We start from the raw sequence: 55,289 nt of genomic DNA, 5'->3' as shown, positions 1-55,289 counted from the left end.
GTCAGGTCTCGTCCGGGAGGGCCGAGCCGAAGGCGACGAGCAGCCAGAACGCGACCATGACCCAGCCGAGCGCGATCCCGGTCACCGCGAGCCCCATCCCGCGTTCGCCGGAGCGCCGCAGCCGCGCCCACGCCAAATGCCCCGCGATGATCGCCGGAATGGACGGGAGCCCGCAGGTGATCAGACCGACCGCGCCCATGGACACCGCGTAGATCGCGAGGTTGTTCATGGGCGGTTTGACATGCGGATGGTGCGCGGCATGCGGGTGATGCGCGGCGTGCGAGTGATGCGCGGCGACCTGGTACTGGTGACCGGGCGCCGCATGCGGCGGCTGCGCCGGGTAGCCGGTGTAGCCGTCGGGCCGCCGGTAGGCCACGCCGCGGGCGGCGATCGCGTCGGCGTACCGGTTCCACGTCTCCGCCTCGGCCGTGCGGCCCTGCCCGTGCAGCAGCATGGCGAGGCTGCGCATCGCGCCCGGGTCGCCGGCCTGGGCGGCCTGCCGGTACTGCCGCTCGACCAGCGCCTCCGCCTCCCCCACGGCGAGCCGCGGCTCCGGGGCCTCGGCGGACCCATGCGTCTGCTGCTGCGCGGGCGGCTGCGTCTGATGCTGCGCTGACGGCTGCGTCTGGTGCCGCGCAGGCGCTGGCGTCCGGGGGTGGTCGCCGGTCGGCGCGGGCTGCCGGACGCCGCTGGAGATGAGCCCGTCCAGCAGGGACTGGGCGGACGGGCGCCGCGCCGGGTCCTTGGTGAGCGCCGCGCGGACGGCGTCGAGGAGCGAGCCGTCCAGCCCGCTCAGGTCCGGTTCCCCGCTGACGATCTGGTGGATGATCGCCGGGATCGAGGTGCCGCCGAAGCAGGGGCCGCCGCGCGCGGCGAACGCCACGGTCGCGCCCCAGGCGAACACGTCGGACGCCGGTGTCGCGCCGCGTCCGTCCAGCTGTTCGGGGGCCATGAACGCGGGCGTGCCGACGATGCCGCCGGTCGCGGTGAGGCGCGTCCCGTCCAGGGAGCGGGCGATGCCGAAGTCGATGACCCGCGGGCCGAATGTGGACAGCACCACGTTGGCGGGCTTCAGGTCGCGGTGGACGACGCCGGCGTCGTGGATGGCGGTCAGCGCGGTCGCGATCCCGACCGCGACGGCCTCCAGGTCGGCGCCCCGCAGCGCGCCGTCCGCGGTCACGGCGGCGTCCAGGCTGGGCCCGTTCACGAACTCGGTGACCAGGTAGGGCGGGTCGGCGCCGGGGTCGGCGTCCAGGACGGGCGCCGTGCAGAACGGCCGGACCCGCTGCGCCGCCGCGACCTCCGCCTCGAACCGGGCGCGGTACTGCCGGTCGGCGGCGAACTCGCGCCTGATCACCTTGATGGCGACCTTGCGTCCCGACGCGTCGAGCCCGGCGTAGACCGTGCCCATCCCGCCCTCGCCGAGCCGGTCCACGACCTGGTACGGGCCGATGCGTTCCGGCAGGTCGCCATGCGGCACGGGACATTCTCCTCGGGATGGGTTACAGCCCCCCAAGCCTGGCACATCCGGCGGCCTCCCGCCGCCGAAGGCGACCGGCACGCCCCCGAATCCGGGAATACACCCCTCCGGGGTATATGTTACCGTCGCTGATCAGTACCCCCTAGGGGTATTCGACCTCGACGATTGGACGTCCCATGTCTCCGGACCCGCGGCGCTGGTGGGCGCTGACCGTGCTCGCCACCGCACAGTTCATGGTCATCATGGACACCTCGATCATCGGCGTGGCGCTGCCCGACATGCAGCGCGACCTCGGCTTCAGCCAGGGCGGGCTGCAGTGGGTCTTCAACGCCTACGTCGTCGCGTTCGGCGGCCTGCTGCTCCTCGGCGGCAAGCTGTCGGACCTGCTCGGCGCCCGCCGCGTCTTCGCCGCCGGATGGGTCGTGCTGATCGCCGGCTCGGCGATCGCGGCCGCCGCCGGCGGCACCGCGGCGGAGCTCACCGGACGCGCCGTCCAGGGCGTCGGCTCCGCGCTCATCGCGCCCGCCGCGCTCACGCTCCTCATGGTCCTCTTCTCAGCGCGTCCCAGGGAGCTGGCGAAGGCGATGGCGTTCTACGGCGCCGCGGCCCCGGCCGGCGGCACCGCGGGCGTCTTCCTCGGCGGCGTCATCACCGAATGGCTGAGCTGGCCCTGGATCTTCATCATCTACATCCCGATCGGCGTGGCCACGCTGGCGCTGGTCCCGTCGCTCCTGCCGGCCGTCCCGGGCCGCCGCACGGGCCTGGACGTCCTCGGCGCGCTCGCGGTCACCGCCGGTCTCGGCCTCGCCGTGTACGCGATCGTCCAGGCGCCCGAGCGCGGCTGGGACGACCCCGCCACCGCGCTGCAGCTGGGCGGAGCCGTCCTCCTGCTGGCGGTCTTCACGGGAATCCAGCGCGTGCTGCGCTCCCCGCTGATGCCGCTGTCGATCTGGCGGACGCCGAACCTCGCCGCCGCGAACGCGTCGATGGTCGTCCTCGGCGCCGTGTGGATCCCGATGTGGTACTTCCTCAACCTGTACCTGCAGCAGGTCCTCGGCTACGGGGCGTTCCCCAGCGGCGCGGCGCTGCTGCCGATGACGGCGCTGATGACGGTGCTGATGGTCGGCGTCACCGGACGGCTCATCACCCGCTTCGGCACCAAGCCGCTCATCGTCACGGGGCTGGTCGTCCTCGCCGCCGGGCTGGCGATGCTCTCCACCGTGAGCCCCGGCGGGACGTTCGCCGCGGACGTCCTGCCCGGCTCGCTGGTCTCCGCCATCGGCATGTCGCTGGTCTTCATCCCGGCGACGATGGCCGCCATCGGGTCCGTCGCGCCGGAGCGGGGCGGTCTGGCCTCCGGCATCGTCAACACCACCTACCAGGTCGGCTCCGCGATCGGCCTCGCCGCCATGACCGCGCTCGCCACGTCCCAGGGCGCCGACAAGCTGGGCGACCTGCCCAGCCTCACGGACGGCTTCCAGGCCGCCTTCACCGGCGCCGCGATCGTCGCCCTGGCCGGAGCCGCCCTGGCCGTCCTCACCCACCGCACCCGCCCGGCGCCACAGCCCGAGAAGACCGAAGAACCTGCCGCGACCGTTCACTGAACCGACCGTGCCGTGCCCGGACATCCCGTCCGGGCACGGCACAATTCACTCCAGCTCCGATTTCTCAGCCGACAACGGTGGTATGGCGAGAAGTCAGGGTCTGGCGGGAACCTGGAGGGCCAGGCGAGCGTCCAACGTCAATGCGTGGACGCTCCTTCGTGTCGGTCACGACCGTTCTGGTGCTCGCCGGGTCCACCGGCTGCAGCGGGTCGTCCGGCCCCGATGACCCGCCGCTTCCGGCTCCGCCGATGCGGCTCGTCGCCTATGACGGGTGCGACGCCCTCCTGGACGGCCTGCGCCGTGCGACGGCGGACAAGGTCGGGCCCTACGGGCTGAGCGACGGGCCCCCGATGTTCGCGCTGCCCGAGGGTGACATGGCCACGCGGAAGGGACCGCAGGCCGCCCAGGCGCCCAGCGGCGGGCAGGGTGCGCCTCAGCAGCACTCCAAGACCAACTCCCATGAGGCGGGCGCGGACGAGCCCGACCTCGTCAAGACCGACGGACGCCGGATCGTGACGCTCGCGGACGGCGAGCTCCAGGTCATCGACCCCGCCACCCGCAAGATCGCGCACACGCTGGACATCCCGGGGCCCCGGGGTCTCGGCCCGGACGGCGGCGGGCAGATGCTGCTGAGCGGCGACCGCGTGCTCGTGATGACGCAGCGCACGATGATGATTCCCTACGAGCGGCCGTCGCTGCCGGGGACGGAGAGTTCGCCCAAGCCCACGCGGACGGCGCCGACGACGCGGCTGACACTGGTCGACATCTCCGGCGCGCCGAAGGTCGTCGGGACGATGACGACCGAGGCCGACTACATGGACGCGCGGCAGAGCGGCTCCACGGTGCGGGTCGTGATGCGGTCCAGGCCGCAGATCGACTTCCCCACGCGCGACGGGTGGCACGGCGAGGGCCGGAGCGATCGCCGGCGGGACGACGACGAGGCCGTCAAGGCGAACCGGGCGGCCGTGATGAAGGCGCCGCTCGACGCCTGGCTGCCCTCCTTCCAGGTGGACGGCGGCAACGGCGCGCCCGCGAAGAAGTACCAGCCGCCGTGTGACCAGGTCAGCCGTCCGGCCTCGTACGCGGGGTCGTCCATGCTGAGCGTCCTGACGTTCGACCTGGCGCAGGGGCTCGGCGATCCGCAGGCCATCGCCGTCACCGCCGAGGGGTCGACCGTCTACGGCAACGGGAAGAGCCTCTACGTCACCGGCACTCCCCCGCAGCCGTTCATACCTATGCCGAGAAGGTCGTCGGCGAAGCCTCCCGAGCAGCGCACCGATGTCTACAAGTTCGACGTCGGCGGTAAGGGACGTCCCCGGTATGTGGCATCCGGCTCGGTGAAGGGCGACCTGCTCAACCAGTACTCGATGTCGGAGCACGACGGGAACCTGCGGCTGGCCACGACGACCGGCCGGTTCGACCCGGGCAACCGGTCGTCGCAGAGTTCGGTGTACGTGCTGGCGCAGCGCGGCGCCCGGCTCGACGAGATCGGACGCGTCGACGGGCTGGGCAAGGGCGAGCGGATCTACTCGGTCCGGTTCATGGGCCCGGCCGCGTACGTCGTGACGTTCCGGCAGGTCGACCCGCTGTACGTGCTCGACCTCACCGACCCGCGCCGGCCCCGCCGCACCGGCGAGCTGAAGATCCCCGGCTACTCCGCCTACCTGCATCCGGTCGGTGACGGGCGGCTGCTCGGCGTCGGGCAGGACGCCGACAAGTCCGGGCGGCGGCTCGGGCTGCAGGTCTCGCTCTTCGACGTGAAGTCCGCGCCGCGGCGGCTCGACGCCTATCAGCTTCCAGGGGCGAACGCCGCCGCCGAGTTCGAGCCGCATGCGTTCCTGTACTGGCCCGCGAACGGCCTGACCGTCATCCCCGCCACCGGGGAACGGAGGATCGGCGGCGAGGCCATCGTCCTCAAGGTCGAGGGCGACAAGCTGCGCCGGCTGGGCACGGTGACGCATCCGGAGGACGACGGGTACGGGCGCTCGATCCTGCGGTCGCTGATCGTGGGCGACACGCTCTGGACGATCTCCGACGCCGGCGCCCGCGCGACGGGCATCGCCGACCTGAAGGAACGCGCCTGGCTCGCCTTCGGCTAGCGCGGGCCGGGCGCCGATCGCCGGGCGGCTAGCGCAGGCCGGTCGAGCGGTGCAGGGCCGTCTGGATCAGGCGGTCGACCAGCGCCGGATAGTCGAGGCCGGTCGCGGCCCACATCTGCGGGAACGCCGACGCGGGCGTGAAGCCGGGCATGGTGTTGATCTCGTTGAGGATCCAGCGGCCGTCCGGCGTGTGGAAGAAGTCGACGCGGGCGAGGCCCTCGCAGTCGAGGGCGTCGAACGCGCGGACGGCGAGGCGGCGGACCTCCTCGATCGCGGCGGGCGGCAGGTCCGGCGGGATGGCCATGCTGGTGGCGCCGTCGAGGTACTTGGTCTCGAAGTCGTAGAAGTCGTGGCCGCCCGCCATCAGCACCTCGGCGGGCAGGCTCGCCTCGGCGGGGCCGTCGTCGAGGCCCTGCAGCACGCCGCACTCGATCTCGCGGCCGTCGATGGCGGCCTCGACGATGACCTTCGGGTCGTGCTCGCGGGCCGCGTCCACGGCGGCCTCCAGGCCGGCCTCGTCGGTGACGCGGCTGATGCCCATGCTGGACCCGGCGCGGGCCGGCTTGACGAACACCGGCCGCCCGGCCGCGAGGCCCAGCTCCTTGATCTCGTCGATCTTGCGCTTGCGCTCGCGCCGCCATTCCCGGTCGCCGACCAGGACGTACGGGCCGACGGGCAGCTCCTGCGCCTGCCAGACGAGCTTCATGAACCCCTTGTCCATGCCGACCGCGCTGGCCAGCACCCCGGCCCCCACGTACCGGACACCGGCCAGGTCGAGGAGGCCCTGGATGGTGCCGTCCTCGCCGTAGGGGCCGTGCAGCAGCGGCAGCACGACGTCGACGTCGCCGAGCCGCTCGGGGACCTTGCCCTGCTCGACGACCATCAGGCCGCGGCTGTCGGGGTCGAACGGCAGCGCGAGGACGCCGCCGGACCCGGTCACCTCGGGCAGCCGGCCGCCCTCGATCGCGAGCCGCAGGTCGCCGGGCGGCAGCACCCAGCGGCCGTCGCGGGCGATGCCGATCGGCACCACCTCGTACCGGTCCCGGTCGATGGCGGCCATGACGGCCCCCGCGGTGACGCAGGAGATCGCGTGCTCGGAGCTGCGACCGCCGAAGACCACGGCCACGCGGATCTTTGAAGCCTGGGACATGAGGCCCGACCCTACCGTTGATCAGCTCGGATCGGCCACGAGCGGCCGGGCGGGGCGATCATGTCAGACCCCGTAGCGTTCCGGCTTCGGGGACCGGGAGATCAGCGAGATGGCCGCCTCCTTGATCGGCATCCCGTGGTGCAGGACGGCGGTGACCGCCTCGGTGATCGGCATCTCGACGTTGTGCTTGCGGGCCAGCTCCAGCACCGCCTCCGACGACTTGACGCCCTCCGCCGTCTGCCTGGTGACGGCGATGACCTCCTCCAGCGTCATGCCGCGGCCGAGGTTCTCGCCGAAGGTGCGGTTGCGCGACAGCGGGGACATGCACGTCCCGACGAGGTCGCCCATCCCGGCGAGCCCGGCGAAGGTGTGCTCGTCGGCGCCGAGCGCGGCGCCGAGCCGGGCGATCTCGGCGAGCCCGCGGGTCATCAGCAGCGCCTGCGTGCTGGCGCCGAACCCGAGCCCGACGGACATGCCGACGCAGAGCGCGACGATGTTCTTCACCGCGCCGCCCAGCTCGCAGCCGACCACGTCGGTGGTGGTGTAGACGCGGAAGTACGGCGTCATCGTGGCGGCCTGGAGGCGTCGCGCGGCGTCCTCGTCGGCGCAGGCGGCGACGGCCGCGCCGGGCTCCCCGCCCGCCACCTCGCGGGCGAGGTTCGGGCCGCAGAACACGGCGACGCGCTCCTCGGGGACGTCCGCGACCTCGCAGATGACCTCAGACATCCGCCGGGACGTGCCGATCTCGACGCCCTTCATCAGGCTGACGAGCACCGCGTCCGGCGGCAGCAGCGGCACCCACGCGGCGAGGTTCTGCCGGAGCGTCTGCGCCGGGACGGCCAGCGCGACGAAGTCGGCGCCGCGGAGCGCCTCGGCCGGGTCGAGCGTGGCGCGGACGGTCTCCGGCAGCGTGACGCCGGGCAGGTAGTCGGGGTTCTCGTGCCGCTCGTTCACGGCCTCCACGACCTCGGGGCGCCGGCCCCACAGGACGACCTCGCCGCCGGCGTCGTGCAGCAGCTTGGTGAACGTCGTCCCCCAGGACCCGGCGCCCATCACCGCGGTGCGGAACGTCACGAGCCGTCCGCCTTCGACTTCGCGGGGTCGAGCGGTGCGGCGCGGCGCTCGTCCAGGACCCGGTGGTGGTCGTAGCGGTCCTTCGGCGGCTCCTGGCCGCGCAGCTCGGCGAGCAGGCCGGTGATCGCGGCCATGATGGCGTCGGTGGCGGCGCGCAGCGTCTCGCGGCTGAGCGGGCGCCCCTCGTACGCCGACAGGTCGACGGGCGGCCCGGCGACGACCTTCATCGTCTTGCGCGGGAACGGGTGGAGCCCCTTCTTCAGGCTTCCCGCGAGGCCCGTCTGCTCGGCCTTCTTGTACGGCATCAGCTCGTGCGCGCCCCAGTTCGCCACCGGGACGACCTTCGCGCCCGTCTTCAGCGCCAGCCGCGCCACCCCCGTCTGCCCGGTCATGGGCCACAGGTCGGGGTCACGGGTGCAGCTTCCCTCCGGGTAGACGACCAGGCACTCGCCGTCGAGCAGGGCCTTCTCAGCGTCCTGGAGCACGAGGGACGCGTCGTCGTGGTCGCGGTAGACGGGGATCTGGCCGGTGCCGCGCAGCACGCTCTTGATGAACCGCACGTCGAAGAGCGTCGATTTGGCCAGGTAGACGGGGTAGCGCCCGGACGCGCAGACGAAGTGCGCGAGCGCGAGCGGGTCGGCTTCGGAGATGTGGTTGGCGGCGATGATGACACCGCCCTCCCCCGGCACGTTGCCGCGGCCCCGCCAGTCACGTTTCAACAGCCCGGACAGCAGCGGCCGCAGGATGACGATGGTGAGCTTCCGCCAGCCCGGCGAATACGCGTGGCCCATGGCTCGTCTCCTCCTCATCCATCCAACGTGAACGCAGGGTTCACTCAAGTGTCGCGGTTGCGTGCGCATAGTGTCGAGTTGCCATGTCTACCGCAGAGCTCTCCCAGTGGTCGCTCGTCGTGCCGGTCAAGGTGCTGGCCCGGGCGAAGACCCGCATGTCCGCCGCCGCGGGCCCGCACCGCGAGCGGCTCGCGCTCGCGGTGGCGGCCGACACGGTCGCCGCCGCGCTGCGCTGTGACCGGGTTCGCACCGTGATCGTCGTCACCGACGACCCCCTTCCCGCCGCCGAACTCGCCGCGCTCGGCGCCCGCGTCGTGCCCGACGTCCCGGACGCGGGCCTGAACCCGGCGCTCGGCTACGGCGCCCGCCGGGGCCGCGAGTTCGCCGCGGAGGCGGGCGTCGACACGGGCGTCGGCGCACTGTCAGCCGACCTGCCCGCTTTGCGACCCCTTGAACTCGCGCGCGTCCTGGACGCCGCCGCACGCTCCCCCGAGGCGTTCGTCCCGGACGCCGCGGGCACCGGAACGACCCTGTACACGGCCCGTCCGGGCGTCCCGTTCTCGCCCGCCTTCGGCGCCGACTCCCGCACCGCGCACCGGGCCCGCGGTGCCCGCGAGCTCCTGCTGCCCGGCACCGACACCGTCCGCCGCGACGTCGACACCCTCGACGACCTCCGCGCGGCGCTGGCGCTCGGCGCCGGGCCCCGGACCGCCGCCGTCGCCGCCGAACTCCCCGCGCTCGCCTAGCGCCCCGGCTGTGCCTATGGTTCCGGTATGCAAGGCACGGTGAAGGACTACGACGCGGAGACCCGCTCGGGCAGCGTGCTGCTCGACGACGGGACGGAGCTGCCCTTCGACGCGGACGCGTTCGCCGCCGGGGGCCTGCGCCTGCTGCGCTTCGGCCAGCGCGTGAACCTCGCGATGGACGACGACCGCATCACGACGGTGACCCTTTCCACATTCCCGCTCGGTTAGCTCTCAAGAAGCCTCAGCCGGGCCACGGGTCGTGCGGCCGGAGGCGCTCCGCGCCGGAGGTCGCACGACCCGAGCACGGCGGGTGCGTTTCACGAGACGCGCCAGCGGCCCGGGAAACGTGCCCGTCGTGCCTGACGGGGGTTCCAGGGGGTCGCTCCCCTGGGCAAACACAGCGCCCCGTGCCTGACGGGGGTTCCAGGGGGTCGCTCCCCTGGGCAAACACAGACAGCGCCCGGGGCCGTCCTAGGACGGGCGCCCGGGCGCTGTCGGGTGAAGCTACGCCTTGCCGGCCACCCGGTTCTTGAAGTCGGCGCCGGCCTTGAACTTCGGCACGGACGTCGCGGGAACCTGGATGGTCTTGCCCGTTGCGGGATTGCGGGCCGTACGGGCAGGCCGGTCGGCCTTCTCGAACGAACCGAACCCGGTGATCGCGACCTTGTCGCCCTTCGCGACGGCGGTCTGAATCGCGTCCAGGATGGCGTCGACGGCCTCGGCTGCGGCCTTCTTGCTGCCCAGTTGGTCAGAGATGGCGTCGACCAGCTCACGCTTGTTCATGGGTTACTCCTCTAGTTCCCCCCTTGCCCGAACGAAACTAAGGGACCCCAGGCATGGACACAATCACCTGCACGCACGAGTTGGCGTGTCGCTGGCGTTTTTGTCGGCCTCGCCCCCGTCTCGCCGGGTGACCGGACCGGATCCGGCCACAGGGCACGCTAACCGACGTCGGGGCCCTCGTGGAAATCGGCCAGGAACGTCTCCAGCCTGCGGGCGGCCAGTTCGGGGTCCCTTTTCGCCAGGTCGGTGATCGCCAGCAGATGGCGGATCAGCCGCCGGCGGGACGGCGCGGGCAACGGCGCGACGGCCCGGTGAGCGTCACGCAACTGTCGTGCGAGCTGCGTCAACGCAGGATCGTCGAACTCCGGCCCGAGCCACGGGACGGTGCTCAATACATGCCTCCGAACGGTCGAACGGGTCTTCGCACTAGGAGAATTCTCCCTGGTCGCGGTTCCCGTCCGTCCACCCGGGGCCGAAAAAGCCGTGAACGGCCTATACCAACGCCCTACACGGTCGTGGGGAACCAGGGGCGGCGGGTGCCCTCGAAATCGGTGATCGCGTCGGCGTGGCGGAGGGTGAGGCCGATGTCGTCCAGGCCCTCCATGAGCCGCCAGCGGGTGTAGTCGTCGATCTCGAAGGCGGCGGTGACGCCGTCCCAGCGGACCTCGCGGTTCCCCAGGTCGACGGTGATCTCCAGCGCGGGGTCCTTCTCGATGCGCGTCTGGAGGTCGTCGACCTGCTCGCCGGTGAGGACGACGGGCAGCAGGCCCATCTTCGTGGAGTTGTTGCGGAAGATGTCGCCGAAGCGCGGGGCGATGACGACGCGGAAGCCGTACTGCTGCAGCGCCCAGACGGCGTGCTCGCGGGACGACCCGGTGCCGAAGTCGGGCCCGGCGACGAGGACACCCGCCCCGTCGTACTGCGGCTGGTTCAGGACGAAGTCCGGGTCCTCGCGCCAGGCGGAGAACAGGCCCTTGTCGAACCCGGTGCGGCTGACCTGCTTGAGCCAGACGGCCGGGATGATCTGGTCGGTGTCGACGTTGCTGCGGCGCAGCGGGACGCCGCGCCCGGTGTAGGTGGTGAACGCTTCCATCGGGACTCCTTACAGGTCGGCGGGGGCGGTCAGGCGGCCGGTGACGGCGGTGGCGGCGGCGACGGCGGGCGACACCAGGTGGGTGCGGCCGCCGGGTCCCTGCCGGCCCTCGAAGTTCCGGTTGGACGTGGACGCGCTGCGCTCGCCGGGCGTGAGCTTGTCGGGGTTCATCGCCAGGCACATGGAGCAGCCCGCCTCGCGCCATTCGGCGCCGGACGCGGAGATGACCTCGTCCAGGCCCTCCTCCTCGGCCTGCTTCTTGACCCGCATGGAGCCGGGGACGACCAGCATGCGGACGCCGTCGGCGACCTTGCGGCCCTTCAGGACGCCCGCGACGGCGCGCAGGTCCTCGATGCGGCCGTTGGTGCAGGAGCCGACGAAGACGGTGTCGACGGTGATGTCGCGCAGCGGCGTCCCGGCGGCCAGGCCCATGTACTCCAGGGCGCGCTCGGCGCTCTGCCGCTGGACGGGGTCGTCGAAGGACGCGGGGGCGGGCACGGACTCGCCGAGCGGCAGGCCCTGGCCGGGGTTGGTGCCCCAGGTGACGAACGGCGTCAGCTCGGCCGCGTCGATCACGACCTCCCTGTCGAAGACCGCGTCGTCGTCGGTGCGCAGGGACGCCCAGTACTCGACGGCCTTGTCCCAGTCCTCCCCGGACGGGGCGTGCGGGCGGCCCTTCAGGTACTCGAAGGTGGTCTCGTCCGGCGCGATCATCCCGGCGCGGGCGCCGGCCTCGATGGACATGTTGCAGACCGTCATGCGGCCTTCCATCGACAGCGACCTGATCGCCTCGCCGCGGTACTCGATGATGTGGCCCTGGCCGCCGCCGGTGCCGATCCGCGCGATGATCGCGAGGATGAGGTCCTTGGCGGTGACGCCCTCGGGCAGCGCGCCCTCCACGGTCACGGCCATGGTCTTCGGCTGGATCTGCGGCAGCGTCTGGGTGGCGAGGACGTGCTCGACCTCGCTGGTGCCGATACCGAACGCGAGTGCGCCGAACGCGCCGTGCGTGGAGGTGTGCGAGTCGCCGCACACGACGGTCATGCCGGGCTGGGTCAGGCCGAGCTGGGGGCCGATGACGTGGACGATGCCCTGCCCGTCGTCGCCCATCGGGTGCAGCCGGACGCCGAAGTCGGAGCAGTTCTTGCGCAGCGTCTCGACCTGGGTGCGCGAGACCGGGTCGGCGATGGGCTTGAGCAGGTCCGTCGTCGGGACGTTGTGGTCCTCGGTGGCGATGGTGAGGTCGGGGCGGCGGACGGTGCGGCCCGCCATCCGCAGCCCGTCGAACGCCTGCGGGCTGGTGACCTCGTGCACCAGGTGCAGGTCGATGTAGAGGAGATCGGGCTCGCCCTCGGCGCGCCGTACGACATGCGCGTCGTACACCTTCTCGGCCAGTGTTCGGCCCATCGCTCTCCCACCTCGCTGTGTGACGGTGCTGTCTGACGGTTGGTCGTCTGGTCGCCTTCTCCGACTTGCATCTCAAATAACGAGACGGCAATATCAAGGCATGGACAACTCTAGCGGAGTCGGCGTACTGGACAAAGCCGTTCTCGTTCTGAACGCGCTGGAAGCGGGCCCCGCATCGCTCGCGCAGCTGGTCCAGACGACCGGGCTGGCCCGTCCCACCGCGCACCGGCTGGCCGTCGCGCTGGAGCACCATCGTCTCGTCCACCGGGACATGCAGGGACGTTTCATCCTCGGCCCGCGGCTCGCCGAGCTGGCCGTCGCGGCCGGTGAGGACCGCCTCCTCGCGATCGCCCAGCCGGTGCTGGCCCAGCTCCGCGATCTGACCGGCGAGAGCGCCTCGCTGTTCCGGCGGCAGGGCGACGTGCGGGTCTGCGTCGCCTCGGCGGAGCGGACCAGCGGCCTGCGCGACACCATCCCGGTCGGCGCGGCGCTGCCGATGACGGCGGGCTCGGCCGCGCAGGTCCTGCTGGCCTGGGAGGAGCCCGACCGGCTGCACCGCGGGCTGCGCGGCGCCAAGTTCGAGGCGGCCACGCTGGCGTCGGTCCGGCGGCGCGGCTGGGCGCAGAGCGTCGGCGAGCGCGAGCAGGGCGTCGGGTCGGTCTCGGCTCCGATCCGCGGCGCCGCCGGACGGGTGATCGCCGCCGTCTCGGTGTCCGGGCCGCTCGAGCGCCTCACCCGCTCCCCCGGCCGCCTCCACGCGGCCCCGGTCGCCGCCGCCGCCGAGAAGATCTCCGACGGCATGCGCCGCACCGCCTCCTGACCCAACCCCGTAGCCCCGCCCCGGGGGTCCCGCAGGGCGCTGACCTGACCAGACGTACCCGTATAACTCGGACAGCAATTGGATAGTGCCGGTATCTAATTGGTCGCCCTCGATAGCGTTAACCTCCGGCAAAGGGGGGTTCGACGGTGCAGATCTCCGAGCTCAGCGATCGGAGCGGCCTGACGGTCCAGACGATCAAGTTCTACATCCGGGAGGGCCTGCTCCCGAAGGGCTCGGCGGTGAGCGCGACGCGGTCGGAGTACGACGGCCGCCATCTGGAACGGCTGCGGCTGATCAGCGCGCTGCGCGAGGTCGGCGACCTGCCGGTGTCGGCGATCCAGCAGATCATCACCGCGATCGAGGACGACCGTGTCACCCTGCACGACCTGTTCGCCACCACCCAGCACGCGATCGGCCCGCACGTCGCCGCGCCGCACGACCCGCACTGGCGCGCCGCCCGCGAAGACGTCGACGCCCTCGTCCGCGAGCTCGGCTGGGACGTCGGCGACCGCGCCCCCGCCCGCGACCTGCTCGCCCACACGTTCGTGGCGCTGCGCCGCCTCGGCTTCCCCATCACGCTGCGCGATCTGCGCCCCTATGTGGACGCCGCGCGGGACGTCGCCGAGCACGAGATCGGCCGCGTCGCCGGCGGGATCCCCCGCGCCCGGACCGTCCATTCGCTTTTGGTGTCGACCGTCCTGTACGAGCAGGTTCTGACGGCCCTGCACCGGCTCGCGCAGGAGGACGCCTCGGCCCGCCGCTTCGGCAAATCCTGACCGGCCCCGCACCCGGCCCGACCTGCGGCGCCGTCACCAATTCCGGGATGACAAGTCGGAATTGCCATTCATATACCCGGCGGTAAGGCATGTGCACTCGTCGCCTAACATGAATGGACGATGACCGCCACCCAATCCCCGAAGTCCCGCAGCGGCAGGTGGGCCGATCGCCTGCTGGCCGAGGGCAGCGACCCCGACCCGCGCTTCTCGCTCGCCAACGAGCGCACCTTCCTCGCCTGGATCCGGACGGCGCTCGCGCTGATCGCCGCCGGGATCGGGCTGGCGCTCGCCGACGACCTGGTCGAGGCGCCGCTGCGGCATGTCCTCGCCATCGGCTTCGCCGGGGCAGGGGCCCTGGTCGCCGCGCTCGCGTACCGCCGCTGGCTGCGCACCGAGCGCGCCCTGCGCCGCGCCGAGACGCTCCCGCCGCCCGCGCTCGCCCCGATCATGGCCTACGGGCTGGCGGCCGCCGCGATCATCCTGCTGGTGACCGTCCTGGCGACCCGATGAGGCTGTGGGACCCGGGCGCGCAGCCGGAACGGACCGCGCTGGCCTGGTCCCGCACCACGCTCGCTCTGGTCGCCACCGGGCTGCTGTGCGTGCGGCTCGCACCGTCGGTGCCGGGGGCCGCGGCCGCGGCGGCCGTCGTCTGCGGCGGCGCGGCGCTGCAGGTCCGGCGGAGCCGGGCGAGCTTCCACCACCGCCGGCGCCACCTGCCCGAGGGCAGCGGCGCGGCCGACCCCGCCTCCGTCCTGCTCGCCACCGCGCTGACGATCCTCCTCGCCGTGACGGCCGTCCTCCTCACGCTCTAGCCATGCTGCGTTCGCATGGCCACCATGCGAAGTCTTCGCTGGTGTCATGGCCCGTTGGCGCTTAGCGTCGTAGCGCCAATCGCCGTCAGCCAGATCGAGAAGGAATTCACGCATGCGCGTCACGTTCGACAATCCCGAGAGCGTCCCTCCGCCGCCGCGGCCCGTCTACTCGCACACCGCGCTGGTGACGCCGGGCCCGCTGCTGTACGTGTCAGGGCAGGTCGCCCTTGACGAGAACGGCAAGATCGACGCGCCGGGCGACATGAAGCGCCAGGCGGAGGTCACGTTCGGCTACATCGGCAAGATCCTCGCCGCGCACGGGGCGGGCTTCGCCGACATCGTCAAGATCCAGTCGTTCGTCACGAACATCGACCTGATCCCGGACTACGTGGCGGGCCGGGAGCCGTTCCTCAAGGACCACCGCCCGGTGAGCACGACGGTCGAGGTCTCGCGCCTGTTCCACCCGGACGCGATGCTGGAGGTGGAAATCGTCGCCGTGCCGGGCGCCTAGCGCACCCGTTCTCAGGGGCGGAGTTCGTCGGCCACGTCGCGCAGGTCCGTCAGGAACGCGGTGACGGCCGGGGACCTGCGCGCGTGCCGTCCGACCGCGGCATAGACCGTCCTGCGCGGCTGATCGGGGGCCACGCCGCGCAGGACGACGCCGTCCCGCGCCACCGCCGCGCCCGCGAGCGCCGGGACGAGCGTGACACCGAACCCCTCCGCGACCAGGCCCAGCTTGGAGATCCATTCGGCGGCCCGGATCGGCGTCTCCGGCACGAACCCCGCGACCTCGCAGCGGGCGCGCATGGTCGCGACCGCCTCGGGGTCGTCTGCGACGATCCACGGCTCGTCCGCCAGGTCGGCGAGCGAGACGCGGCTGCGGGCGGCCAGCGGGTGCGTGCTCGGCAGCGCGACGAGGAGCGCGTCGTCGGCGAGCGTGACCAGGTCGTCGGCGGCGATGGACGGGTGCTTGTGCGTGCTGACCACGGCGATGTCCAGGTCACCGGCCTCCAGCATCGGCAGCAGCCGCTCGGTCATCCCCTCGCGCAGCAGCGGCCGGACGCCCGGATGCCGCGCCCGGAACCGGGCGAGCGCGCGCGGCACCAGCGCGGCGTTGGCCGTGGGGAACGCGCCGAGGCGGAGCGTCCCGGTGTCGAGGCGGCGGAGCCCGTCGAGCGCGCGGGCGGTGTCGGCGAGCCGGTCGAGGAGCCCGCGCGCGTGCGGCAGCAGGTACTCCCCCGCCGGGGTGGGCCGGACGCCCCGCGCGCCGCGCGCGAACAGCTCCACGCCGCACACGTCCTCCAGCGCGGCGATCTGCCGGGAGACGGCGGACTGCGTGTAGCCCTCCGCCGCCGCCGCGGCGGTGAACGAGCCGAGGTCGGCGACGGCGACGAACGTCCGCAGCAGGACGGGATCGAGGGCTTCGGCGCGCACGCCCCGGAGCATACGTGCACGCCGGATAGGGTCGGCGCATGCCCGGGAGCCGGCCGTTCGTCAGCCTCGCCACCGACTTCGGCGCCGCCTACACCGGCATCTGCGCGGGCGTCGTGTACTCCATCGCCCCGGGGGCGACCGTGCTCGTCCTGTCCGACGAGATCACGCCGTACGCGATCGCCGAGGGCGCGATGCTGCTCCGGCAGGCGCTGCCCTACTTTCCCGTCGGCGTGCACGTCGGGATCGTCGACCCGGGAGTCGGCACGCGGCGGCGTCCCGTCGCGGTCGAGACCGGGCGCGGGGACGTGCTGGTCGGCCCCGACAACGGGCTGCTCGTCCCGGCCGCGGAGGCGCTGGGCGGTGTCGTGCGGGCGCACGTCCTGGAGAACGCGGCGTACCGGCTGCCAAGCGTTTCGACGTCGTTCCACGGACGCGACGTCTTCTCTCCTGCCGCCGCGCACATCGCCGTGGGCGTGGACGTGGCCGAGCTGGGGCCGCCCGCCGAGCCGCTGCCGCTGGACGTCCCGGCTCCCGCCGTCTCGCCCGGCGAGCTGACGGCCCCGATCCTGTACACCGACCGTTTCGGCAGCCTGATCCTGAACGCCGGCCCGGACGACCTGCGCGCCGCGTTCGGCCCGCTCGCGTACGGCACACCGCTGGAGCTGTGGGTGCCGGGCGATGCCGGGCGGGTCACGTTCGAGGAGACGTTCGGCGCGGTCGCGCCCGGCGAGCCGCTGGTATGGGTCGACTCGTCCGGGCGGCTGGGCCTGGCGGTCAACCAGGGCTCCGCCGCCGACCGCTTCGGGCTCGGCGAGCCGGGGGCCGTCACGCTCCGGCCGGCGGGCTGACCGCCGTGGAAGATCTCGACGTCGTCGCTTGGATCCAGGTGTCGGACGGGCGCATGCTCGCCGTCCGCTCGCGCGGCCGCGACCTCCTCTACCTGCCGGGCGGCAAGCGCGAGCCGGGCGAGGACGACTGGTCGGCGCTGTCCCGCGAGGTCCGCGAGGAACTCGCCCTGGAGCTCGACCGGACGTCCTTCCGGGAGCTCGGCGTCATCCGCGCTCCGGCCCACGACCAGCCCGCCTACACCCATGTGCGGATGGCGTGCTTCACCGCCTCCTACCGTGGTGCCATCGCCGCGACCGGCGAGGTGGACGAGTACCGCTACGTCGGACGGCGCGAACGCCATCTCCTCGCGCCCGCCTCCCAGGCCGCCCTCGACCTCGTCGACCGCCACGGCCTCCTCGCCTGACATCATCAACTGCCTCCGGTTTGATGCCCCGATGACGCGCGACACCATCGATCGGGCGACATGCTGCCCGAACATGGCCATTTCTGGCGCGCATCACCGATTTGCGTAGTTCATCCGGCTAAGCTGTGCCGCCGGTCGCGCCGCAAGAGATGCTCGGGGGTCCCATGGCGGAGGTCCATCACTTTTCCTACGGGCTGCTGACGCCCGTCCTGGCCTACGTCTTGTCCGTCACCGGGTCCCTGCTCGGACTGCTGTGCACCGCGCGGGCGCGGGGCTCCGCCAGCCGCTCGCGCGGGCTGTGGCTGACCCTCGCGGCGCTGGCGATCGGCGGAACCGGGATCTGGGTGATGCACTTCATCGCGATGCTCGGCTTCGGCGTCCCGGGCGCGGAGATCCGCTATGACGTGCCGCTCACGATGCTGAGCTGCGTCATCGCCATCGTGGTGGTCGCGATCGGGCTGTTCATCGTCGGTTTCCGGGTCGCCGGCCCCGGCTCGATCGTGACAGGCGGCGTCATCATGGGGATCGGCGTGGCGAGCATGCACTACATGGGCATGGCGGCCATGAACATGTCCGGGCATGTCGACTACCGGCCGGGCCTGGTGGCGGCGTCGGTGGTGATCGCCGTGGTGGCGGCCTCCGTGGCGCTCTGGTTCGCGCTGAGCATCCGGGGCGGATGGGCGACCGCCGGGGCCGCGCTGATCATGGGTGTCGCGGTGACCGGCATGCACTACACCGGCATGGCGGCGATGCGCGTCACCGTCCACGAGGACATGGCGGCGCCCACCGGGGCGACCGCCAGCGACTTCCTGATGCCGCTCATCGGCGGCATCGGCGTGATGTCGATCATCCTGCTGGCGATCATCGCGATGGCCCGGACCGAGGACGAGCTGCGCGTCGAGGCGGCGCTGCGGGAACGGATCCGGGCGCGGCAGGCCGGAGGAGCGTCCCATCCGCCGACCCTGGCGCCGGGGCCGGCCGAGCCGCCCCGGACCCGCTCCACCGGCGAATGGTTCGACGGCGGCCCGGGCTCCGACGGCGCCGGTCGCGAGTACGCCCCTTAGTCCGTCTCAGGGTCGTCCCGTACGCCCGGGGCGGTACCGGGAGGGGCGGGCGTGGGCGGGCAGCCGTAGATCAGGTGTCTCTTCGCGGCCGATGCCGGGCGGTATGCCGTGCACGGAGCATCATCGGCATGACGAACACGACGCAGACCCTCACCCGTCCGGCCGCCGCCTCCGCCGCCCACTCGGGCCCGCCGAAGCTGTCCCCCGTCGAGCTGCGCGCCGCGCAGATCGAGACCCTCGAAACCCCGCGCCTGAAGTACGGCCTCCTGGCCCGGATGCTGTTCAAGCAGATGGACCTGGTCTACGGCCGCGAACGCACGCTCGTGAAGTTCACGATGCTGGAGTTCATCGCCCGCGTCCCGTACCAGGCGTGGGAGCGGATGGGCTACTTCTCCCTGTCGCGCCATCGCCGCCGTTCCGCACTGGCCAAGCGCGTCTACGAGCGGATCGTGGAGACCCGCGAGGAGCAGGACAACGAGCAGTGGCACCTGCTGATCCTCCAGGACATGGTGCAGCGGGACGGGACGAAGCAGTCGTTCGTCCTGCACCGGCTGGCGCCGTGGTTGGTGGCGTTCTTCTACTACCACGTGTCGTGGCTGCTGTTCCTGGTGCGTCCCGAGCTGAGCTACCGGCTGAACGCCGACTTCGAGGACCACGCCGAGCACGAGTACATGTCGTACGTGGCCGAGCATCCGGAGCTGGAGCACGTCCCGGCGCCGGCGACCTACGCCGCCGAGTACGGCGCGTACGGCTCCGTCGCGGACCTGCTCCGCCAGATCGGGCACGACGAGCGCGTCCACAAGCTGGACAGCCTGGTGAACATGCGTGCGCCCCGCTTCCAGGACGCCCCGGTCGCCCAGGACGCCCGGAACACGGAGGCCGCGGCTACGACAGCTCGTCGATGATCTTCTTCAGCGCGCTGCGGACGCAGCGCCGCTCCTCCTCCGTCAGCGCGGCGGCGACTCGCTCCTCCAGTCGCCGCCGCTCCGCTTCGATGGGCGCCCGCACCTCGCGGGCCTTGGCGGTCAGGTAGAGCCGGACGAGCCGCGCGTCGGACGGGTCGCGCCGCCGGACCACCAGGTCCGCCGTCTCCATCCGGGTGGCGGTGTTGACGATGGTCGGCGTCGTCAGCCCGAGCCGTGTCGCCAGCTGGCCGGGCGTCAGGCCGTCCTCCGCCCAGAGGCTCTCCAGGAGGAGGTTCTGCCCGGCGCGCACGCCGTGCCTGCTCATCGCGGCGTCGGACGCGGCGCGCAGCACCTTGTGGGCCCGCGCGGCCAGCCGCACCAAGTCTTCCATACGGAAATTGTAAGGACCGATACGAACCGTTACTTAAGCGACTCCTTGACCATCCCTCCGGCGACGCCTATAGTTAAGGATGTGCTTAACAATGAGGAGGCTCCGGACCGGGTGTTCCACGCGGTCGCCGACCCGACGCGGCGGGCCATCGTGGAGCGGCTGACCCGCGGACCGGCGTCGGTCAGCGAGCTGGCCCGCCCGCTGCCCATGTCGCTCCCGGCGGTAGTGCAGCATCTGCGGGTTCTGGAGGACGCGGGCCTGGTCCGGTCGGAGAAGGCCGGACGGGTCCGCACCTGCCGCCTCGAACCCGCGGGCCTCCGGACGGCCGAGGAATGGCTGCGCCGCCAGCGCACCGCCTGGGAGGGCCTGCTCGACCGCCTCGGCGACCTCCTCGCAGAGACCAGCGAGACCACCGAAGACCCGGAACAGAATCCGGAGCAGAACAACGAAGGAGCGCCATCATGACCGAGCACCCCGTCCTGCACTCGACGTTCACCCTGGAGCGCACCTACCCGGCGACGCCCGGACGGGTGTTCGCCGCCTGGGCCGACCCCGCCTCGAAGGGCCGCTGGTTCGCCTCCCCTGGCGACGAGCACGCCCTCGACTTCCGTCCCGGGGGCCTGGAGTCCCTCCTGCACCACGGCAAGGACGGCGAGCCGACGCTACGGGTGGAGTCGCTGTACCACGACATCGTGCCGGACGCCCGGATCGTCTACTCGACCTCCCTGTTCGCCGACGACCGGCCGGCCACCGTGTCGATCACGACCGTCCGGTTCGAGGCGGCCGCGGACGGGACGCGACTCGTCCTCACCGAACAGGGCACGTTCCTCGACGGCATGGAGGAGCCGAGCTGGCGCGAGCAGGGCACCGGCGACTGGCTCGACAAGCTGACGGCCGAACTCGGCTGAGGAGGGAGGAACCGCGCCTCACCGGCCTCAGGACGCGGCGAGCGCGATCCCGGCCCCGGCGCCCAGCAACACGGAGAAGGCCGCCGCCGCGACCGCCACGGCCGAGGCGCCGCGGGCCGGGCGGGACGGCGAGCCGTCTGGGCGCCCGAACATCGGGACGATCCACCGCAGGTAGTAGAAGACGCTCGCGACCGAGTTGATGGCGGCGACGACGGCGAGCCAGGCGTGATCGCCGTCGAGCGCGGCGCCGAACATCAGGACCTTCCCGGCGAACACGGCGGTCGGCGGCGTCCCGATGAAGCCGAGCAGGCACACGATCAGCGAGAATCCGAGCAGCGGTGAGCCGCGCAGGAGTCCGGTGTATCCGGCGATGTCGTCGCGCCGGACGGCGAGGACGACCGCGAAGGCGCCCACGTTCGTCACCGCGTACGCGGCGACGTAGTAGAGCAGCGCCGGTTGCGCCAGGTCGGTCCGTCCGGCCATGGCGACCGGGACCAGCAGGTATCCCGCCTGGCTGACGGTCGAGTACGCGAGCAGCCGCCGGACGTTGTCCTGCCCGAACGCGGCGAGGTTGCCGAGCGTCATCGTGACGGCGGCGATCACGGCGACGAGCACGGCCCAGCCGTCCGGCAGCGTCTCGGCGCCGAACCGGTACAGCGCGGCGAACGCGCCGATCTTCGGGACGGTGGTGACGAACGCGGCGACGGCGGGCGGCGCGCCCTCGGTCACGTCCGGGACCCAGAAATGCCCAGGGACGGCGCCCGCCTTGAACAGCAGCCCGGCCAGCAGCGCGACGACGCCGAGCGCGACCACGCCCGACGGGGCGTCCGGGAACCCGTCGCGCAGCATCGGGTAGTCCGTGCCGCGCCCGACCCCGTAGAGCAGCGTGACGCCGCCGAGCATCAGGACGCCGAGCAGCGCGCCCATCAGGTAGTACTTCAGCGCGGCCTCGGTGCCCGGCGCGTCCTTGCCGAACCCGGCGAGCGCGTACGCGGGGAGGCTCGCCAGCAGGTACGCGGCGACCAGCACCAGCAGGTCGGACGTCGCGCCGAGCACGATCGTCCCGAGCGCGGACAGCAGGATCAGGACGTAGTGCTCGCTCTCGCGCGGATGGTCACGCACCGGCCCGGCGGCGAGCACGACGACGAGCAGCGTCGAGCCGAGCACGGCGATCCGGGTGACGTGCGTGACGGGGTCGATCATGAACGCGTCGAAGGCCATCAGGTCGGGACGGGTCGCGGCGACGCCCGCGACGGCGAGCCCGGCGACGAGCCCCGCCGCGCAGATCACCGCGACGCGCCACTGCTTCGTCCGCGGCAGGAACAGCCCGTTGACCAGGCCGAGGACGGCGGCGAGCAGCACGCACAGCTCGGGCGCGAGGTCGGCCGGGTTCTCGTTCATCATCGTCATCAGCGGCCCACGAGCGCGACGACCGCCGCCGACAGCGGCTCGATCGTGTCGAGCAGGACGCGCGGCGCGACGCCGATCAGCACCGACAGCGCCAGCAGCGGGACGAGCGCGGCCAGCTCGGGGCGGCGCACGTCCGTGACGAGCGGCGTCAGCTCGCCGGGCGGGCCGAGCACCGCCGTGTGCAGGACGCGCAGGAACAGCGCCGCCGTGATGACGATCCCGGCGATGGCGAGCGCGCCGGTCACCGCCGTCGCCGTGGCGCCGGCGCCGATCGTCCCGGCGAAGATCTGGAACTCGGCGATGAACCCGGACAGTCCGGGCAGCCCCAGCGAGGCGAACGCGGCGACGGCGAACAGGCCCGCGTAGACGGGCGCGCCGCGCGCGATGCCGCCGAACCGTCCGATGTCGTAGCTGCCCGCCCGGTCGTGCAGCACCCCGCACAGCAGGAACAGCGCGCCGGTCACGAGACCGTGGCTGACCATCTGCGTCACCGCGCCGGTGACCGCGAGGCGCCGCGCGTCCGCACCGCCGTCCCCGGACACGTACCCGGCCGCTCCCACCGCCAGGACGATGTACCCCATGTGGTTGACGGACGTGTACGCGACCAGCCGCTTCACGTTGTCCTGCGCGAGCGCGACCAGCGCCCCGTACAGGACGCTCACCAGCCCGACGATCAGCATGACCAGCGCGTAGCGGCGCCAGGCGTCCGGCAGCATCGGCATCGCGATCCGGACGAGCCCGTACGTGCCCATCTTCAGCATGACCCCGGCGAGGATCGCCGACCCGGCGGCGGGCGCGTCGGTGTGCGCGGGCGGCAGCCAGGTGTGGAACGGCACGACCGGAGTCTTGATCCCGAGCCCGATCCCGACCGCGAGGAGCGTCAGCCCCGCGAGCCCCGGCGAGTCGGCGAACGGCGGCGTGCGGGTCAGTTCCGTCATGTCGAAGGTGTGCGGGTCCGCGCCCAAGTACAGGCCGATGAACCCGAGCAGCAGGACGAGCGAACCCAGGAACGTGTAGAGGAAGAACTTCAGCGCCGACCGGGCCCTGTCCTCGTGGCCCCACAGCAGGATCACGAAGTACATGCCGACGATCGACAGGTCGAAGAACACGAAGAACAGGAGTAGGTCGAGGGCCGCGAACAGCCCGAGGCAGACCGTCTCCAGGAAGAGGAACAGCATCGCGAACGCCCGCACCCTTTGCGTCTGCCGCAGCGAGTACACCGCGCAGGCGGCGAACAGCACGGCGGTGAGCGCGAGGAGCGGCAGCGACAGGCCGTCCACGCCGACGTGGTAGCCCGCCCGGACGGACGGGATCCAGCGCGCGTTCGTCTCGAACGAGACCCCGCCGCCCGTCCCGTGGGCGATCCACATCGCCACGACCAGGGCCAGCTCGACGGCGGTGACGGCGATCCACGTCCAGGTCACGGCGCGTCGCGGGACGGCCGGCAGGACGAGCGCGACGGCCAGTGGCAGGAAGATCACCAGTGAGAGCACGGCTTCACCCGGCCAGGACGGCGATGACGACGAGCACCGCGAACACCACCGCGGCCTGGGCGTAGTACAGGTGCAGCTGCCCGGTCTGCGGACGGCGGGCGAGGGCGGCGAGGCGCCGGGCGCCGCGTCCGGTCAGGGCGACGAGACCGTCCAGGGGCAGCTCGACGCGGCGTCCGGTGAGCCCGGCGGCCCGGCCCCCACCGCGCGCGACGGCCCGGACGGCGCCGTCCACGACCCGGTCATCGAAGCGCGCCAGTGCCCGCGCCACGGCGAACGTAGGCCGGGCGACCACGACCACCGCCGCACGCTCCAGCCACAGCCAGTCGAGGGCCCACGCGGGCTCCGGAACCCGCCGCGCGATCATGACCGCGCCGACCGTGACCGCCGCGAGCGCCCCCGACAGGGCCATCTCCCAGGCGTCGAACTCGACCTTGTCCGAGAGCCCCAGCAGGCCAAGGCTCGCGGCGGCGACGCCCAGCCCCGCCAGCGGAATCCGCTGCGACAACGGCACCCGCACGCGCTCGCGCTCGCCAGATCGAAGGAGCCACAGCACCGCCTTCCCCGCATAGGCGGCCGACAGGACGGACGCGGCGAACCCCACCGCGAGCAACGCCGGTTCGTCCACGCCCTCCAGCACCGCGTCCTTGGTCACCCACAACGACAGCGGCGGCACACCGGCCAGCGCGATCGCGCCGACCCCGAAGACCACGTCGACGAGCCGGTCGCTCCCGCGCCTGGTCAGCCACACCCCCGCGCACAGGAACAGCGAACTCTTCACTGCCGCGTGCGCGACCAGATGCGCCGCGCCGCCGTCCGTCGCCCCGGCGCCCGCGCCCAGCACCATGAAGCCGATCTGCGCGCACGTGGACGCGGCGAGGAGCTGTTTCAGATCCCGCTGCGCGAGCGCGACCGCGCCCAGCAGCAGCGCGGTCAGCGCACCGGCCCAGCTCACCGCCGTGGCCGCCCATCCGGTGGCCTCCAGCAGCGGACGCAGCCGCAGCAACAGATACGCGCCGGCGACCACCATCGTGGCCGAGTGCAGCAACGCCGACACCGGCGTCGGACCCGCCATGGCCCGCGACAGCCAGAACGAGAACGGAAGCTGCGCCGACTTCCCCAGCGCCGACACCACGACACCGGCCGCGATCAGGTCCCGCCACGGCGCATCGGCCTGCGCCAGCGCGTCGAGCCGCAGCGAATGGGCCCCCGCCACAGCGAACCCCGCTGCCGCGTAGAGGCCCATGTCGGCCGCCCGGGTGGTCAGAAAGGCGACGTCTGCGGACCGCACCCGCTCGACGTCCGCCCACACGTACCCGATGAGCGCGTACGACGTCGCGCCCATGACCTCCCAGCCCATCAGCAACAGCAGCAGGTCGGACGCGGTGACCGTGACCGCCATCGCCGCCGCGAACAGCAGCACCAGGACGTGGAAGCGGGCGCCGTACCCGTCGGCCGCCGCGTACGCGAGCACCGCGACGAGCACCACGGCCAGGGTCACCAGGAGGACGGCGGACAACCCGTCCACCGCGAGCCCGCTCCCCCACCCCGGGATCATCCCTTCAGATCTCCCGCCTCATCGGTCATGTCGACGTCCCGGGCTCGGAAGAGTGCGGTGACCACGGCGAAGCCCATCGCCATCTCCAGCGCCATCACGGTGACGGCCAGCAGGACGAGGACCTGCCCGTCCGCCGACCCCGGCGACACCCAGTACCAGAACCCGGCCGCCGCGACGATCACCCCGTTGATCATCAGTTCGAGGCCCATCATCACCATCACGATCGACTGCTGGGACAGCGCCCCGAACAGCCCGACGCAGAACAGCGCGGCGGCCAGCAGCAGGAACGTCTCAAGCGTCATGGCGACCCTCGTCGTAGCGGCCCCGATGCATGGCGAGCACCACGGTGGCGATCATGGTGGCCAGGATGGCGATGCCGATCACCATCATGACCAGCATCTTCGCCCCCATGATCGACTCCCCGAGCGCGAACGTCGGGTCGGCGGGCGGGCGCCCCTCGCGCTCCGGCCAGGGCACCAGCACGATCCCCGCGGCCAGCGCCGCGAACGCGCCGCCCGCGATGACGGCCGCGCCCCGCGCGTTGTGCATCATCGTCATCGGCATCAGCCCGGCCGGGTTCATCATGTACATGACCATGAAGACGACCATGACCAGCATCTCCATGATCATCATCAGGATCACCAGCGCGCCGAGATAGCGCAGCTCGACCAGCAGCAGCTCGCCCCCGACGCAGAGGAACGACGCGAGCAGCGCGAACGTCGCCCGCGCCATCGAGTCGACGACGAACACCGCCACGCCGAACCCGACCGCGGCCACGGCGAGCACCCAGAATCCGACGTCCTCCACCACCCGCCCCCCTCACACGACGACGATTCCGACGACGAGCATCTGCAGCAGCGTGGCGGGGATCAGGACCGTCCAGGCCAGCGTCATGAAGCGGTCCATGCGCAGCACCGGCAGGCGCCGCCGCGTCCAGACCAGCAGGGCCAGGACGGCGCACGTCTTCACCCCCGACCACGCCCACCCCGGCAGGACGGGCCCGGCCCCGCCCCCGAGGAACAGCGGAACCGCGACGGCCGCCGACACCGTTAGCAGCCCGTACCGTCCCGCCATGAAGACCACCCGGTCCGGGCCGGACAGCTCCAGCGCCGCGCCGCCCGCCAGGTCATCGCCGACGGGATGCCCGAACGGCCCCCAGAACGCCATGGCCAGAGCTGACATCAGGTAGGCGGCGAACGCGACCGGCATCCAGACCGCGTACCAGAGCCCGTCCTGCGCGTCGCCGATGACCCGGAGGTCCAGGGAGTGCGCGGCCAGCGCAGCCGTGATGAGCGCGAACATGTGCGGCAGCTCGTACGCGAGCCCCTGCGCGATGAACCGGTACCCGCCGACCAGCGCGAACGCCGAGTTGACGCCCCATCCGGCGAGCCACACCGACGCCCACGCCACCACCTCCATGGCGTTGAACCAGACGACGCCGATCGACGAGCCCACCGCGACGCGGTCACCGAACGGCACCACCAGCGCGGCGAGCGCCGCCGCCATCGGCAGCGAGATCACCCCGATGCGGGCCAGCAGCAGATCGGCCCGCGCCGGGACGCGCCGCTGCGTCGTCAGCAGCCGCGCGACCTCGTGGAACGGCTCGGTGGGACGTCCCGCGAAGGCCGCGTTCAGCGATGCGGCCGCCACCGCCAGCACACCCAAGGCCAGAACCTCAACCATCGGCGGCCGTCCCGAGATCCGGATCGAGCCCGGCGACGATCAGCCGCGCCTCCGCCAGCCCGGCCCCTTCGAGCAGCGACGGCAGCACCGCCACCGCCTCCCGCCACGACTCGCGCGCCCGGCCGGGCCGCCGCCCTTCGAGCGCCGCACCGATGTCGCGCAGCCGGCCGTCCAGCCGCTCCTGGACGTCGGCCACACCCTGGAGCATCCAGCGCAAGGCCCACGACCGCCCGACCCGCCGCGCGAACGGCCGGAACCGTTTCGCCAGGTCGCCGTCCGGGACGCCCGCCAGCGCGTCGTCCCGCAGCACGGCCGCCCGCTCGCCCGCCGCCTCCCAGCCCGCCACCCGCAGCAGCCGCGCCAAGCCGTCGAGCCGCCACGCCGTGGACCTGTCCTCATCCCAGAACGACCCGCCCGCCGTGTCGACGGCAGCGACCTCCGCCGCCTGGACGACATCCCCCTGCAACGTCAGATCGACTCGCAGCCCCGCAGGCCAGTGCGCCAGCACCGGCCCGAGCGGAACGTGCAGGACGTCGAGGCGCAGCCCGTCCCGGTCGTCCGCGCGGTCGGCCATGTAGACCTCGTACAGCTCCAGCGGGGGCCGCGGCCCGGCGCCGCCGCCCACTTCGACCAGATCCGCCGAGGCCCGGACGCGCGGCTCCGGCATGTCCCGCCAGACGACGTCGATCGCCTCCGCCAGCGCCTCCCCCGGATGCCCGCACACCACGAGCATCCCGGTCTCCGCAGGCGACACCGCGGCCCGCCACCCGCGCCGCCGCAGTTCGGCCTCGGCCCGGAGCCTGTCGGCCGTCCCGTCCGCCGCCGACACGACGAACGGGCGCGGAGTCGCGAGCGCCCTCAGACCCATCGCAGCGCCCCCTCGCGCCACGCGTACAGCACCCCGACCAGGATCAGGCCGAGGAAGAGGAACATCTCCACGACCGCCTTCACGCCCACGGACGCGACGACGAGCGCCCACGGATACATGAAGACCATCTCCATGTCGAAGGCCAGGAAGACCATCGAGACCGTGTACCACCGCACGTGATACCGCGACAGCGCATGCTCGGCCGGACGGGTCCCCGACAGGAACGGCCCGGCCTCCAGGACCCCCCGGGGAGCCGCCGCCCACGAAACGGCGTAGACGGCCGCGATGAGCGCCACGACCAGCCCGACCACCGAAAGGACGACAACGAACGGCGCCACTGCCCCTCCGGGGTACGGGTTACCTCACCACCACCCGAAGCTCTACCTGATCAGAAACCCGCGAAACATCTGGGCTCTCACGCCTGGCCGTGACCGCCATGTCCGCCGTGACCGCCGGGCCCGCCGTTGCGCTCCCGGTCGGCGGCGGCGGCAGCGAGGATCATCTCGTCCACGACCCAGCGGGCCTCCGGCGACAGGTCGACGAGCGCGCGCAGCACCTCGGGCCGGATGATGCCGTTCTCGACGTCGCGGCGCAGCGCCTTGAGGGTGAGGTCCTCCCCGATCGGCTCGGCCTCGCTCGGGAAGCCGAAGAACCCGATCGGCACGCCGAAGAAGGTGGCGAGCGCGGTGAGCGTCTTGAGCTGCGGGTTCTCCTGCCGTCCCGTCCGCAGCTTCCAGACGGTGGTGGACGAGATGTCCTCCCCCGTCGCGCGCGCGATGGCGGCGGCGGTCTCCACGTTGTTGCGCGGCGGCTCCGCCTGCGCGGGCCACAGGTTCCGGATCAGCCACTCGACCTTGTCGGCCAGCGACGCGGCCGGCGACACCCCGTCCGTGCGATCCCGCATCATGCCTCCCGCCCCCGATCCCAATGATTTTAGTTGACCACACAACACACCGATCAGCCAAGGACACAAACGTGCACCCACCCCAAAGTCGCACCGCGCCCTCCCTCTCAGGTCTCGCCCTCTCACCCCACCCGGTGAACTTTGCCAAGAACCGTTGCAAAGGCCCTTTGCAACTTCTACGGTCCGAGGCATGAAGGAACGGCCACCGCCCGAGACGATCACCGATCCAAAGCAGGTGCGGCTGCTCGCGCACCCGCTGCGGCAGCGGATCGCCGAGATCATGCGGCGCGGTCCGGTCTCGTCCACCACCCTCGCCCGCGAGCTCGGCCAGAGCACCGGCTCGACGAGCTACCACCTGCGGCAGTTCGCCAAGCACGGGTTCATCGAGGAGGTGCCGGAACTGGCGCGCGGACGCGAGCGCTGGTGGCGGGAGGTGCCCGCCGACCGGCGGCTCCCCCCGCGCAGCGAGCAGTCCCCGGAGATGCGCCGGGCGGTGGACGAGCTGACCCGCCTGGAGTTCGCGACCGAGCTGGACATGCTCGCCCACTACCAGCGGGAACGCGACCGCCTCGGCGAGCCGTGGTCGGACGCGCTGCTCTTCTCGTTCGCGACCGTCACGCTCCGCCCGGACGAGATCCGTCCCTTCTTCGAGGAGTACATCGCACTGCTCTACCGCTACAAGGGCGCGGGCGACGACCCGCCGCCGGACGCCCGCACCTTCCACGCCCGATTCCTGGCATTCCCGGAGGTCTAGAAGTCCGGGCCGCCGAGTTGCCCCTCGGCGGCCCGGACGGGCGAGGCCCGCATCACCACGCCGAACGGCGTGTTTCTCACGCGACAACGGACCCCACGGAAAGGAGAGCACTCCATGCTGCTCTCACGCAAACACCGACCGCCCGCGCCGCGCGGCCGCCTGCTGAAATGGGCGGTGCTGCTGGCCTGGGTCGCGATCACGGTCCTGGCCGTCCCGGCCGCGAGCAGCCTGCCGGACGTCGTCGAGGGGAAGGCGTCCGCCGAACTCCCGCGCGGCGCCCAGTCCACGAAGGTCGAGGAGCTGACCCCGCGCTTCCCCGGCGGCGAGCTGGCCCCGGGCATCGTCGTCTATGTGCGTTCCTCCGGCGTCACGCCCGCCGACCGGGCGAAGGCCGAGACCGACCGCCGCGCCCTCGCACCCATCGCCGCGCGCCCGATCGCCCCACCGCAACCGTCCGGTGACGGCAAGGCGCTCATGCTGAACGTCCCGCTGCCGGACGACGACACCCTCGACGACAAGGCCGGGAAACTCCGCGACCAGTCCCAGGCCGGCGCACCCGACGGCCTGGACATCCGCCTGACCGGCCCCGCCGGCTCGGCCCTCGACGTCGGCGACGCCTTCGAGAACATCGACAAGCCGATCTTCATCATCACGATCCTCGTCGTCACGGCCGTCCTGCTGCTCACCTACCGCAGCCCGATCCTGTGGCTGCTGCCGATCGTGAACGCGGCGATCGCGCTCCAGGTCGGCAACGCGGTCGTCTACCTGCTCGGCAAGCACGCGGGCCTCTACGTGGCGGACGGCATGTCCACCATCCTCAACGCGCTCGTGTTCGGCATCTCGACCGACTACGCGCTGCTCCTCCTGGCCCGCTACCGCGAAGAGCTGCGCCGCCACCCTGACCGCCACCACGCGATGGCGATGGCACTCCGCCATGCCGCCGCCCCGATCGTCGCGTCCGCCGCGACGGTCTCGCTCGGATTGCTGTGCCTGCTCGCGGCGGACATGGGCTTCAACTACGCGCTCGGCCCGATCGGCGCCATCGGCGTCCTCGCCGGCCTGGTCGTCGTGATGACCCTGCTGCCCGCCCTCCTCGTGATCTTCGGCCGCTGGATCTTCTGGCCCCGCATCCCCCGCCACGGCGACGCCCCGCCCACCCGCGGCGCGTGGGACCGCGTCGGCCACCGCATCGCGGCCCGGCCCCGCCTGGTCTGGATCGGCGGCCTGGCGGTCCTCGGCGCGCTGTCGGCCGCCGCGTTCGGCATCAACACGGGCCTGGACCGCGCGCACTTCCTCACCGAAACGCCCGGGTCCGCGATCGGCGAGCGCCTCCTGGCCGAGCACTACCCCGGCGGCCAGGGCCGCCCGCTCCAGGTGATCACCGACGAACCGGACTCTCGCCAGGTGACCACCGCCCTCCGCGACGCGCCCGGCGTGGCCCGCGTCGAGAGCCCGCAACCGTCCAAGGACGGACAGCTCACCAGGATCGAGGTCGTCCTGGAAGACCCGCCGGACAGCGCGGCCGCCAAGCAGACCGTCCGCGACCTTCGCCAGACGATCCCGGACGCCACGATCGGCGCCAGCACGGCCAGCGAGATCGACCTGGCCGACGCCCAGTCCCATGACCGCCGCGTGGTCATCCCGCTGGTCCTGGCCGTCGTGTTCCTCATCCTGATCGCGCTGCTCCGCGCCCTGATCGCCCCGATCCTGGTGATCGCGACGGTCGTCGCGTCGTACTTCGCCGCTCTCGGCGCGTCCTGGCTGCTGTTCCGATACGCCTTCGACTTCCCGGCCCTGGACATGCAGGTCGCGCTCATGGGCTTCCTGTTCATGGTCGCCCTGGGCGTGGACTACAACCTGTTCCTCGTCGCCCGCGTCCGCGAAGAGGTCGGACGGACCGACCACCGCACCGGAGTCCTGCGCGGGCTGGGCGTCACCGGCGGCGTGATCTCCAGCGCCGGACTCGTCCTGGCCGCGACGTTCGGCGTCCTCGGCGTCATGCCGGTCACGATGATGGTGCAGATCGGCGTCCTGGTATCCCTGGGCGTCCTGCTGGACACCTTCTTCGTCCGCTCGGTCATCGTCCCGGCCCTGGCCCTGGACACCGGCCCCCGCTTCTGGTGGCCCAACCACCCCAAAGCACGCCGAACAAACAACGGAGATCCCACACCCACAGCTAAGGTAAAGACGAATACAACCGGGACCCACTAGCCCGGACCATGCCGCGATCACCGGGAGGCAGGGAACAATGCTGACTCCCGGTGTCGCGCATGAGACGCTCCTCTCCAAAAGAACGCTCCAGCTCTGGGCCGTCACGTTCTTGACCTGCTTCGGAATCGCCTCGGCCACCGCCGGGCTGATCGAGGCGCTGTTCAATGACCCCTTCAAACCGTTCGGCGCCTATTACCTCGGCGCCGCCCTCCTCGGCTGCTGCACGATCGCCACGGTCCGGGTATGGCCGCGCAAGTCCTTCTCCCGCTACTTCCCCATCCCCGGGACGACGATCACGATCGTCGTCGGTGACCTCTTCGACCAGGACGGCCACCTCATCATCGGGATGAACGACACCTTCGACACCGATACCGGCTCGGTGATAGCCCCGCACAGCATCCAGGGCCAAATGCTCGCCCGCGAGTACGGCGGCGACGTCACATGGCTGGACGAAGAAGTGGAAAAAGCTTTACGGGACGTCCCACCAACCCACGTGGAATCACGCACCGACCGCCCACGGGGAAAGCTGGCGAGATACCCGGTCGGAACCGTCGCCGTGATAGGCGAAAGGCACAGAAGGTTCTTCTGCGTCGCCTATTCCACCACGGACAACGGCCACGTCGTCCACTCATCCCTCGACGACCTGTGGCGAAGCCTCTCCGAAATCTGGAAGGCCATCCGCCTCTACGGCGAACGGAGAACCGTCTCCGTCTCCGTCCTAGGGACGGGCCTAGCCCGCATCAGCAACCTGCCACCCGGCGACCTGATCCGCCTGATCCTCATCTCCTACATGGCCGCCAGCCGCGAAGCGGTCATTGCCGACCAGCTCCGCCTGGTCATCCACCCGCCCCTGGCCGCCAACCTGAACCTCCAGGAAATAGAGGACTTCCTCTCAGCTCAGTGAGAATGGCGAACAAGGCGGCGGGCCGCTGCTACCCGCTAGCAGCGGCTCGCCGTGCGAAGCGGGACATTCCGGCCCGCATCCGGTGCGCTCTCGCTCATGCCTTCTTGGACGTCACCATTACCGGGTGTCCGTCGGGGTCGGCGACATAGGCGATGCGTTCACCCCAGGGAGTGTCGGCGGGCGGCACCAGCACCGGATGCCCGAGAGCGGCCAGCTCTTCGACCGAGGAGTCGACGTCGTCGCAGTACACGCACAGCTCGAAGAAACGCCCGGAGATCGGTCGCTGCGGCAGCCCGTGAATGCCCGCGCCGCCGTCCGGCACCACGCCCAGGCCGATGGACGAGCCGTCGCCCAGTTGCAGTGCGACGAATGTCGTCGTCCCGTGCTCCTCGAACCGGTAGGTCTCCTGGAAGCCGAGTGCATCGCGGTAGAACTCAAGCGAGCTCTGCAGATCATCGCAGGCCAGCATGGGGAAAGCCGATCGATAAGCCATGCCCCACGACGTTACCTCCGCCCAGTGACAATCCCCGAGACCCGCACACCTCCGGCCGTTCCCTAATGGCCCGGGCTATGGATCCGTCGAGCGGAGGTCGTTCGCTCGGAGATTCTTGATGGACTGGAGCGCGGCCAGGAGGACGGCAAGATAGATCGCTCCTGTGAGGACAAGGAGCTGGCTCCAGGGAATACTCAAGGCGAATCCGGAAATCCGAACGGTGACCACCAGAACCGGCGTGATGGCGATGAAGGCACCGAGCAGGGTACTGAGAGTGATGATGAAACCATGCTGGTAGAGCAGGACCTGTCGAGCCCACGACGTCGGCAGTCCGATACTGACCAGCTGGCCCAGGTAACGGCGTAGTGCACGCGTTTGAGCGCGGGTGGCGGTGAGGCTTGCCAGGAGCACCAGCACCACCAGGCCCACTGCGGTGGCCACCAGGCCCGCGTGTGGGATGACCGGCGGTGGGGGTGTGTAGACCTTGACGGCTTTGGCGTTCAGGCCCGCATCGGCGACCTTCTTGTAAAGGGCGTCGGCCTGAGGCTGGGTCAACCGTGAGTACATGACCGCTCCGCCGGAGATCGGCAGGCGCAGTTGACGGGCGCGAGAGGTGAGCAGGACTCCGCCGGTGCCGTCCCGCCAGCCGGCGGGCGCGACGTCGGCCGTGGCCACCGGCAGCGGCGGCGTGCGGCCCAGGACCGTGTCGCCGGAGCGGATGTCCAGTGGGATCTGTGCGTTGCGGCCAGGGGACGCCCCGTCGGAGTCCGACCAGATCAGCAGTCCACCGGAACGAAGAGTTCGGTGCTGGGAAGGCGTGAGGGCATGGCCGACGAGGTGTTCGATCTGGTCATCGGAGTCGACCGCGAGGATGCTGAGGTCCGACCCTTGACGGTTGATGGAGCGACCCGCGGCACCGGCCTCCGCCATGGTGATCAAGTACCGGAGTTGGAAGCGCCGAGTCCCCGGGGGTACGGAAGCCTTCACCAGCTCGTCGACCCGCTGCGGTGGCGGTTTCACCGCCTGGTTGGGGTCGGTGACGAGCACCTGGCCGGGGTGCACATCGGAATGGGCCTGCTCGTCGAGGGTTCGCACGATGGTGTTGAGCAGCGTGACGTACCCCAGTGAGGCCCCGGTGAGCACCGTCAGAATGGCGACGGCGGCACTGACACGCTGGGAGTCGGAGGCCAGTTGGCGCAGAGCCAGCCGTTCGCGCGGTCCTCGTTCGGGGAGCGTCCTCAACGAATGTGCGACGACATCGGGGATCATCAGCAGGACGGCGACCGTCAGTACGCCGCTCAGCATCATTGCCTCGGCTGGGGAATCAACCTGGGCGGCGACGAGGATGACCGCCGCCCACGCGACAGCGGTCAGCACATGCCGGGCATCACGTCCGAACCGGCGCCGGCGGCTCTCCGGCACAGGAAGCGAGGGCGAGGATGCCCTGGTGTTAGTGCCCTGCCGTGCGGTGTGCCCGGTACGTCCCAGAGCCACACCAGCACAGACAGCACCGATGATGACCACTGCCGCCAGCCGAAGCCAGGCCGTGGCCAGCCCGGCGATGGGGCCGGACGCCTCGTCGCGAACCTGGCTGATGACCATTCGTGCCAGTGCCCCGATGCCGGTCCCCAAGGCGCCGCCTACGACGACGGCGCCGAGCGCCCAGAGCAGGGTGGCCAGCGTGAGACTGGCGACGCCGATCGCCGGGCTGACTCCCACTGCTCGCAGAACGGTCAGCGTCTGGCGGAAACGCCGATGGCGGATTCCGAAGACCAGGAACATCGCCCCGAGGGGCAGCAGCACCGACGGCACCGTATATCCCGCGGGGGAACGATCGATCCAGCTCTTCTCCGGCTGCGAAGCAAGCTGGTCGCGGGTCATCACCGTGGCCGCGACGGCGTCGGGATCGCCCCCGTCGCCGCGCCGTTCGGCGACCTCGGCGGTGACCGCCGCGATGACGCGGTCGGTGGACCGACCCGACCACATGACGTACGGCTGCGCCCGGAAGTCCGGGAAGTCACCGGCGAGGCTCGGGGGGAAGGCCGCCCATGTCGCCGGGGCGGCCAAGACGTTGCTGGTATGTGCGTAGCGGTCGTCGGCGGTTCCCACGACCCGCAGCCGTGCCTGCCCGCCCATCACCGGCAGGGTCCCGCCCGGCCGGGCATGCAGATCGTCGGGTTCGGTCACCACCACCTCGCCCGGAGCGCTCGGCCAGCGGCCCGACAACAGCCGGTAGCCGCCCCCATAGGGACGGCCGCTCCAATCGGCCTGGACCAGGGCGACATCGCGCACGGGCGTGGTCGCCACCTGGAGGTCTGTCGACAGCATCACCTCGGCATCGGAGATCCCGGCCCGCCGCAGCCGGTCGGTCACCTCATGGAGAAAGGACTCGTCGCCCGGTCGGAGCGTGAGGCTGCCGTACCCGGCCGACGCCCCGTAACGTCCGAGGTCGCGCTCGGCCACCTGCCGGCCCGACAGCGAGAGCGTGCCCAGCGTGACGTACATCGCCATGAGGAACAGCGCGACCAGGAACATGATCGACGTCGACCGCGCCAGCGCACGCGACCGGCTGAACCGGGTGGCGAGCCGGACGGTGAGGCCCAAGCGGTTGCGGTCACCTTTCGCGATCTTCACGCGGTGCGACCGCCGTCCGGGCCCTGCGGGATGAGCCGGCCGTCCACCATCTCGAAACAAACGTCGGCGAAGGCCTGACACCGTGCGTCGTGGGAGCAGATCACGGCGAGGGTTCCTTCGTCGCACAGGGTCCTGATCGTCTTGAACAGCCCCAGCGTGGACTCCGAGTCCAGCGAACCGGTCGGTTCGTCCCCCAGCAGGATCTCGCGGTCGCCCATCAGCGCGCGAGCCATCCCCACCCGCTGCCGCTGGCCTCCTGACATCTGGCCCGGGAGCCGATCCTCCAGCCCGGTCAGCCCGACCCTGGCCAGCCGCCTCATGGCCTCCTCACGTGCCGCGGACGCCGACGCGCCAAGTGCCTCGGCGGGCAGGGCGACGTTCTCCACGGCGGTGAACTCCTCGATCAGCTGATGGTCCTGGAACACCATTCCGACCGTGTGCAGCCGCAGCCGGGCGCGCTCTTTCTCGTCGGCCTTCCGCACATCGACGTTCCCGACCTGGATCTCGCCGGCCTCGGCGAAATCCAGGCCCGCCAGCAGATTCAGCAAGGTGGACTTGCCTGAGCCGCTGGCGCCGAAGACGCACACGAAATCACCTGGGTAGGCGACGAAATCGACGTCTCTGGCAGCCCATACCGTCTCCACGTCCGACCGGTAGGACCTCGTTACGCCGCGTACCTGGATCAACGGAACGTCATCGGGGGAACGAGACAAGGTCAGCAGCCGCCGTTCTGCTTCCAGGAAGTCCATCTCGTCGTTGGCATCCCCGGATAAGCACCAAGCCTTAACTCTCGGAATGAACAGGAGAACTCTATAGACCACACCTGGACAGAGACACCAGTTCCTCCGTTGTTAGATGGCTTGGTGGCGGACGACCGCGGAGGACGTTCTCTAATCTGATGGGATGCGGCTCGACCTGATCGCGATCGTTGTGGACGACTACGACCCAGCCATCGAGTTCTTCACCGGTGCCCTGGGCTTCGAGCTGGTCGAGGACTCGCCGTCGCGCACCGGCGACGGCCGTCCCAAACGGTGGGTGGTCGTCCGTCCGCCGGGCGCCGAGACCGGAATCCTGCTGGCCCGCGCGGACGGCGACCGCCAGTCCGCCGTCGTCGGAGAGCAGGTCGCGGGCCGCGTCGGATTCTTCCTCCGGGTCGATGACTTCGACGAGGCCCACCAGCGCATGAAGGCCGCGGGCGTCGATTTCGTGACCGCGCCCCGCACCGAGCCTTATGGGCAGGTCGCCGTGTTCGTCGACATAGCAGGCAACCGGTGGGACCTCCTGGGGCCACCTCCGCCCTAATCAGCGACCCGACGCGATCGTCGAGCACGGGGCCCGATCGATCGTGGGACGGAAAACAACATCGTCGTGCAATAGGCTTGCCTTTACCTGGATCCGTCCAGTCGCCGCCAATCTTCGGGCGGGCAGGCGAGCCTTGGGGAAGGACCTATGTCGGCTGCGCTGCTCAACGTCCTGATCGGCCTGGTGACCAGTGTCCTGAGCGGCGGAGGCGTATGGCTGCTGAACCGCGCGAGGCAGGCGCGAACGCTGAACCGGAAGGCCGCTTTCTTCGGCCTTGGAGGCGGGGCGCCATGTGTCGTGGTGATGAACGACAAGTACAACAAGCCCGGCACCACGGCCCAGGACGACGTCCACGCGCTCGTCGAGATCGCGATGCTCGCGCGGGAACTGGGCAGCCCCGTCACCATCCGCCAGGCTCGGGAGTTCCGGGAGAGCAACGGCTCCAGCACCGAATTCTGCATCGGCGCCCCGTCCGGCGGGTCCAATCCGCGAACCGGCGGGCATCTGGCCGCGCACCTGCCCGGTGTCACCATCATGCCCGTCAGTCACGACGAAGACTCGATGGCGTACGTGGTCGGCGGTGAGAGATTCCGGCTCGAGCACGGTCAGCGGGCACGGGCGCTGGTGGCCAAGTTCCGGCCGGATCCCGACTCCCGACCGGTCTTCCTCATTTGCGGGCAGACCGCACTCACCAACCGCGCCGCCGTCCACTTCCTGCAACGCCGCCACCGCGAACTGGCCGGGTCGCTGGAGAATCCCGAACAGTTCTGCCTGGTCATCCGGGTGGACGCGATGGAAACGTACGGCTACCAGTCGGCCACTCTGGAACGCGATGTCAGCCGTGCCGCATTCGCCCCGGCGGAGGCCGAGAACGAGGCCGCGCGAAGCTGACCGTCCACAAAACAAAAACCGCAGATCAGATGATCTGCGGCTGCGTCCTGGCGTACCCCCGAGCGGATTCGAACCGCCGTTACCGCCTTGAGAGGGCGGCGTCCTAGGCCACTAGACGACGGGGGCCGGACCGTGCACCCAAGCGATCTCCCGCTCGGACCCCACCCACCCTACCGGACACCGCCCACCACCTCGACCGGGTTTCCCAGGTCCTTGGACGATGCAGAATGCCCGAACCCCAGCCTAAAGAGCAAGAACCGCAACCGGAGAGGGGCGTGGGGGCGGAGCCCCCACATCGGGGGTCTGGGGGTCGCCCCCCAGATAGACACAAGGCCCCGCGAAGGCGGGCAAGGCCCGACGAGTAGGAGTACCCCCGAGCGGATTCGAACCGCCGTTACCGCCTTGAGAGGGCGGCGTCCTAGGCCACTAGACGACGGGGGCGTGTGTCCGCGTAAGGCGGACGCAGCTGGGGTACCAGGACTCGAACCTAGACTAAGTGAACCAGAATCACTCGTGCTGCCGATTACACCATACCCCAGGGAGGTACGGGCGCCCGTGCCGGTGAGGGCTGGGTCGCTCGCGCCTCGATGAGAATACAGGACCTTGGGACTGCGACCAAAACGATTGGCGCGGACGGCTCGCCGGGCCGGGCCCCCGTGCACTCCGGCCCGGCGAGCCGTCATCCGGGTTGGTCCATGGGCCGGTCCGCAGGCGGGTCCCTCGGCGGGTCGGTGGATTCGATGGCGAAGAGTTCGAGCTGGATATCGTCGGGGTCGCGGAAGCACAGGACGGGCCCGAAGGGCGTCTCGGCGACCGGCGAGCAGGTGACGCCGAGTTCGGTCAGGCGGGTGTACCAGTCGTCGAGGGCCGCGCGGTCCGTGACGGCGAAGGCGAGATGGTCGAGGCCTGCGCGGCGGTGGTCGAAGGGGCCGGCGGCGTCCCGGTGCTGGACGAGGCCGAGGACGGTGAGGCCGTCGGAGAGGATGCAGATCGTCTCCAGCCAGCGGTCGTCGTCCTGCACGTAGAAGGGGGTGAAGCCGAGGACGTCCCCGTACCACTGCACGCTCTTGTCACGGTCGGTGACGGAGAGGGATAAGTGGGAGAGGCCGGTGACCGATGGCGGCGGCATGCGCACTCCTTTACTCCGGTTCGGAGTATCGAGAATACTCTGGATCGGAGTATCGTCAAGCCCCATGGCGAGGGAACTGACGACGACGTCCTACGCGATCCTGTCGTTGCTGGCCGTCCGCCCCTGGACGACCTACGAGCTCAAGGAGCAGATGAAACGCTCCCTGCAGACGGTGTGGCCGCGCGCGGCGAGCGTCCTCTACGAGGAGCCGAAGAAGCTGGTCGAGCACGGGCTCGCCCGGTCGCGCACCGAGTACACGGGACGGCGCAAGAGCACGGTCTACGAGATCACCGACGAGGGACGGGCGAGTCTCAGGCAGTGGATGGACGAGCCCGGCGCCGGGCCCGTGATGGAGTTCGAGGCGATGCTCAAGGTCGCCTTCGCCGACCACGGCGATCTGGAGCAGCTGCGCACCACGCTGCGCCGGATCCGGGACGACGCCGAGCGGCGCGTCGCCATCACCGAGGCCAGGATGTCCGAGTACGAGGAGGGCGGCCCCTACCCGGACCGGCTCCCCGTGATCGCGCTGTCGGCAAGGTTCCACCGGGAGCAGAACGCGTTGCTGCTGCGCTGGGCCGAATGGGCCATGGCCGAGGTGGAGCACTGGGACGGCGTGACGCCCCAGACCGGCGCCCGCATCCCGCCGGACGCGTTCAGCGGGTGACCTCGGCCGGGCCTATGTGGCGTTGGCCCCAGTCGATGAGGGGGCGTAGCTTGCGCCACGAGTCCCGGACGCGCGTCACCACCTCCGGCGTCTCCATCCACGGGTCGGCGGGCCAGCCCTCGTGGGCGTAGAGGGAGCGGTGGCGCAGGAGGTCCAGGCGCGGATGGTCCGCCGGCGTGCCGCGCGGCCGGGTCTTGAGCCGGTCCCCCGCGATCTCCAGCCCGGCGGAGCGCAGGTCGTCCACGATGGCCTGGAGTTCCGGGCCGTAGATGTCGGAAGCGGCGGCTTCGCGGTAGCGGCGGAGCTGGTCGGGTGAGGGCGCGTACATGCCGCCCGCGACCATCAGCCCGTCCGCGTCGATCTGGACGTAGAACCCCTCGCTCGTGTGGCCGCCCTGATGCGTCTTGTACGGCGTCTTGTCCTTGCTGAAGCGGATGTCCCGGTATGGGCGGAAGAGCTTGACCGCGCCGAACTCCTCCTCCAGCTCGGCGCACAGCTCCGCCAGGGGCTCGCGCACGTGGCGCTCGTACGTTTCCTTGTGAGCCGTCCAGTACGCCTTGCTGTTGTCGGCCTGCAAACCCTCGTAGAACGCGAACGCCTCATCGGAGAAGCCGGTGAAGCCGGTGGGGTCGCTGGAGCCGGTCGCCATGGCGTTCCCCTCAGTCGCGGGCGACGACGCGGTTGGTCAGGCTGCCGACGTTCTCGACGGTGACGGTCACCTCGTCGCCGATCTCCAGCGGACCGACGCCGGCGGGCGTGCCGGTGAGGATGACGTCGCCGGGCAGCAGCGTCATGACCTGGCTGACGTACTCGACCAGCGCCGGGATGTCGTGCAGGAGCAGGGAGGTGCGGGCGTCCTGCCGGACCTCGCCGTTGACGGTCGTGGTGATGGCCAGGTCGGCGGGGTCGGCCTCCGTCTCGATCCACGGGCCGATCGGGCAGAACGTGTCGAAGCCCTTGGCCCGCGTCCACTGCCCGTCCTTCGCCTGGAGGTCGCGGGCCGTGACGTCGTTCGCGCACGTGTAGCCGAGGATGACCTCGGCGGCGCGGGACGCCGGGACCTCGCGGCACATCCGGCCGATGACGACGGCCAGCTCGCCCTCGTAGTCGACCCGCTCGGACAGTTTCTGCGGGTAGGCGATCGCCTCGCCCGGGCCGATCACGGCGGTGGACGGCTTGGCGAACACCACCGGCTCGGCGGGCGGCGCGGCACCGCCCATCTCGCGGACGTGGTCGGCGTAGTTCTTGCCGATCGCGATGACCTTGCTGGGCAGGATCGGCGCGAGCAGCCGGACGTCGGCGAGCGGGAGCCGCTGCCCGGTGAACGTCAGATCACCGAACGGGTGGGCCGCGATGGCGGCGACGGTGTTCTCCTCCACCACGCCGAAGGACATGCCGTCGTCGGTGGAGAACCTGGCGATACGCATGGTCGAAAGCCTAGCCAATGCCAGGGACACGTCCCCGGCGCCCCGGAAACCCCTTTGAAGCCGGGGCCCTCAGAAACCGCAGGAGCGGCCGTTGAGCCGGCAGGCCTTCGGGGTGGACGTCGCGCCCGACGCGCCGAACCGGACGTCCCACGTCCCGCCCGGCGGGATCGCGGGCGCGCCGTCCAGGTTCCTGAGCTCGGCGTTCGCGCCGCCCTTGACGAGCCGCGCGCCCCAGATGTTCTTCACGGTCGCGCCGGGGACCTGGAACGTGAGGCGCCACGCCCGCATCGGCCGGTCGGTGCGGTTGGTGATGACCATCCTGCCCTCGAAGTACCCCTGGCTCTGCTGGACGAGCGCGTAGGTGATGCCATTGCCGTCCAGCACGGGGCCGATCGGCACGCTCGGCGCGGCCGGTGCCTGGGTCGCGGGCGGCTGCCCCGGCACCCCGCCCGCGGGCTCGGTGGGCGCCGGAGGCGTCGTGGGCGCCCCGTCCGGCGGCGGACCGCCGGGCTCGCCGGGCGACGCCGAAGGGGAGATCGCCGAAGCCGGCGGTGTCGGCGTGGCCTTCCCCGTCGTCTCGGAGCCCCGGTTGTACAGCAGCACCGCGGCCGCGGCGATGGCGAGGAGCAGCACCAGGCCGATCAGCGCGATCAGCAGCACCCGACGTCCCGAGCGGCTCCGCCCGGACGGGGGCACTCCCCCGGACGGCGAGGCGACGTGCGCCATCGCCGGTGCGGTCGCCTCCACTGAAGGCGGCGGCACGTACGCGTGCGCCGGGCCAGAAGCCGGAGTCGTGGAAGGAACCGGGGCCGGAGCGGGTGCGGGTGCGGGAGGCGCGGCCCCGTGGCCGGGGTCTGGCGACTCCGCCTCAGCGCCGAACTGCTCCGTCCACGGCCCGTCCTGGGTCCCGGGACGCGCCGCCTGCGGTTCGGCGGGCGCGGGCGACGCGGGCGGCGCCTGCTCGTGCATGGCCGCCTGCTCGGCCGCCGGAGCCTCGTCGGGCACCGTGGCCGGATCGGCGTCCTGGGCGGGCTTCTCAAGCGCCACCACCTTCGGCGGCACGGGGATGTCGGAGACGGTCACGGACGACCGCACCTCGTGGTCGTCCTCCGGGTCGTCCTCCGGGGCGTCCTCGAGGTCGTCGACCGGGACGTCGGTGAACGTGGCCGCCGGCTCCTCCACCTGCGTCACGTCCTGGGCGGTCACGCCGGGGTCGATGAGATCGTCCACGGGCTCGTCGACGATGGTCGCCTCCGGTCCCGGCTCGGCGGCGGCCTGCGGGGCCGCGGCCCTCCCCGGTACGCGGAACTCGGCGGTGGTCCTGTGGTCCGGGGGCACGTACCCGGGCTCCTGGCCGCTCAACTCGTCCACCTTCTCCTGTCCTCGATCTCATGGAGTCCGACGACGGGCACGGGGCATCGGTTCATGACGAACCGGGAGGAGTCGGATGGCCGTCAGCCGGTCGGGGCGGGTTCCACCCCGCGGCGGGCCGCCTGCCGCAGCTGCCGGTTGAGCATGTCGGTGATCAGCTCGATGGCGTCGGGGGTGGTGGCGTCCTGCGCCCCGCTGAGCCAGCGGGTTGCCTCGGCGAGCAGGTCCTCGGCCGAGCCCGCGGCGGTGTCCGCGTCCGCCAGCAGGCCGAGCACGGCACCGAGCCGCAGCGCCGCGTCCGCGCGGCCCGACTCCGCGGCCCGCCGGTACCAGCCAGCGGCCTGCTCCAGGTCGCCCTCGCGCTCGTAGGTCTCGCCGAGGCCGAAGGCCACGTCCGCCCACGTCCCGTCCGTCGGACGCCCAAGGTCCTCGGGGCTCCAGGGTCGGACAGGCATGCGATCACTCCGGCAGGTCGGTCAGCTGAGATACGGCACGTGGAAACGTCACACGTGTCGTGCGGCTCTCATAGTGGACGCACCACCCGAAATCCGCCACCGATTTAGCAACTTTCGGCGAAATTTCTACGCTGCCACCCCGGCAATGGCGGAAACACGCCGTCTATGAGCATCAACCCATCGGACCCCAGCCGTCGCGGACCGGACCATAGGCGCGAAAGCGCCCCAGGCGCGGGCCCACCACGGCGGCGAACGAGGCCACGGCGCAGACGAGGGTGACGGGGGGCGCCCCGGCGCGGCGTCCGATCACGGCGGTGAGCAGCAGGGCGACGCCGCCCGTCGAACAGTCCGTCGCGGCCTCGGCCGCGCGAGTGACGAGCGGCAGGGTGGAACCATGCGTGTAGAGGTGGGCGCGCACCTGGCCGTGGCGCTGCGCCGCTGCAACCGCCGCGCCCGCGGTGAAGCGGCGGGTCGCCGACACGGGCGCCGACCTCGCCTTCGTCACCTCCGGCTTCGTCTTCGAGACCGTCATCACGTCCGCGCAGGCGCGGCTCCGGGCCGTCTGAGCGCCCCGCGGCCCGGCGTCGGGCGTCAGGCGGCCATGAGGTCCTGGTAGTCCGGGTGCCTTTCGATCCACTTCTTGATGAACGGGCAGATCGGCACCGGCACGACCGACAGGCCCCGCGCCCGGACGTCGTCCAGGACGCCTCGGGCGAGCGCGCCGCCGACGCCCTTCCCCTCGAACGCGGACCCGACCTCGGTGTGGACGAGGGCCAGAGAGCCCTCCCCCATCTCGTACTCGAGGAATCCGGCGAGCTCGCCGTCCAGCCTGATCTCGTAGCGGTTCTGCCCGGCGTTGTCGGTGATCTCGGTGCTCATGCCCCCGATAATGCCCGCCGAGCAGGAAGAATTCCCGGCTAGCCCGCCTCGTGGCCGGCGCGGAGCAGGCAGTAGGTGACGGCCTCCTCCAGTGCCTGCCAGGACGCGGCGATGACGTTGTCCTCGACGCCGACCGTGCCCCATTCGCGTTCGCCGTCCCCGGACTCGACGAGGACCCGCGTCCGGGCGTCGGTGCCGTGCGCGCCCTCCAGGATGCGGACCTTGTAGTCGACCAGCTCCAGCCGCGCCAGCTCCGGGTAGAGGCGGCCGAGCGCGATGCGGAGCGCGTTGTCGAGGGCGTTGACGGGGCCGTTGCCCTCGCCCGTGGCGATGATCCGCTCGCCCTTGGCGTGCAGCTTGACGGTGGCCTCGCTGACCATGGAGCCGTCCGGGCGGCGCTCCACGATCGACCGCCACGACTCGACCTCGAAGTGCCGCTGCCGGACGCCGGTCAGCTCCTCGCGCAGCAGCAGCTCGAACGAGGCGTCCGCGGCCTCGAAGGTGTAGCCGTCGGACTCCAGCTCCTTGACCTTGGCGACGACGGCCTTGGCCTTCTCGCCGGACAGGTCGTAGCCCAGCTCGCGGCCCTTCAGCTCCACGGACGCGCGCCCGGCCATGCTCGACACCAGCATCCGCATGTCGTTGCCGACGGCGGCCGGGTCGATGTGCTGGTACAGGTCCGGGTCGACCTTGACGGCGGAGGCGTGCAGCCCCGCCTTGTGCGCGAACGCCGACACGCCCACGTAGGGCTGCTGCGAGCCGGGCGCGATGTTGGTGACCTCGGAGACGGAGTGCGCGATCCGGGTCATCTCGGCGAGCTGCGCGTCCGACACCAGCGGCATCCCGCGTTTGAGCTGCAGGTTCCCGATGACGGTGAACAGGTTGGCGTTGCCGCTGCGCTCGCCGTACCCGTTCGCGCAGCCCTGGACGTGCGTCGCCCCGGCCTTCACGGCGGCGAGCGAGTTCGCGACCGCGCAGCCGGAGTCGTCGTGGCAGTGGATGCCGACGCGGACGCCGAGCGACACGACGTCGTGGACGACGTCGGCCAGCTCGTCCGGCAGCATGCCGCCGTTGGTGTCGCACAGCGCGACGACGTCCGCGCCCGCCTCGGCGGCGGTGCGGACGGCCTCCAGCGCGTAGGCGCGGTTGGCCTTGTAGCCGTCGAAGAAGTGCTCGGCGTCCAGGAAGACTCGTTGGCCCTCCGCACGCAGGTGGGAGACCGTGTCGCGGATCATCGCGAGGTTCTCCTCCAGGGTGGTGCGGAGGGCCAGCTCGACGTGCCTGTCGTGGCTCTTGGCGACAAGGGTCACGACAGAGGCGCCGGAGTCGCGCAGCGCGGCAACCTGAGGGTCGTCGGCGGCCCGCACACCGGCCCGGCGGGTCGCGCCGAACGCGGTGAGCTGCGCATGCGTCAGGTCGAGCTCTGTTCGAGCCCGCCTGAAGAACTCGGTGTCCTTGGGGTTGGCTCCGGGCCAGCCGCCCTCGATGAAGCCCACGCCAAGGTCGTCAAGGTGCCGCGCGATGGCGAGCTTGTCGGGCACGGAGAGGTTGAGCCCCTCCTGCTGCGAGCCGTCGCGCAGGGTGGTGTCGTAGACGTGGAATGCGTCGCCTTGCATAGCGTGGTACCCCCAAGGGGCTGCGCCAGGACACAAAAAAGACCCCTCACGGACGTGAGAGGTCTGCGCGCCGGCGCTGTCCCGTTAGCTGCTGCCGGCGCGCCAGCCGATAATCACGAGGCTGTCGCGCATGATGAGCGCCAGTCTGCCACATGGTTTCCACTAGTGGGACATCTGTCTCAGATAATGAGACGTGAGGATCCCGTGAAACGGCTCGGCCCCGGCACGTGGCGCGCCGGGGCCGTGCTCGTACCGCCGGTCAGACGATCTTGTGGATCCAGCCGTAGGGGTCGGGACGGGTGCCGTACTGGATGCCGACCAGCGCCTCGCGCAGCCGCATCGACACCTCGCCGGGCTCACCGTCGCCGATCGTCCACTCGCGGTCGGCGCCCTTGACCCGGCCGACCGGGCTGATGATCGCGGCGGTGCCGCAGCCGAACACCTCGGTGATCTCGCCGGACGCGCAGCCCGCCTCCCACTCCTCGATGCTGATCTTGCCCTCCTCGACGGGGACGCCGAGGTCGGGGGCCAGCTTGAGGACGGAGTCGCGGGTGACGCCGGCGAGGAGCGTCCCGGTGAGCGCGGGCGTGAGGACGCGGGCCTGCGTGCCGGAGCCGTAGACGAACAGCAGGTTCATCGAGCCGACCTCCTCGACCCAGCGGTGCTCCACCGCGTCCAGCCAGACGACCTGGTCGCAGCCCTCCGCGACGGCCTGCGCCTGCCCCGCGAACGAGGCCGCGTAGTTCCCGCCGGTCTTGGCCTCGCCGGTGCCGCCCGGCGCGGCGCGGGTGTAGTCCTGCGACAGCCACACCGAGACCGGCTTGATGCCCCGCGGGTAGTACAGGCCGGACGGGGACGCGATCACCATGAACAGGAACTCGTTCGCCGGGCTGTTGACGCCGAGCGCGCGGGTGGTCGCGAACATGAACGGGCGCAGGTAGAGGCTGTGGCCCTCGGCGTCGGGCACCCAGTCCTTGTCGGCGCGGACGAGCGTCTCGATCGCGTCCACGAACAGTTGCTCGGGGATCTCCGGCATCGCCATGCGGCGCGCGGAGCGGTTCATCCGGGCCGCGTTCATGTACGGCCGGAAGGTGACGACGGAACCGTCCGGCTGCTTGTAGGCCTTGAGGCCCTCGAACAGCTCCTGGGCGTAGTGGAGCACCTGGCTGGCCGGGTCCAGCTGGATCGGCCCGTACGGCTCGAGCTTCGCCTCGTGCCAGCCGCGGTCCGCGGAGTACCGGATCGTGACCATGTGATCGGTGAAGTACCGGCCCCAGCCGGGATCGGCCAGGATGCGCTCACGTTCAGCGGCGGTCGCGGGCCGCTCCGTGCGCGTGATCTCGAAGTCCAGGGTGTCGCTCATCGCGGTTCACGTCCTCTCGCGGATCGCCGGCACGGCCCCATCGCCGTATCGGCTTCCTCGTCACCATTGTCGTACTTCGTCCAGACTGACTCCTTCACCGAACATCTTCCTCCGGCGGGGACCGAACCGGAGAGGAAGAGTGTTCTCACGGCGCACGCGAAAACCGGGCGCGCCGCGAGGGCACGCCCGGAGTTCTCTGTTCCGCTGACCGGCAGAGAGGCGTGCCCTCAGCCGGATACTCGCTTGGCGATCGCGTCGCCGATCTGGGCCGTGGACCGCTCCCCGAGCGCGGCGCGCTCGGCGAGGTCGTCCGAGACGGCCTGCTCGACGCGGCGGGCGGCCTCGCCCGCGCCAATGTGGTCGAGCAGCATCGCGACGGACAGGATCGTCGCGGTCGGGTCGGCCTTGCCCTGCCCGGCGATGTCGGGGGCGCTGCCGTGCACCGGCTCGAACATCGACGGCGCGGTGCGGGCGGGGTTGACGTTGCCGGACGCGGCGAGCCCGATCCCGCCGGCGATCGCGGCGCCGAGGTCGGTGATGATGTCGCCGAACAGGTTGTCGGTGACGATCACGTCGAAGCGCTGCGGCTGCGACACGAAGAACATCGTGGCCGCGTCGACATGGCAGTAGTCGGTCGTGACCTGCGGGTACTCCGCCGCGACCTGCTTGAGGACGCGCTGGTACAGCTCCCCGGCGAAGGTCAGGACGTTGTCCTTGTGGACGAGCGTGAGCTTCTTGCGGGGCCGCGAGGCGGCGACCTCGAACGCGTACCGGACGACCCGCTCGACGCCGTAGGCGGTGTTGACGCTCTCCTGCGTGGCGACCTCGTGCGGGGTGCCCTTGCGCAGCACGCCGCCGACCCCGGTGTAGGGGCCCTCGGTGCCCTCCCGGACGACGACCATGTCGACGTCGCCGGGCGTCACGCCCGCCAGCGCCGTCGCGACGCCCGGGAACAGCTTCACCGGGCGCAGGTTGACGAAGTGGTCCAGCTCGAACCTGGCCCGCAGCAGCAGCCCGCGCTCCAGCGTCCCGCTCGGCACGCTCGGGTCGCCGACGGCGCCCAGCAGGATGACCTCCTGCTCGCGCAGCTCGTCCAGAACCGAGTCGGGCAGCGTCTCGCCGGTCCGGTGCCAGCGGGCGGCGCCGAGGTCGTAGGAGGTCCGCTCGAACGCGAGACCACTGGACGGCGACACGGCGTCGAGGACCTTCAGCCCTTCGGCGACCACCTCGGGACCGATCCCGTCTCCGGGGATGACGGCCAGGCGAACACTGCGGGAAACCATGCGCGCACTCTACTGCAAACGTCTCAGTGCGTGGGCTTTCATCTCATATTTCGGGACGAACGTCCCGTTTCAGCAGGGAACAGTCGCCGCACATCCCGCCGCCCGGGACGCGGTAGTACAGGCAGCAACTGCGCCGCACGTACCCGTCCGGCCCGAACGCTCCCGCCGCGGCCAGCGGCTCCCGCGCGAGCAGCTCCCGGACGACGGCACGCCGCGCGGGATCGGGCGCCCCCACGTTCAAGCTCCCGGCAAGGGCGGCGGCCGCGTTGCCCCAGACAAGGCCCTCCGCGAGCCCGACGATGGTCGACAGCACGTCGCGAAGCGGCTTGAGGAGCCCGTCGACGACCATGGGATGGATGAGTGCGGCGGCCTCGGCGGCATCGTCCGCCCGCCACCCGGACGGCTCGTCCAGCCGGAAGGCGATCGCCTCGCCGGGCGCCCAGTACCAGCGCAGCCCGCCCAGGTCGGGCACGATCCCGCGCGAGCCGGCCGCGACGACCGGCGACCAGATGCGGGCCGCGAGCCCCTGAAAGACCAGCGACCCCGCGACCCGCTTCTCCCGGGTCCTAAGCCGCTCGGCGTAGTCCCTGGTCATCGCGCCGAACCGGGTGGCCGCACCGGGAAAAGGTTCCCAGCCGGGACCGCCGGGTCCAACGCCGATCTCGAAGAACTGCCCGAGCCGGGCCACGTCCCGAAGCACCCGAGCAACCTCGGCGGAACCCACATCGAGCGCCATAGCCCCCAGTGTCCCACCGCAACAACCTCAGCCGTCGCCGCGATCACGCAACGACCTCAACGCCTGCGATCGCGACCGAAGGCAGGTTTCGAGCCTGCGAGAAACCTGATCGCGCAGCGAGCCGCCAGGCGAGCCGAAGCGATGCAGCGATCGCGCGCGTTTCTCGACGATGGAGGCCCTCTAGGGCCGAAGGCGGAGAGAAACGCTAGTCAGCACGCCGGTCCAGGGCGGCCTGCAGGGCGCGGGCTGCTTCTTCTTCGGCGTCGTCGGCCGCGGTGTTGTTCAGGGTGTCGTTCATGATGGTTTGCTCCGTGTCGCTGTGCTGAGACCAGTGGGGACGCCGGGAAGACGTGGTTCACACGGTCCGGCGAAGGCATCGGACTCACGGCCAGGCAGAGCCTCCGCAGCGGGTGCCGGCCTGCCGATGATCAGGCCCCGCTGCGGCAGCGAAGGATTACTACGAAGCGCCGCATGACTACCTGCGAGATTACCCCCGGTCCGGCGGGCTGTCCCGACCCGTGGCGGAAAATCTCACACTGTGAGACGCGAGAGTCCTCAGTCGTCGCGTGAGCGCGTTACCTGGCCGGGGAGACAAAGCTGGAGGCGAGCCTCTCCGGGCAGATCGCGAAGCGATGCAGCGCTCACACAATCTCGGCCCGGAGTGCGAGCCGCCAGGCGAGCACTCCGGGCCGAGATTGAATAGGAACGTCAGCCTTCGAGGTCGACCCGGCGGCCCATGTCGGCGCCGACCTCGGCGCGGATGGCGTCGACGAGCTGCGGCGGGATGGCCGAGTCGACGGTCAGCGCGATCAGCGCCTTGCCGCCCTTGGCGTCCCGGCCGACCTGCATGCCCGCGATGTTGACCTGCTCGTCGCCGAGGATCTTGCCGACCGCGCCGACGATGCCGGGCCGGTCGACGTAGGAGAAGAACGCCATGTGCTCGGTCGGGACGAGCTCCATGTTGTAGCCGTTGATCTCGATGATCCGCTCGGCGTGCTTCGGGCCGGTGAGCGTGCCGGACACCGACACGACGGCGCCGTCGGACATCGTGCCGCGCACCTGGACGACGTTGCGCCAGTCGGGGCTGTCCTCGCTGGTGGTGAGGGTGACCTCGACACCGCGGTCGCGGGCGAGGAGGGGCGCGTTGACGAACGTCACCGTCTCCTCGATCACGTCGAGGAACACGCCCTTGAGCGCGGCGAGTTCGAGCACCTTGACGTCGTGCTCGGCGATCTCGCCGCGGACGACGACGTCGAGCCGGACGGGGACGCCGCCCGCGAGGGAGGTGAAGATGCGGCCGAGCTTCTCGGCGAGCGGCAGGCCGGGCTTCACGTCTTCGGCGACCGCGCCGCCCTGGACGTTGACCGCGTCCGGGACGAACTCGCCGGACAGCGCGAGCTTCACCGACCGGGCGACCTGCGTGCCCGCCTTCTCCTGCGCCTCGTGGGTGCTGGCGCCGAGGTGCGGGGTGACGACGACGCTGTCGTGGTGGAACAGCGGGCTGTCGGTCATCGGCTCGGTGCTGAACACGTCGATGCCGGCGCCGGCGACGCGGCCCTCCTTCAGCGCGAGGTCGAGCGCGCCCTCGTCGACGATGCCGCCGCGGGCGGCGTTCACGATCCGGACGGTCGGCTTCACCTGCCGCAGCTCGCGGTCGCCGACCAGGCCGAGCGTCTCGGGCGTCTTCGGCAGGTGGACGGTGATGAAGTCGGACTCGGCGAACAGCTCGTCCAGCGTGACGAGTTTCACGCCGAGCTGGGCGGCGCGGGCGGCCTGAACGTAGGGGTCGAACGCGATCACGTTCATGTCGAAGGCGGCGAGGCGCTGCGCGACGAGCACGCCGATGCGGCCGAGGCCGAGCACGCCGACGGTCTTGCCCTGCAGCTCGACGCCGGTGTACTTGGACCGCTTCCACTCGCCCTGCTTGAGGGCGCTGTGGCCCTGCGGCACGTTCCGCGCGGTGGCGAGCAGCAGCGCGATGGCGTGCTCGGCGGCGGTGACGATGTTGGACGTGGGCGCGTTGACGACCATGACGCCGGCCTTGGTCGCGGCCTCCACGTCGACGTTGTCGAGCCCGACCCCGGCGCGGGCGACGACGCGCAGCTTGGCGGCGTGCTGGAACACCTCGGCGGTGACCTTGGTGGCGCTGCGCACGATCAGCGCGTCGACGTCGGCGACGGCGGGCAGCAGCAGCGCGCGGTCGGCGCCGTCGACGTGGCGGACCTCGTAGTCGGCTTCCAGCACGGCGATGCCGGCGGGCGAGAGTTCTTCTGCGACGAGGACGACGGGCTTGCTCAAAGGAGACAGTCCTTAGGAAAGTGGATGGCCGTGTGATGTGCGTGCAGGTGACGTCTCGGGTCACCTCGTCGTGCCCTCGCCCCCAGGCGCCGATTCTATCTCCCGGGGGCGGACGCCATTCGCGGCGGGGAGACTCCTACCGGTAAGTCCGGCTTGGCCGGAACGTGCGCAGGGTGGGGCCCGGTACACGGCTTTCGCGGCCGGCGGTCCGGTCCGGTCTGGGCCGGTGCCCGCCGGGCGCCCCGCCGGTGCGGGCCGGGCCGGTCAGGCCGTGCCGGGCCGCGTCCGGCCGGTCAGGCCGCGTTGGGCTCGGGCATCGCGACCAGGACGGACGCGACCTGCTCCGCGTCGGCGACGTGGACGTGCGGGACGTCCACGTACACGCGCAGCGGCCCGGCGGGCAGCCCCAGCGCGTCGGCGACCTGGACCTGCACCTCGCGGAGCGGGATGTAGGTCAGGTAGCCCCGGTAGACGTTCTGCGACCGGAACATCGCCGTCATGATCAGCCGGTAGCCGCGGATGCGGAAGGACAGCGCCGTGAGGCTGGGCAGCCCGTCCGCCGGCTCGCCGGGGATCGTGAGCGAGATCCAGGCGCTGGTCGTCCAGGGCCTGGCGCGCAGCAGGTCGACGACCCAGCGGATCTGGTCGTTGCCCTCGAGGTCGTGCAGCCGCGGCCAGTACCGCCCGCGGACGGTGCGGCGGGTGCGCTCCTGCGCCCGCCGGACGATCCGCGTCCGGTCGCCGTGCTCGTGGAGGATCGGGTCCTCCCAGCTCAGCGAGGTGACCTCGAACAGCAGCGGCGGTCCCTCGATGATGGGGCCGCCCTCCTCGAGACCGGCCTCGCCGGCACTCCAGACATGCCGCAGGACGCCGATCCAGGCCTCGCCGCAGCTGTCCCAGCGCCGGACGTCCTTCTCCTCGTCCGCCGGCACGTCACGACTCCCCGCCGCAATTCATGCGATGGCCCGCATTGCGGATCCGGGAATACGCTGCCCGCGGCATTCCCGCGCGGAGGGTGCTTTTCGCTACCCCTCCGGCCCGTGACCCTCCGTTGTTGTTGTTGAACAGCATCACACCACTCATGCTCTCCGCCCCAATACCCGCCACGGCGGCGGTCGCACGAGTGTTTGCGCGGGGTCCCCGCGCCGGCCGCAGCCGTCACGGCTTTCCTCAAGTATCAGGCAAGAAGCGCTAAAACGACAGAGGAATTTACCTAGTAAGTTCCTTCACTATCATTCTGACCCGTGCTTCGATGATCGGTCACCTGGACAATCTGTCCAAAATGTCGTGATTATCATGGGCCCCGGGTCCCGGACGTGCGGTGCAGCACGATGTAGCCGTCCCGCCGGAAGACCTCGCGGTAGCCCGCCGCCTCCAGCTCCGCCACCCGCCGCCGCTGGTCGGCCGCGCTCGCGAACGGGAACTCCAGCCGCCCGACGTAGGCGACGACCCAGGGCGCGCCGCGCGAGTGCCCGTCCCACAGCATGACGCGGGCGCGGTCCGTCAGCGCGGGGCCGACGCCGTTGGCCGCCTCGACGAGCGCGCCGTCCGGGATCCGCGCGGCCGCGGCGGACGCGGCGCGGGCCCGGTCGTTCCGCGCCCACAGCGCCGGGTCGGCGAGGTGGCGGTAGGCGAAGAACGGCACGCAGACGATCATTGCGGCCAGGATCGCGGCCGCCGGGAGCGCGGACGGGGCTCGTCGCAGGGCTGGGATTCTGCCGCGCAGGCGTACCGCGCCGTCCACCGCCGCCAGGACGAGGACGGCGATGATGAACGCGTTGTAGTGGTAGTGCGGCTCCCACCAGTTGCTGAAGCGGCTGTTGAGCATCCGTTCGGCGAGCAGCGGCAGCGCGGTCAGCGTCAGCGGCGATGCCAGCGGAAGCAGCAGCAGCGGTAGGACGACCAGCGCCATCGTCAGAACCTTCTGCGGCGGGGTGCCGAGAACGGCGACGACGTCCCACGGATGGGTCAGCGCGTGGACGGCCGCGTGGGGCAGGTCCGGGCCGAGCGACCCGTACGCCCAGTAGTAGTCGTCGTCCCCGCCGAACGCCGGGATGATCATGCGGGAGCTCGCCCAGGTGGCGGCCAGCCCGACGACGGCGTAGGCGAGCCCCGCCCGCCGGTCGCCGCGCGGCAGCAGGTCGCGCAGCCGCCTGGGCCGGGTCTCGTAGCGGGTGAGCAGGTAAAGGCCGAAGCCCGTGAGCAGCAGCCCCATGTCCTCCTTGACCAGCAGCAGGACGAAAGCCGCCACTGCGGCCTGGCCCCGCCGTCCGGCGTCGTGGCGCTCCACCATCAGCGCCGACAGCAGCGGGACGAACGCGACCTCATGGAAGTCGAACGCGATCGCCTCGGCGATCGGCCACGACAGTGCGTACGCACCGGCGGCGAGGTATGCGGCGCGGGCGCCGAGCCTGCGCTCGGTGAACCGCCAGATCGGCACGATCGCGAGCGCGAGCAGGACGGCCTGCGCGACCAGCAGCGTCTCCGGCCCGTCGTGGATCCAGTAAAGCGGTGCCAGCAGGACGAGGATCGGCGAGAAATGGTCGCCGAGAATGGAGAACTCCGGCCCGAACTCGTTGTGGACGCCCTTCACGATGGCGACCGGCCACTCGAACCGGCTGTAGGAGCGGATCGCCTGGTCGAAGATGACCAGGTCGTAGCTGCCCACCCGGAACGCCCGCAGCCGCATCAGCGAGTACGCCGTGTACAGCACGGCGCTCGCGGCGATCATCGTCGTGAGCGCCATCCGCCGGCGCCCGGACCGTCCCCCGTCACCCGCCGGGACCTGCTCGGCAGGCCCCTCCACCGCAACCGCCTCAGCCACGCGCCGGACGCTACCAGCAGCGCCCGGCACGTGGCCGACCTCGTGGCCGGAGGCCCGCCGACTCCTAGGGTGACCAGGCCCTAGGAGTGGACGCGGTGGGTCATCGTGAGGCGGTTCCGGGTGAAGGTCCCGGCGACGAGGGCCGCGGCGAGCGGGATGAGCACGCCGACGGCGAGCAGCAGCGTCCACGGGATGTCGATGATCGTGCCGTGCTCGGCGACGCCCGTCTCCTCCGGCGTGCTCGTCAGCGGCCGCGCGACCGCGAGACCCGGGACGAGCCCGCCCGCGATGCCGAGCCAGCAGCCGAGCCCGGCGACGAACGCCGCCTGCCCCATCGTCAGCAACCGCCAGGTCAGCGGGCGGGAGCCGACCGCGGCGAGGGTCGCGTGGTCGGGCCTGGCGTCGGCCGTCGCCAGGCTCGTGGCGATCAGCGCGCCGCCGAGCGCCAGCACGCCCGCCACGGAAGCCAGCAGAATCATGGTTCCTCCGAATGACTCGGTGAAGCCGCGCTCGACGTAGACGGCGTCCACGTTCCGGTTGAAGGGGGTCACGGCCTTGGCCAGCCGTGCCTCCTCGGCCTTCGTGACGCGGTGGTCGGCGCGGTCGACCCCGAACGCCTCCGTCCGGACGGGCAGGCCGATCCGCTCGGCGATCCGCGGCGGGATGATGGCGTGCACGCCCGGATCGCCGCTCCCGGCGACCGCCGGCAGGCCCTCGACCTGGCTGACGGTGCGCTGCCTGTCGTTCTCCCAGACGAACACCCTGGCGGTCGTCGTCGCGCCGTTGGCGGGCTTGGCCCCGAACAGCACGACCTTGCCGGCGTCCAGGGCGGAGATGATGGCGGGGTCGTCGCGGCCGAGCAGCATGCGCGCCTCGCGGGAGCCCCCGACCACGTTGTCCACGAGGACGGCGTAGGTAGTCGGGTCATCGCGGGCGGTGAAGCTGAGGGCCGGGCACTGCGCCGCGTCGCGGCTCAGGCACGTCCCGCCGGGCCCGGGCAGGGACTTCAGCGGGAGGAGGGGAAGCCCGGGCAGGTCGCGCCGGACGGCCTGCTCAAGCTTGTCCGCGCCGGTCTCCGGCGCGCGGATGAGCGTGCTCCCCATGGGCAGCGTCGCCCGGTACTCCATCTGGCTCTGCCGGAAGTCGCTGGCGCCCCCGATGGCCAGCGCGGTGATCCCGGCGACGGCCGCGGTGATCGCGGCGACGGCGGGTGCGGTGCGGGCGCGGTTGCGGGCACCGTCCCGGACGGCGAGCCGCAGCGGCAGCGGGAGCCGGGGCGCGAGCCGCCCGGTCGTCCCGACGATCCACGGGCAGGCCAGCACCAGGCCGATGATGATCGCCACCGCGCCGAACGCGGCACCGAACTCGCGCAGGAGGCTGACGCCCATGAGGGCCGTCACCACCCCGGCGAGGACGAGCACGCCGCCGGCGATCGGCCATCCGCGCCGGGACCGGCCGGGCGGGTCGCGGCGGCCGGAGAGGGCGGCGGTGACGTCCATCCGCGCGGCCTGCGCGGCGGGCAGCAGCGCGGCCGCCACCCCGCTCCCGGCACC

At 71.4% G+C, this 55,289-nt stretch carries 58 protein-coding genes and 3 tRNA genes (1 of these 61 only partly in view); 21 read left to right on the top strand and 40 right to left on the bottom strand.

Annotated features, from left to right (window positions below; translation table 11 throughout):
- Position 1: 1 nt before the first annotated feature.
- Positions 2-1,480, bottom strand: a complete 1,479-nt coding sequence (locus ACH34S_RS26980; protein WP_395955604.1) for a protein kinase — start codon at positions 1,478-1,480, stop codon at positions 2-4.
- A 176-nt stretch (positions 1,481-1,656) separates the two neighbouring features.
- On the opposite strand from ACH34S_RS26980, the gene ACH34S_RS26975 reads away from it, so the two are divergent.
- Together ACH34S_RS26975 and ACH34S_RS26970 are read left to right on the top strand one after the other, a co-directional pair.
- A complete protein-coding gene (locus ACH34S_RS26975; protein WP_395955603.1) occupies positions 1,657-3,084 on the top strand; it encodes an MFS transporter in 1,428 nt (475 codons plus the stop codon).
- Positions 3,085-3,242: 158 nt separating this feature from the next.
- A complete protein-coding gene (locus ACH34S_RS26970; RefSeq protein WP_395955602.1) occupies positions 3,243-5,183 on the top strand; it encodes a beta-propeller domain-containing protein in 1,941 nt (646 codons plus the stop codon).
- Positions 5,184-5,211: 28 nt separating this feature from the next.
- On the opposite strand, the gene ACH34S_RS26965 is transcribed toward ACH34S_RS26970, so the two are convergent.
- The 3 genes from ACH34S_RS26965 to ACH34S_RS26955 all read right to left on the bottom strand — a co-directional run bounded on the left by ACH34S_RS26965 (position 5,212) and on the right by ACH34S_RS26955 (position 8,198).
- Positions 5,212-6,333 carry a D-alanine--D-alanine ligase family protein gene (locus tag ACH34S_RS26965; protein WP_395955601.1) on the bottom strand — a complete coding sequence of 374 codons (1,122 nt, stop codon included), beginning with the start codon at positions 6,331-6,333 and terminating at the stop codon, positions 5,212-5,214.
- Positions 6,334-6,396: 63 nt separating this feature from the next.
- A complete protein-coding gene (locus tag ACH34S_RS26960) occupies positions 6,397-7,386 on the bottom strand; it encodes an NAD(P)H-dependent glycerol-3-phosphate dehydrogenase (protein WP_395955872.1) in 990 nt (329 codons plus the stop codon).
- A 17-nt stretch (positions 7,387-7,403) separates the two neighbouring features.
- Positions 7,404-8,198 (bottom strand): lysophospholipid acyltransferase family protein, encoded by a 795-nt coding sequence (locus ACH34S_RS26955; protein WP_395955600.1) that lies wholly within the window; start codon positions 8,196-8,198, stop codon positions 7,404-7,406.
- A gap of 83 nt (positions 8,199-8,281) precedes the next feature.
- On the opposite strand from ACH34S_RS26955, the gene cofC reads away from it, so the two are divergent.
- Together cofC and ACH34S_RS26945 are read left to right on the top strand one after the other, a co-directional pair.
- Positions 8,282-8,944 (top strand): 2-phospho-L-lactate guanylyltransferase, encoded by a 663-nt coding sequence (cofC, locus tag ACH34S_RS26950; RefSeq protein WP_395955599.1) that lies wholly within the window; start codon positions 8,282-8,284, stop codon positions 8,942-8,944.
- Positions 8,945-8,971: 27 nt separating this feature from the next.
- On the top strand, positions 8,972-9,172 hold the full coding sequence (locus tag ACH34S_RS26945; RefSeq protein WP_395955598.1) for a hypothetical protein: 201 nt from the start codon (positions 8,972-8,974) through the stop codon (positions 9,170-9,172).
- A 276-nt stretch (positions 9,173-9,448) separates the two neighbouring features.
- On the opposite strand, the gene ACH34S_RS26940 is transcribed toward ACH34S_RS26945, so the two are convergent.
- The 4 genes from ACH34S_RS26940 to leuC form a co-directional block, all read right to left on the bottom strand.
- Entirely contained in the window at positions 9,449-9,727 is a 279-nt protein-coding gene (locus ACH34S_RS26940) for an HU family DNA-binding protein (RefSeq protein WP_132176320.1), read from the bottom strand.
- Positions 9,728-9,885: 158 nt separating this feature from the next.
- A complete protein-coding gene (locus tag ACH34S_RS26935) occupies positions 9,886-10,119 on the bottom strand; it encodes a hypothetical protein (protein ID WP_395955597.1) in 234 nt (77 codons plus the stop codon).
- A 113-nt stretch (positions 10,120-10,232) separates the two neighbouring features.
- The gene (gene leuD, locus ACH34S_RS26930; protein ID WP_395955596.1) at positions 10,233-10,820 is read right to left on the bottom strand and encodes a 3-isopropylmalate dehydratase small subunit; all 588 of its coding nucleotides are present in this window, start codon (positions 10,818-10,820) and stop codon (positions 10,233-10,235) included.
- A 9-nt stretch (positions 10,821-10,829) separates the two neighbouring features.
- The gene (leuC, locus tag ACH34S_RS26925; protein WP_395955595.1) at positions 10,830-12,227 is read right to left on the bottom strand and encodes a 3-isopropylmalate dehydratase large subunit; all 1,398 of its coding nucleotides are present in this window, start codon (positions 12,225-12,227) and stop codon (positions 10,830-10,832) included.
- A 100-nt stretch (positions 12,228-12,327) separates the two neighbouring features.
- Here leuC and ACH34S_RS26920 point away from each other — a divergent pair, with 100 nt between their 5' ends.
- The 5 genes from ACH34S_RS26920 to ACH34S_RS26900 all read left to right on the top strand — a co-directional run bounded on the left by ACH34S_RS26920 (position 12,328) and on the right by ACH34S_RS26900 (position 15,146).
- The gene (locus tag ACH34S_RS26920; RefSeq protein WP_395955594.1) at positions 12,328-13,047 is read left to right on the top strand and encodes an IclR family transcriptional regulator; all 720 of its coding nucleotides are present in this window, start codon (positions 12,328-12,330) and stop codon (positions 13,045-13,047) included.
- Positions 13,048-13,193: 146 nt separating this feature from the next.
- Positions 13,194-13,823 carry a MerR family transcriptional regulator gene (locus tag ACH34S_RS26915; RefSeq protein ID WP_395955593.1) on the top strand — a complete coding sequence of 210 codons (630 nt, stop codon included), beginning with the start codon at positions 13,194-13,196 and terminating at the stop codon, positions 13,821-13,823.
- A 120-nt stretch (positions 13,824-13,943) separates the two neighbouring features.
- Positions 13,944-14,333: a YidH family protein gene (locus ACH34S_RS26910; protein WP_395955592.1), complete on the top strand. Its 390-nt coding sequence runs from the start codon at positions 13,944-13,946 to the stop codon at positions 14,331-14,333.
- A complete protein-coding gene (locus tag ACH34S_RS26905) occupies positions 14,330-14,635 on the top strand; it encodes a DUF202 domain-containing protein (protein ID WP_395955591.1) in 306 nt (101 codons plus the stop codon). Before ACH34S_RS26910 ends, ACH34S_RS26905 begins: the two co-directional genes overlap by 4 nt.
- 112 nt (positions 14,636-14,747) lie before the next feature.
- On the top strand, positions 14,748-15,146 hold the full coding sequence (locus ACH34S_RS26900) for a RidA family protein (RefSeq protein WP_395955590.1): 399 nt from the start codon (positions 14,748-14,750) through the stop codon (positions 15,144-15,146).
- A gap of 11 nt (positions 15,147-15,157) precedes the next feature.
- On the opposite strand, the gene ACH34S_RS26895 is transcribed toward ACH34S_RS26900, so the two are convergent.
- Positions 15,158-16,069, bottom strand: a complete 912-nt coding sequence (locus ACH34S_RS26895) for a LysR family transcriptional regulator (RefSeq protein ID WP_395955589.1) — start codon at positions 16,067-16,069, stop codon at positions 15,158-15,160.
- Between the two features lie 38 nt (positions 16,070-16,107).
- Between ACH34S_RS26895 and ACH34S_RS26890 the strand changes: the two genes are divergently transcribed.
- The 4 genes from ACH34S_RS26890 to ACH34S_RS26875 all read left to right on the top strand — a co-directional run bounded on the left by ACH34S_RS26890 (position 16,108) and on the right by ACH34S_RS26875 (position 19,290).
- On the top strand, positions 16,108-16,917 hold the full coding sequence (locus tag ACH34S_RS26890; protein WP_395955588.1) for an S-adenosyl-l-methionine hydroxide adenosyltransferase family protein: 810 nt from the start codon (positions 16,108-16,110) through the stop codon (positions 16,915-16,917).
- Between the two features lie 5 nt (positions 16,918-16,922).
- On the top strand, positions 16,923-17,321 hold the full coding sequence (locus ACH34S_RS26885) for an NUDIX domain-containing protein (RefSeq protein WP_395955587.1): 399 nt from the start codon (positions 16,923-16,925) through the stop codon (positions 17,319-17,321).
- 164 nt (positions 17,322-17,485) lie between these two features.
- Positions 17,486-18,385, top strand: a complete 900-nt coding sequence (locus tag ACH34S_RS26880; protein ID WP_395955586.1) for an MHYT domain-containing protein — start codon at positions 17,486-17,488, stop codon at positions 18,383-18,385.
- Between the two features lie 128 nt (positions 18,386-18,513).
- Positions 18,514-19,290, top strand: coding sequence for an alternative oxidase (locus ACH34S_RS26875; RefSeq protein WP_395955585.1), 777 nt, complete (start codon positions 18,514-18,516; stop codon positions 19,288-19,290).
- Here ACH34S_RS26875 and ACH34S_RS26870 read toward each other — a convergent pair.
- The gene (locus ACH34S_RS26870) at positions 19,271-19,681 is read right to left on the bottom strand and encodes a MarR family winged helix-turn-helix transcriptional regulator (RefSeq protein ID WP_395955584.1); all 411 of its coding nucleotides are present in this window, start codon (positions 19,679-19,681) and stop codon (positions 19,271-19,273) included. The genes ACH34S_RS26875 and ACH34S_RS26870 overlap by 20 nt on opposite strands.
- 81 nt (positions 19,682-19,762) lie before the next feature.
- Between ACH34S_RS26870 and ACH34S_RS26865 the strand changes: the two genes are divergently transcribed.
- A complete protein-coding gene (locus ACH34S_RS26865) occupies positions 19,763-20,146 on the top strand; it encodes an ArsR/SmtB family transcription factor (protein WP_395955583.1) in 384 nt (127 codons plus the stop codon).
- Complete coding sequence (locus tag ACH34S_RS26860) at positions 20,143-20,589, top strand: SRPBCC family protein (RefSeq protein WP_395955582.1); 447 nt, start codon at positions 20,143-20,145, stop codon at positions 20,587-20,589. The genes ACH34S_RS26865 and ACH34S_RS26860 overlap by 4 nt, the downstream gene beginning before the upstream one ends.
- A 27-nt stretch (positions 20,590-20,616) precedes the next feature.
- Here ACH34S_RS26860 and ACH34S_RS26855 read toward each other — a convergent pair whose 3' ends face one another.
- From ACH34S_RS26855 to ACH34S_RS26815, 9 genes are all read right to left on the bottom strand, one after another.
- A complete protein-coding gene (locus ACH34S_RS26855) occupies positions 20,617-21,999 on the bottom strand; it encodes an NADH-quinone oxidoreductase subunit N (RefSeq protein ID WP_395955581.1) in 1,383 nt (460 codons plus the stop codon).
- Positions 21,999-23,492: a NuoM family protein gene (locus tag ACH34S_RS26850; protein ID WP_395955580.1), complete on the bottom strand. Its 1,494-nt coding sequence runs from the start codon at positions 23,490-23,492 to the stop codon at positions 21,999-22,001. Before ACH34S_RS26850 ends, ACH34S_RS26855 begins: the two co-directional genes overlap by 1 nt.
- A gap of 4 nt (positions 23,493-23,496) precedes the next feature.
- Entirely contained in the window at positions 23,497-25,047 is a 1,551-nt protein-coding gene (locus ACH34S_RS26845) for a proton-conducting transporter membrane subunit (RefSeq protein ID WP_395955579.1), read from the bottom strand.
- A complete protein-coding gene (nuoK, locus tag ACH34S_RS26840) occupies positions 25,044-25,349 on the bottom strand; it encodes an NADH-quinone oxidoreductase subunit NuoK (RefSeq protein ID WP_395955578.1) in 306 nt (101 codons plus the stop codon). Before nuoK ends, ACH34S_RS26845 begins: the two co-directional genes overlap by 4 nt.
- Entirely contained in the window at positions 25,339-25,854 is a 516-nt protein-coding gene (locus ACH34S_RS26835; RefSeq protein ID WP_395955577.1) for an NADH-quinone oxidoreductase subunit J, read from the bottom strand. Before ACH34S_RS26835 ends, nuoK begins: the two co-directional genes overlap by 11 nt.
- Before the next feature lie 12 nt (positions 25,855-25,866).
- Positions 25,867-26,730, bottom strand: a complete 864-nt coding sequence (locus ACH34S_RS26830; RefSeq protein ID WP_395955576.1) for a complex I subunit 1 family protein — start codon at positions 26,728-26,730, stop codon at positions 25,867-25,869.
- On the bottom strand, positions 26,723-27,598 hold the full coding sequence (locus ACH34S_RS26825; protein ID WP_395955575.1) for a hypothetical protein: 876 nt from the start codon (positions 27,596-27,598) through the stop codon (positions 26,723-26,725). The genes ACH34S_RS26830 and ACH34S_RS26825 overlap by 8 nt, the downstream gene beginning before the upstream one ends.
- Positions 27,589-27,936 carry an NADH-quinone oxidoreductase subunit A gene (locus tag ACH34S_RS26820; RefSeq protein WP_395955574.1) on the bottom strand — a complete coding sequence of 116 codons (348 nt, stop codon included), beginning with the start codon at positions 27,934-27,936 and terminating at the stop codon, positions 27,589-27,591. The genes ACH34S_RS26825 and ACH34S_RS26820 overlap by 10 nt, the downstream gene beginning before the upstream one ends.
- Before the next feature lie 77 nt (positions 27,937-28,013).
- Positions 28,014-28,502, bottom strand: a complete 489-nt coding sequence (locus ACH34S_RS26815) for a hypothetical protein (protein ID WP_395955573.1) — start codon at positions 28,500-28,502, stop codon at positions 28,014-28,016.
- A 190-nt stretch (positions 28,503-28,692) separates the two neighbouring features.
- Between ACH34S_RS26815 and ACH34S_RS26810 the strand changes: the two genes are divergently transcribed.
- The 3 genes from ACH34S_RS26810 to ACH34S_RS26800 all read left to right on the top strand — a co-directional run bounded on the left by ACH34S_RS26810 (position 28,693) and on the right by ACH34S_RS26800 (position 32,371).
- A complete protein-coding gene (locus tag ACH34S_RS26810; RefSeq protein ID WP_395955572.1) occupies positions 28,693-29,256 on the top strand; it encodes a helix-turn-helix domain-containing protein in 564 nt (187 codons plus the stop codon).
- A 114-nt stretch (positions 29,257-29,370) separates the two neighbouring features.
- Entirely contained in the window at positions 29,371-31,467 is a 2,097-nt protein-coding gene (locus ACH34S_RS26805) for an MMPL family transporter (RefSeq protein ID WP_395955571.1), read from the top strand.
- A 37-nt stretch (positions 31,468-31,504) separates the two neighbouring features.
- Positions 31,505-32,371 carry a macro domain-containing protein gene (locus ACH34S_RS26800; RefSeq protein ID WP_395955570.1) on the top strand — a complete coding sequence of 289 codons (867 nt, stop codon included), beginning with the start codon at positions 31,505-31,507 and terminating at the stop codon, positions 32,369-32,371.
- 94 nt (positions 32,372-32,465) lie between these two features.
- Here ACH34S_RS26800 and ACH34S_RS26795 read toward each other — a convergent pair whose 3' ends face one another.
- The 3 genes from ACH34S_RS26795 to ACH34S_RS26785 form a co-directional block, all read right to left on the bottom strand.
- On the bottom strand, positions 32,466-32,864 hold the full coding sequence (locus ACH34S_RS26795) for a VOC family protein (protein ID WP_395955569.1): 399 nt from the start codon (positions 32,862-32,864) through the stop codon (positions 32,466-32,468).
- Between the two features lie 75 nt (positions 32,865-32,939).
- Entirely contained in the window at positions 32,940-35,498 is a 2,559-nt protein-coding gene (locus ACH34S_RS26790; RefSeq protein WP_395955568.1) for a hypothetical protein, read from the bottom strand.
- Positions 35,495-36,247, bottom strand: coding sequence for an ABC transporter ATP-binding protein (locus ACH34S_RS26785; RefSeq protein ID WP_395955567.1), 753 nt, complete (start codon positions 36,245-36,247; stop codon positions 35,495-35,497). The genes ACH34S_RS26790 and ACH34S_RS26785 overlap by 4 nt, the downstream gene beginning before the upstream one ends.
- A gap of 154 nt (positions 36,248-36,401) precedes the next feature.
- Here ACH34S_RS26785 and ACH34S_RS26780 point away from each other — a divergent pair, with 154 nt between their 5' ends.
- Together ACH34S_RS26780 and ACH34S_RS26775 are read left to right on the top strand one after the other, a co-directional pair.
- The gene (locus ACH34S_RS26780; RefSeq protein WP_395955566.1) at positions 36,402-36,800 is read left to right on the top strand and encodes a VOC family protein; all 399 of its coding nucleotides are present in this window, start codon (positions 36,402-36,404) and stop codon (positions 36,798-36,800) included.
- Positions 36,801-36,947: 147 nt separating this feature from the next.
- Positions 36,948-37,691 carry a hypothetical protein gene (locus ACH34S_RS26775; protein WP_395955565.1) on the top strand — a complete coding sequence of 248 codons (744 nt, stop codon included), beginning with the start codon at positions 36,948-36,950 and terminating at the stop codon, positions 37,689-37,691.
- A 53-nt stretch (positions 37,692-37,744) separates the two neighbouring features.
- Here ACH34S_RS26775 and ACH34S_RS26770 read toward each other — a convergent pair.
- From ACH34S_RS26770 to ACH34S_RS26755, 4 genes are all read right to left on the bottom strand, one after another.
- Positions 37,745-37,817: transfer RNA gene (locus tag ACH34S_RS26770), tRNA-Glu, on the bottom strand.
- 242 nt (positions 37,818-38,059) lie between these two features.
- Positions 38,060-38,132 (bottom strand) — tRNA-Glu (locus tag ACH34S_RS26765).
- Positions 38,133-38,157: 25 nt separating this feature from the next.
- Positions 38,158-38,229 (bottom strand) — tRNA-Gln (locus ACH34S_RS26760).
- A gap of 141 nt (positions 38,230-38,370) precedes the next feature.
- On the bottom strand, positions 38,371-38,820 hold the full coding sequence (locus tag ACH34S_RS26755; RefSeq protein WP_395955564.1) for a VOC family protein: 450 nt from the start codon (positions 38,818-38,820) through the stop codon (positions 38,371-38,373).
- A gap of 64 nt (positions 38,821-38,884) precedes the next feature.
- Here ACH34S_RS26755 and ACH34S_RS26750 point away from each other — a divergent pair, with 64 nt between their 5' ends.
- Complete coding sequence (locus ACH34S_RS26750; RefSeq protein WP_395955563.1) at positions 38,885-39,484, top strand: PadR family transcriptional regulator; 600 nt, start codon at positions 38,885-38,887, stop codon at positions 39,482-39,484.
- Here the strand turns inward: ACH34S_RS26750 and ACH34S_RS26745 are convergent.
- The 14 genes from ACH34S_RS26745 to ACH34S_RS26680 all read right to left on the bottom strand — a co-directional run.
- Entirely contained in the window at positions 39,474-40,133 is a 660-nt protein-coding gene (locus tag ACH34S_RS26745) for a DUF2461 domain-containing protein (RefSeq protein ID WP_395955562.1), read from the bottom strand. The two genes, ACH34S_RS26750 and ACH34S_RS26745, sit on opposite strands and share 11 nt — an antisense overlap.
- 10 nt (positions 40,134-40,143) lie before the next feature.
- Entirely contained in the window at positions 40,144-40,911 is a 768-nt protein-coding gene (locus ACH34S_RS26740; RefSeq protein WP_395955561.1) for a fumarylacetoacetate hydrolase family protein, read from the bottom strand.
- A 69-nt stretch (positions 40,912-40,980) separates the two neighbouring features.
- Positions 40,981-42,282 carry a cellulose binding domain-containing protein gene (locus tag ACH34S_RS26735; protein ID WP_395955560.1) on the bottom strand — a complete coding sequence of 434 codons (1,302 nt, stop codon included), beginning with the start codon at positions 42,280-42,282 and terminating at the stop codon, positions 40,981-40,983.
- Between the two features lie 83 nt (positions 42,283-42,365).
- Positions 42,366-42,737 (bottom strand): tol-pal system YbgF family protein, encoded by a 372-nt coding sequence (locus tag ACH34S_RS26730; RefSeq protein WP_395955559.1) that lies wholly within the window; start codon positions 42,735-42,737, stop codon positions 42,366-42,368.
- A 172-nt stretch (positions 42,738-42,909) separates the two neighbouring features.
- Positions 42,910-43,269 (bottom strand): hypothetical protein, encoded by a 360-nt coding sequence (locus ACH34S_RS26725; protein ID WP_395955558.1) that lies wholly within the window; start codon positions 43,267-43,269, stop codon positions 42,910-42,912.
- A 59-nt stretch (positions 43,270-43,328) separates the two neighbouring features.
- Positions 43,329-43,616, bottom strand: coding sequence for a GNAT family N-acetyltransferase (locus ACH34S_RS26720; RefSeq protein WP_395955557.1), 288 nt, complete (start codon positions 43,614-43,616; stop codon positions 43,329-43,331).
- A 38-nt stretch (positions 43,617-43,654) separates the two neighbouring features.
- A complete protein-coding gene (cimA, locus tag ACH34S_RS26715) occupies positions 43,655-45,232 on the bottom strand; it encodes a citramalate synthase (protein ID WP_395955556.1) in 1,578 nt (525 codons plus the stop codon).
- Positions 45,233-45,491: 259 nt separating this feature from the next.
- A complete protein-coding gene (locus ACH34S_RS26710) occupies positions 45,492-46,595 on the bottom strand; it encodes a branched-chain amino acid aminotransferase (protein WP_395955555.1) in 1,104 nt (367 codons plus the stop codon).
- Positions 46,596-46,822: 227 nt separating this feature from the next.
- Positions 46,823-47,878, bottom strand: coding sequence for a 3-isopropylmalate dehydrogenase (locus ACH34S_RS26705; protein WP_395955554.1), 1,056 nt, complete (start codon positions 47,876-47,878; stop codon positions 46,823-46,825).
- 43 nt (positions 47,879-47,921) lie between these two features.
- The gene (locus ACH34S_RS26700) at positions 47,922-48,614 is read right to left on the bottom strand and encodes a (2Fe-2S)-binding protein (protein ID WP_395955553.1); all 693 of its coding nucleotides are present in this window, start codon (positions 48,612-48,614) and stop codon (positions 47,922-47,924) included.
- Between the two features lie 708 nt (positions 48,615-49,322).
- Positions 49,323-50,912, bottom strand: coding sequence for a phosphoglycerate dehydrogenase (gene serA, locus ACH34S_RS26695; RefSeq protein ID WP_395955552.1), 1,590 nt, complete (start codon positions 50,910-50,912; stop codon positions 49,323-49,325).
- A 293-nt stretch (positions 50,913-51,205) separates the two neighbouring features.
- Positions 51,206-51,844, bottom strand: coding sequence for a hypothetical protein (locus tag ACH34S_RS26690; RefSeq protein WP_395955551.1), 639 nt, complete (start codon positions 51,842-51,844; stop codon positions 51,206-51,208).
- Positions 51,845-52,206: 362 nt separating this feature from the next.
- The gene (locus ACH34S_RS26685; protein WP_395955550.1) at positions 52,207-53,736 is read right to left on the bottom strand and encodes a DUF2079 domain-containing protein; all 1,530 of its coding nucleotides are present in this window, start codon (positions 53,734-53,736) and stop codon (positions 52,207-52,209) included.
- Positions 53,737-53,816: 80 nt separating this feature from the next.
- A protein-coding gene (locus ACH34S_RS26680) for an FtsX-like permease family protein (RefSeq protein ID WP_395955549.1) crosses the window boundary here: on the bottom strand, positions 53,817-55,289 show its 3' portion. 504 nt of this gene lie beyond the right edge of the window; only the last 1,473 of its 1,977 coding nucleotides appear in the window; the start codon falls outside the window, past its right edge; its stop codon occupies positions 53,817-53,819.

Origin of the sequence: Actinomadura sp. 3N508 (genome assembly GCF_044326375.1) — a bacterium.
In the GTDB taxonomy this organism is placed as follows: Bacteria; Actinomycetota; Actinomycetes; order Streptosporangiales; family Streptosporangiaceae; genus Spirillospora.
This window is presented reverse-complemented; position numbering and strand designations above follow the sequence as displayed.

Coding starts and splice junctions, on each gene's coding strand:
- ACH34S_RS26920 (WP_395955594.1), top strand. CDS start 12,328: ATGGACAACTCTAGCGGAGTCGGCGTACTGGACAAAGCCGTTCTCGTT.
- ACH34S_RS26705 (WP_395955554.1), bottom strand. CDS start 47,878: ATGGTTTCCCGCAGTGTTCGCCTGGCCGTCATCCCCGGAGACGGGATC.
- ACH34S_RS26940 (WP_132176320.1), bottom strand. CDS start 9,727: ATGAACAAGCGTGAGCTGGTCGACGCCATCTCTGACCAACTGGGCAGC.
- ACH34S_RS26745 (WP_395955562.1), bottom strand. CDS start 40,133: ATGGCGACCGGCTCCAGCGACCCCACCGGCTTCACCGGCTTCTCCGAT.
- ACH34S_RS26880 (WP_395955586.1), top strand. CDS start 17,486: ATGGCGGAGGTCCATCACTTTTCCTACGGGCTGCTGACGCCCGTCCTG.
- ACH34S_RS26860 (WP_395955582.1), top strand. CDS start 20,143: ATGACCGAGCACCCCGTCCTGCACTCGACGTTCACCCTGGAGCGCACC.
- leuD (WP_395955596.1), bottom strand. CDS start 10,820: ATGGAAGCGTTCACCACCTACACCGGGCGCGGCGTCCCGCTGCGCCGC.
- ACH34S_RS26775 (WP_395955565.1), top strand. CDS start 36,948: ATGTCGGCTGCGCTGCTCAACGTCCTGATCGGCCTGGTGACCAGTGTC.
- ACH34S_RS26750 (WP_395955563.1), top strand. CDS start 38,885: ATGGCGAGGGAACTGACGACGACGTCCTACGCGATCCTGTCGTTGCTG.
- ACH34S_RS26815 (WP_395955573.1), bottom strand. CDS start 28,502: ATGCGGGATCGCACGGACGGGGTGTCGCCGGCCGCGTCGCTGGCCGAC.
- ACH34S_RS26730 (WP_395955559.1), bottom strand. CDS start 42,737: ATGCCTGTCCGACCCTGGAGCCCCGAGGACCTTGGGCGTCCGACGGAC.
- ACH34S_RS26890 (WP_395955588.1), top strand. CDS start 16,108: ATGCCCGGGAGCCGGCCGTTCGTCAGCCTCGCCACCGACTTCGGCGCC.
- ACH34S_RS26805 (WP_395955571.1), top strand. CDS start 29,371: ATGCTGCTCTCACGCAAACACCGACCGCCCGCGCCGCGCGGCCGCCTG.
- cofC (WP_395955599.1), top strand. CDS start 8,282: ATGTCTACCGCAGAGCTCTCCCAGTGGTCGCTCGTCGTGCCGGTCAAG.
- ACH34S_RS26720 (WP_395955557.1), bottom strand. CDS start 43,616: ATGAGCACCGAGATCACCGACAACGCCGGGCAGAACCGCTACGAGATC.
- ACH34S_RS26975 (WP_395955603.1), top strand. CDS start 1,657: ATGTCTCCGGACCCGCGGCGCTGGTGGGCGCTGACCGTGCTCGCCACC.
- leuC (WP_395955595.1), bottom strand. CDS start 12,227: ATGGGCCGAACACTGGCCGAGAAGGTGTACGACGCGCATGTCGTACGG.
- nuoK (WP_395955578.1), bottom strand. CDS start 25,349: ATGACGCTTGAGACGTTCCTGCTGCTGGCCGCCGCGCTGTTCTGCGTC.
- ACH34S_RS26845 (WP_395955579.1), bottom strand. CDS start 25,047: ATGATCCCGGGGTGGGGGAGCGGGCTCGCGGTGGACGGGTTGTCCGCC.
- ACH34S_RS26875 (WP_395955585.1), top strand. CDS start 18,514: ATGACGAACACGACGCAGACCCTCACCCGTCCGGCCGCCGCCTCCGCC.
- ACH34S_RS26785 (WP_395955567.1), bottom strand. CDS start 36,247: ATGGACTTCCTGGAAGCAGAACGGCGGCTGCTGACCTTGTCTCGTTCC.
- ACH34S_RS26960 (WP_395955872.1), bottom strand. CDS start 7,386: ATGGGCGCCGGGTCCTGGGGGACGACGTTCACCAAGCTGCTGCACGAC.
- ACH34S_RS26870 (WP_395955584.1), bottom strand. CDS start 19,681: ATGGAAGACTTGGTGCGGCTGGCCGCGCGGGCCCACAAGGTGCTGCGC.
- ACH34S_RS26800 (WP_395955570.1), top strand. CDS start 31,505: ATGCTGACTCCCGGTGTCGCGCATGAGACGCTCCTCTCCAAAAGAACG.
- ACH34S_RS26830 (WP_395955576.1), bottom strand. CDS start 26,730: ATGGTTGAGGTTCTGGCCTTGGGTGTGCTGGCGGTGGCGGCCGCATCG.
- ACH34S_RS26965 (WP_395955601.1), bottom strand. CDS start 6,333: ATGTCCCAGGCTTCAAAGATCCGCGTGGCCGTGGTCTTCGGCGGTCGC.
- cimA (WP_395955556.1), bottom strand. CDS start 45,232: ATGCAAGGCGACGCATTCCACGTCTACGACACCACCCTGCGCGACGGC.
- ACH34S_RS26825 (WP_395955575.1), bottom strand. CDS start 27,598: ATGGGTCTGAGGGCGCTCGCGACTCCGCGCCCGTTCGTCGTGTCGGCG.
- ACH34S_RS26795 (WP_395955569.1), bottom strand. CDS start 32,864: ATGGCTTATCGATCGGCTTTCCCCATGCTGGCCTGCGATGATCTGCAG.
- ACH34S_RS26955 (WP_395955600.1), bottom strand. CDS start 8,198: ATGGGCCACGCGTATTCGCCGGGCTGGCGGAAGCTCACCATCGTCATC.
- ACH34S_RS26725 (WP_395955558.1), bottom strand. CDS start 43,269: ATGACGGTCTCGAAGACGAAGCCGGAGGTGACGAAGGCGAGGTCGGCG.
- ACH34S_RS26910 (WP_395955592.1), top strand. CDS start 13,944: ATGACCGCCACCCAATCCCCGAAGTCCCGCAGCGGCAGGTGGGCCGAT.
- ACH34S_RS26900 (WP_395955590.1), top strand. CDS start 14,748: ATGCGCGTCACGTTCGACAATCCCGAGAGCGTCCCTCCGCCGCCGCGG.
- ACH34S_RS26740 (WP_395955561.1), bottom strand. CDS start 40,911: ATGCGTATCGCCAGGTTCTCCACCGACGACGGCATGTCCTTCGGCGTG.
- ACH34S_RS26700 (WP_395955553.1), bottom strand. CDS start 48,614: ATGGCGCTCGATGTGGGTTCCGCCGAGGTTGCTCGGGTGCTTCGGGAC.
- ACH34S_RS26810 (WP_395955572.1), top strand. CDS start 28,693: ATGAAGGAACGGCCACCGCCCGAGACGATCACCGATCCAAAGCAGGTG.
- ACH34S_RS26710 (WP_395955555.1), bottom strand. CDS start 46,595: ATGAGCGACACCCTGGACTTCGAGATCACGCGCACGGAGCGGCCCGCG.
- ACH34S_RS26780 (WP_395955566.1), top strand. CDS start 36,402: ATGCGGCTCGACCTGATCGCGATCGTTGTGGACGACTACGACCCAGCC.
- ACH34S_RS26905 (WP_395955591.1), top strand. CDS start 14,330: ATGAGGCTGTGGGACCCGGGCGCGCAGCCGGAACGGACCGCGCTGGCC.
- ACH34S_RS26855 (WP_395955581.1), bottom strand. CDS start 21,999: ATGACGATGATGAACGAGAACCCGGCCGACCTCGCGCCCGAGCTGTGC.
- ACH34S_RS26945 (WP_395955598.1), top strand. CDS start 8,972: ATGCAAGGCACGGTGAAGGACTACGACGCGGAGACCCGCTCGGGCAGC.
- ACH34S_RS26755 (WP_395955564.1), bottom strand. CDS start 38,820: ATGCCGCCGCCATCGGTCACCGGCCTCTCCCACTTATCCCTCTCCGTC.